The following is a 57,671-nucleotide window of genomic DNA, read 5'->3' on the forward strand; positions in this document are numbered from 1 at the left end:
GATCTTTGGAGGCGGTAATTTCTACCTGTGAAAGTTCTTTGGTATGAGGGTAGAGTTGTATCGTAATTTTTTTATCAGACGAAACAGGTATCGTTTGTGTTTGATATCCGATATAACTAATGGTCAGGCTGTGTATGTCGGTAGTATATTCGATTTTGAAGTTTCCTTCGATGTCGGTGATGGTAGCAGTGCCGTTATCTGCTATTATCGTTGCGAAAGGAAGAGGTTTATGGTCAGGGTTTGCGGAAATAGTCCCCGTTAGCAATTGCTGTGAGAACAATGCGTTGGTAAACAGAAGAAAGAAAAGTAGTTTGATGCTGTTCATAATTTCGGGTGCCCCTTGTCCTCATTTATAAAACAAACAAAAGCGACTTTCGGAAAAGTCGCTTTTGCTCTGATGTTTTGATCTGTTATACGGTCATGATCTCTTTCTCTTTGATGGCCAGGATCTCGTCCACTTTTTTGATATAGAAATCGGTTAGTTCCTGTACATCGACTTCAGCGTTAGACTTCAGGTCGTCGGAAACGTCGAGTTTTTTGATGTCTTTGTTGGCATCCTGACGTACATTTCTAATGGAGACCTTAGCGTCTTCAGCTTCGCCTTTGGCTTGTTTAACCAGATCCCGACGTCGTTCTTCGGTCAGGGGTGGTACATTTATAATGACCATTTCTCCGTTATTCATGGGGTTAAAGCCAAGATTAGCAAGCATGATACCTCTTTCGATTTCGGTGATCATTGATTTTTCCCATGGTTGAATAGCTATGGTTCTTGCATCCGGCGTGTTGACATTAGCAATCTGATTCAGCGGAGTTTGTGAACCGTAGTAATCGACCATAACACTACCTACCATGGATGGGCTGGCTTTTCCTGCACGGATATTTATCAGCTCTTTCTCAAGGTGTTTCAGGGAACCTTCCATAGATTCTTTGGTACTGTCCAGAATAAAGTCAACTTCTTCGTTCATAACTATTGTATTAATTAACGTCGTGTTCTTTTTATTGTTGTTATAGATTTACCTTGGTTCCGATATTTTCTCCGGATACCACTTTAAGCAGGTTACCTTCCTTATTCATGTCAAAAACGATGATCGGTAAGTTGTTTTCCTGGCTTAGTGTAAAAGCGGTAGTGTCCATTACTTTGAGGCCTTTTTTGATCACATCTTCAAAAGAGATAAAGTCAAATTTAGTGGCGTCTTTATGTTTTTCCGGATCGGCGGAATAGATACCATCAACGCGTGTTCCTTTAAGAATTACGTCGGCGTCTATTTCAATAGCTCTGAGTACAGCTGCAGAATCTGTTGTGAAATATGGATTCCCTGTACCGCCTCCAAAGATCACTACGCGTCCTTTTTCAAGATGACGCATCGCTCTTCTTCGAATGAAAGGTTCTGCTACTTCATTGATCTTGATGGCAGATTGTAATCGGGTCTCTATACCTTCATCTTCAAGAGCACTTTGCAGGGCGAGTCCGTTAATAACAGTGGCTAACATTCCCATGTGGTCACCCTGGACCCTGTCCATACCATTGCTGGCTCCTGCCAGTCCACGGAAGATATTTCCTCCGCCAATTACGATTGCAACTTCAACGCCTTTTTCTACAATTTTATGGATTTCTTCAGCATATTCCTTTAGTCGGTTAGGATCGATTCCGTATTGACGTTCGCCCATCAGGGCTTCTCCACTGAGTTTAAGAAGGATGCGTTTGTACTGCATGGAATTATAAATGGATTTTGATATGATTTCTTATCTGAAAATTAGATTGGAGCAAAAATAAGCAAAAATATTAAGTGCGCTGAAGCAATTAAGGTCTGTAATAAAAAAAGCTCCTGTCAATTTTGACAGGAGCTTTTTTTATGTTTTTGCTTTATATCAGCGTTTATGCAAGAGCAACACGTTCGAAAGCGGTAACGGTAAGGTCACCGTTCACTGATTTCACATACTGAGCAACACTTTGTTTGCTGTCTTTGATGAAATCCTGGTTAACCAGTGTATTGTCTTTAAAGAAACGGTTAAGTTTACCTTTAGCGATATTATCAAGCATAGCTTCAGGCTTACCTTCAGCTCTGAGTTGTTCTTTAGCGATCTCGATCTCTTTGTCGATAACAGATTGATCAACACCTTGCTCATCAAGAGCTACAGGATTCATTGCAGCAGCTTGCATTGCTACGTCTTTGGCAGCAACATCAGCACCATCTACATTAGCAGAAAGTCCTACAAGGGTAGCGATCTTGTTTCCTGCATGGATATAAGAACCTACGAAAGGAGCTTCAAGAATTCTGAAATCACCGATCTCGATCTTCTCACCGATAACACCGGTTTGTTCGATCAATTTGTCAGCAACTTTCATCCCGTTGTATGCTGCATCAAGTAGCGCTTCTTTAGAATCGAAGTTCAGTGCCAGTTCAGCAATTCCTTCTGCAAGGGCTACGAAACCGTCATTTTTAGCAACGAAGTCAGTTTCACAGTTAAGGGACACGATTACTCCTTTGTTTGTGTCAGCGTTCACCTTAGCGATAACTGCACCTTCAGAAGATTCTCTGTCTGCTCTCTTAGCAGCAACTTTTTGACCTTTTTTACGTAGTATTTCGACAGCTTTTTCGAAATCTCCTTCTGCCTCAACCAATGCATTTTTACAATCCATCATACCGGCACCGGTAGATTTTCTGAGCTTGTTTACTTCAGCGGCTGTGATATTTGCCATTTGATTTAACTTTTTAGGTTACTATAAGCAGTTAACCGAATACAAAGATATTTTTGAATTCGGTCAACGGCTTTATGAAATTGTTAATTAATCGTTGTCGTCTGATGACTCTAAGGCTTTAGCCTTTTTCTCCTTAGCAGCTATTTCTGCTTGCATTTCTTCTTGTTCAGCAGCTTCTTTGTCAGCTTTTTCAGCATCTTTATCAGCTTTTCTTTCAACAAGTCCTTCAGAAACAGCAGCGGTTACATGAGTAAGGATCTTTTCGATCGATTTTGAAGCATCGTCATTTGATGGGATCACGTAATCAACCTCTCTTGGGTCTGAGTTCGTATCCACCATCGCAAAGATTGGAATGTTTAATTTTTGTGCTTCTTTAACAGCTATGTGCTCACGCATGGTGTCAACGATAAAGATCGCACCAGGTAAACGGGTCATGTCTGAAATTGAACCAAGGTTTTTTTCAAGCTTGGCTCTTAAACGATCAACTTGTAATTTTTCTTTTTTAGAAAGGGTATCAAAAGTACCGTCCTTCTTCATTCTGTCGATAGCAGCCATTTTCTTAACTGCTTTTCTGATAGTAACGAAGTTGGTAAGCATACCACCTGGCCAACGCTCAGTGATGTAAGGCATGTTTACACCTCCTGCTTTTTCAGCAACGATATCCTTAGCTTGTTTTTTGGTAGCTACGAAAAGAATCTTTCTACCAGAAGCTGCGATCTTCTTAAGGGCTTCATTCGCCTCTTCAAGTTTGGCAGCAGTTTTGTATAAATTGATTACGTGGATCCCGTTACGCTCCATGTAGATGTAAGGAGCCATGTTTGGATTCCACTTTCTGGTAAGGTGTCCGAAGTGTACACCTGCTTCCAGTAAATCTTTAACTTCTATGTTATTTGCCATTTTTCTTAATAGTTTACGTTCCGTTGGAAAATTTAGCAATGTTGAAGTGGTCACTTTTCAGATCGCCATCAGCATTTGGATGCTAAACTAATCTCCGCCTGAAGCGGATCAACGACATTAATTTTTTTCAATAAAGAATGAACAATTGTTCTGTATAGTTCTGATAACGTATTAACGTTTAGAGAACTGGAATTTCTTACGAGCTTTCTTCTGACCGAATTTCTTACGTTCAACCATTCTAGGATCTCTGGTTAGAAGACCTTCTGGTTTAAGAGAACCTCTGTTTTCAGCATCGATCTCGCAAAGCGCTCTGGAGATCGCTAGACGGATCGCCTCAGCCTGACCAGTTACACCACCACCGTAAACATTAACTTTAACGTCAAATGCTTCTTCGTTGTCTGTAAGTGTAAAAGGTTGCTTAACCTTGTACTGAAGTGTTGCAGTTCCGAAGTACTGCGATAAATCTTTTTTGTTGATGGTGATGTCTCCTTTTCCTTCAGAAACATACACTCTTGCAACTGCAGTTTTTCTTCTGCCGATTTTGTGAACTACTTCCATTATTTAAGATCGTTTAAATTAATTGCAGTTGGCTTCTGAGCTTCCTGATTGTGCTCAGTACCAGCATACACTTTTAAATTACGGAAAAGGGCTGCACCAAGTTTGTTCTTAGGTAACATACCTTTAACTGATTTTTCAATCAAACGTGCAGGATCCTTGCTGAATAGCTCGGTTGCAGTTTGAACTCTCTGACCCCCTGGGTATCCGGTATGGCGAACGTATTGTTTTGCCTCCCATTTGTTACCGGTCAAGTTGACTTTCTCAGCATTGATAATTACAACATTATCTCCACAGTCAACGTGCGGGGTGTAATTGGGCTTGTACTTTCCTCTTAGCAATTTTGCTACTTTAGATGAAAGACGTCCCAGCGACTGACCTTCAGCGTCAACTAAAACCCACTGCTTGTCTACAGTTGCTTTGTTCGCTGAAATTGTTTTGTAGCTTAATGTATCCACACTAATTTCTTTAATAATTAAACATTCCATTCCTGTCCGATTTGCGATAGATCGGATTTACAGGGGTGCAAATGTACAATTATTCAAGAAAATAACAAATACCTGAATCAATATTATTCGTGCAGTAAAACATATTGGGTTATAGCAGGTTAATGCGATTACCATGGAAATTCGCTTATTTGCCTGTATACACGGCTTTATCTGACTGCTATAACCGTAGTGTTTTTCTTAATGTGCTTCGAGCCAGTTAGATCCTGTACCAGCCTCGACCTTTAGTGGAACCTGTAGTTTCCATGCGTTCTCCATTTCTGAAACGATCATTGATCTTACCTGATCTAACTCTGGTTTGTATACGTCGAATACCAATTCATCATGTACCTGAAGCAGCATTTTAGTCTTGTAGTTTTCCTGTTCAAGTTTGTTGTAGATATTTATCATTGCGATTTTTATGATGTCTGCTGCACTTCCCTGAATCGGGGCATTTACAGCATTTCGCTCTGCTGCACCTTTTACAACCTGATTGCGGGAATTGATGTCATTGAGATAACGTCGTCTGCCCAGGATCGTTTCTACATAGCCATGCTCGCGGGCAAAAGCTATCTGCTTGTTTATATACTCCTTTAATTTCGGGTAGTTCTCATAATAAGTGTCGATCAGCTCCTTGGCTTCTGTTCGGTTCAGATCCGTTTGATTGCTGAGTCCGAAGGCCGACACTCCGTATATGATACCGAAATTTACGGTTTTTGCGTTGCTTCTTTGTTCGCGTGTCACTTCTTCCAGTGGCACCTTGAAAACCCTTGCTGCTGTAGCAGCGTGAATGTCTGCTCCGTCTCGGAAAGCCTGTATCATATTCTCTTCCTCACTCAGGGCTGCAATGATCCGAAGTTCGATTTGAGAATAATCGGCAGCGAGCAGGATGTAATCTTCATTTCTGGGTATAAATGCTTTTCGTACCTGGCGACCTCTCTCAGTTCGTATCGGAATATTCTGCAGGTTAGGATTATTAGAACTTAATCTTCCTGTGGCGGCCACTGCCTGAGCATACACCGTATGGATACGATGCGTCTTTTTATTGATCTCGTTCGGTAAGGCATCTACATAGGTGCTTAATAATTTGTTCAACTGGCGCCATTCCAGGATGTCTGCCACGATCTGGTGATCCTTTGCTAAATAAGACAAGACATCTTCTGCAGTTGAATATTGTCCTGTTTTGGTCTTTTTGGGCTTGTCAACCAGGTTTAATTTATCGAAAAGAATCGGTCCGAGCTGCTTGGGTGAGGCCAGGTTGAATTCTTCTCCAGCCTGTTCATAGATCGAAGCCTCAAGTCGGGAAATGTCTTTTTTCAAAACCTCTGACAAGGTTTTTAAGTAAGCTGCATCAAGATTTATCCCTTCGATCTCCATGGCAGCGAGAACTTTGACCAAGGGTGATTCTGTTTCCCGGAATAGTTTCTCAGCATTGCGTTTCGGGAGTTCTGCCTCAAAAAGATTCTTAAGCTGTAGCGTAATGTCAGCATCTTCTACAGCATATTCAGTTTGTTCGGCAAGTGGAACACTTCTCATGGATCGCTGGTTCTTCCCTTTTTTACCGATCAGCTTTTCTATGGGTACCGGACTATAATTCAGATAGGTTTCGGCCAGTACATCCATATTATGGCGCATATCCGGATTGATAAGGTAGTGGGCGATCATCGTGTCGAAAACCGGACCGTTTACCTTGATGTTATAATTGGATAAGACTTTGATGTCGTATTTCAGATTCTGACCGGTCTTTTCGATTTGCTCCGATTCAAAGAAGGGTCTGAACTCTTCCAGTATCTGTTGTGTCTCCTCATTATCTTCCGGGAATGCCAGGTAATAACCCTTTCCGGGTTCCCATGAAAACGCACAACCTACTATCTCAGCTTCCAGTGCCTTAATACTGGTGGTCTCGGTGTCAAAGCAAACGCTGGTTTGCTCCATCAATTTACCCAACAGTAGTTTTCTGCTCAGTGCGGAATCGACGAGCTGATAAGAATGCGCTATTTCGGAAATGTTTTTAAAGCCTCCGGTATCTGTTACAGGGCCTGATTCGGTAGCGCCGCTTCCGAAAAGGTCGTACTGTACGTTGAGATCGTCATTTACCGCCTGTGAAGCCGTGTTTTCCTCAACGCTTCCTTCGGGAGAATAATTGAAGGTTCGCATTAGATTTTCTGCGAGGCGTCTGAATTCGAGTTCCTGAAAGATCTCTTTCACCTTATCGAAATCGGGAGTGTTCAATTCGAAATCCTCTTCGTGGAAAGTAACCGGAACATCGGTTAAGATTCTTGCGAGCTTTTTGGAAAGGATCCCCAGTTCGGCATTTTCCGCAACTTTCTCCTTCATTTTACCCTTTAATTTTGAGGTATTCTCAAGTAGGGCTTCCATGCTTCCAAACTCTTTAAGGAATTTTTTCGCTGTTTTTTCTCCAACTCCCGGTAACCCCGGGATATTGTCCACTGCATCACCCATCATGCCCAGGAAATCGATTACCTGCTCCGGGCGCTCTACTTCGAATTTCTCGCATACCTCCGGGATACCCCATATCTCGATTCCATTTCCCATACGGGCAGGGCGATACATGAATATATTGTCTGAAACCAGTTGAGCGAAATCCTTATCCGGAGTAACCATGAAGGTTTTGTACCCTGCTGTTTCAGCCTGCTTTGCTAATGTACCGATGATGTCGTCTGCTTCAAATCCGGATTTTTCAATCACCGGAATATGCATGGCCTTTAAGATCTCCTGAATGATAGGTACGGCGATACGTATCGCTTCGGGCGTTTCATCACGGTTTGCCTTATAGGCTTCGAACATCTCTGAACGAAATTCGCTTCCACCTTTGTCAAATGCGACTGCAAGATGATCCGGCTTTTCCCTTTTGATCACATCGAGCAAGGAATTCATAAAGCCCATTACCGCCGAGGTGTCCATTCCTTTTGAATTGATCCTTGGATTTTTTATGAATGCGTAATAGCCTCTGAATATCAGCGCGTAAGCGTCAAGTAAGAATAGTCGTTTTTGTTCAGACATGATTTTGCAACAAATTTATTTCGGTAAAAATAAGGAAGTTTTTAACGAATAGGGTGTAATTTCAAGGCAAATAAATTGCGTATTTTTAAGGGGAGTGCCTCTTTAAAGCTAAATTATATGAGAACAGAAATTTGTGCATCTTCGCTTCGTTCGGCAATCAATGCGGCTGAGGCCGGAGCCGATCGGATCGAACTATGCAGTGAACTTTTACTTGGAGGTGTAACACCTTCTTACGGGATGATCCGGGAAGTGGTTCGTAAGATCGATATACCGGTTTATGTTTTGATCAGGCCCAGAAGCGGAAATTTCACCTACACGGCGGAAGAACTCGAAATCATGAGAAATGATATTCGAATGTGTGCTGAACTGGGTTGTAAGGGTGTGGTGAGCGGTGTCCTTAAAAAAGATCATACCATAGATTCAGTGGCTACTGCCGGATTGATGGAAGCTGCCGGCGAAATGGATTTTACCTTTCATCGGGGATTCGACTGGACACCCGACCAGAAGGATGCTGCAACAAGACTTGTGAACATTGGCTGCAAGCGGGTTTTGAGTAGTGGCGGTATGCCTTCTGCACATGAAGGAATTGATAGGCTGATTTTCCTGGATCGTATTTTTATGGATACACTGACGATAATGCCTGGAGGGGGGATTAATGAACGCAATATCGGAGCTTTTAAAAAAGCTGGATTTAGGGAGATACATTTTTCGGCCTCCGTGATGCATCGTTCAGACGAGGCGAAGCCGGCAATTTCCTTTATGCCGCAAAGTCTCCCTGATGACCAGACATTTTATTTTTCTGATAAAGAGAAGATTAAAAGAATGGTAAACTTAGTTAAATAATCTTTAAATGGTAGGTCTTGCAGCCGGATAAGGATACTTTTGTGTTAAAACGATCAAACCTATATGTCCCGATTTTTTATTTTTCTCGGTATACTATATCTCATAGGAACATTTTATGGATTCCAGGCCTTCCGGACACTGGTTCGTAATCCATATATACAGGTTTTCTATATTCTTATTTTCCTGGCGGTGCTGGCTAATGTTTATTTTCAATTCAGCAATTTTGACCGCTCTCAGGGAATGTCTCCTTCGATGGGAATTTCGGTAGGGTTGTTTCTGGCGTTTATGGCACTTGGTTTTTGTTCCGGGATCTTTATGCTGATCGAAGATGTGATCCGTGGCTTCAGTTGGGTGATCTCTAAAACAGGTACCGGATCCGGAAATGATACAGTGGTTTCCTTTCCGTCCCGACGAAAATTTGTCAGTCAGATCGCACTGGGGATAGCGGCAATACCCTTCACGTCACTTCTTTATGGAATGTATAAAGGGAAATATGATTTTCAGGTGATGAAATATACCCTGGAATTCGATGATCTTCCCGAAGCCTTTGACGGGTACAGGATCACTCAGATATCCGATATTCACAGTGGTAGTTTCGATAATCATAAGATGGTGGAATATGCGGTTGATCTCATTAACAAACAGGAGTCAGATGTACTTCTCTTTACTGGTGATATCGTAAATAGTGTGGCTCGGGAACTCTATCCCTGGAAAGAAACGTTCTCCAGACTGAAGGCAAAAGATGGAGTCTTTTCAGTTTTAGGGAATCATGATTATGGTGATTATGCGGAATGGCCTACCGAGGAAGACAAAGCAGCAAATCTGGATGAGCTGAAAGAACTACAGAAGGAGATGGGCTTTGATCTTTTGCTGAATGAAAGCCGGTATTTAGAGCGTGGAAACGACAGAATCGCCCTGGTTGGTGTTGAGAATTGGGGAGCCGGAGGCTTTAAGAAAGCCGGGGATCTTAATAAGGCTGTTTCCGGAATTTCAGGAGAAGATTTTAAGGTGCTGATGAGTCATGATCCTACCCATTGGGAATTTGAAGTACTGCCGCATGATTATCATTTCCATCTCACGTTGAGCGGGCATACCCATGGGATGCAATTTGGAGTAGAGATACCTGGTTGGATCAAATGGAGTCCGGCGAAATACCGCTATAAACAATGGGCGGGAATCTATGAACAACTCGGACAGTATATCAATGTGAATCGCGGACTCGGCTATATTGGTTATCCCGGAAGAGTGGGTATCTGGCCTGAGATTACCGTCATCGAATTAAAGCGAAAAAACACCCTTGCCTAAAGTCACCTCTTACCCTAAATGTCAGTGTTAATGCGGTTTTATTAGTTTTTTTATTACATTTGATCTATCAAGTTGTTAAAATTCAAATGTATATGTCAAAATTTGGCGAACTAATTGATGTTAACATACCAGTTCTTCTGGATTTTTACACCGAATGGAATGAATCTTCCACTGCTATGCATCCTGTGCTTAGGGATGTAGCGGCAGCTTTAGGTGATAAAGCCAGAGTCATTAAAATCGACGTTGATAAGAATCAGGAACTGGCAGATGCACTTCGTGTGAAGGGTTTGCCTACATTGATGATCTATAAAAGCGGCGAGATGGTTTGGAGACAGAGTGGAGAGCAGGATGCCAATACGCTTATCGGATTGCTGCAGGAATACGTTTCCTGATGGAAGCTCCGCAAGTTACGTTACGCATTTGAATCGATCGATCCCTTATCTTTTCGAAAAGCTCTTTGTGTCTTTAATTTACCTGATTCAAATCGCCATAAACCGGTAGCCTTCTTCCCTGAGGTCGTTGAGTATTCTCGGTAATGAAGGTTTTAGTCTGTCAGCAGCTTTAAGGCTGTCATGAAAGACGATAATACTTCCCTTTGCTGTATTTCGCATCACATTCATATAGCATTTTTCCGGATCGATCTTCTGATCGAAATCAGCGCTTAGTACATCGAACATGATTATGGAATAATTATCGGCGATCAGTTGATTGGTAATGCCTGTGGTGATCTTTCCGTAAGGGGGTCTGAATAGTTTGGTGTTTGCATCCTTTCCGGTATATTCACTGATGATATCTCCGGTTTTACGAACACTGTCCATGTAGGATTTATGATCGCTTTTAAGTGCATTTTCATGATGATAGGTGTGGTTTCCGATGTGGTGGCCTCGGTCAATGATCTCCCGGAACAATTCCGGGTATTCTTTTATATTTCTTCCGATACAGAAAAAGGTGGCTTTGGCATTCACCTTGTCCAGTTCATTCAATACAAAATCGGTGACTCCGGGTGTGGGGCCATCATCAAAGGTGAGGTATACCTCCTTTTCATCTGCGGGAAGATCCCAGACCAGTTTTGGCATCAGCCATTTAACCGTTCTGGGAGTTTTAATAAAATAATTCTTCATCGTTCTCCTGTCATGCTTATTCCGCACTGTCGATCGTGGCAGTATCCAATGGTACAGCCTGTTGTGCGTCTGCAGGTATGTCAGAGGAAGGTGTCTTAGCAGGTAATGCTGAAGACTTGAGTATTGCTATAGATTCCATGTATTCGTTGAATTTGGAAGCCTCTTCCATGCCTAGTTCCTTGTCTCCATTGGTAATGATAATATCGATCAGGCTTCGGTAACGCTCAACATTTGTGATAATATCGTCTCCTAACATGTATTGGCTTTCAACATCCAGGCTGCTGTAGTATTCCAGGTATTCCTGGTATTTGCGTGCCACTTTCTTGTAGAGATCTCTTGCTTTTTCCTGTTCTCCAACCTTGTAATATCCGTCGATATACGGTTCGAGGAACACATAGTATCCAAAGTATCCGAAAGGCATTTTTTCCATAGCCAGATCGAGTACATCCTTTGCTTTCTGCGTTTTACCTGTAGCGATCAGTTTTTCGGAAAGGCGTGCCAGGTTTCCACGGTATGAGATGCTGTTCTTGCGCGTTTCCGGATCATGATAGATATCCGGAGATTCCGAATTCCCCCAATCCCATTTCATGATGATGTCGTACATCAGATCTTCATCGATACGGCCCATTTCATAAGGGTTTCTTTTGTCGATCTCAGTTTTGACAGGAACGAGCTTGTAAACGAGGCCGTCTAACTGCAAGTAATCTTTCATCCACATGTACTCAGCTTTGTCGAAGCTTCCGCCAGTGAAATAGATCGGACGTTCCCAGTTATTGTTCGCCAGAATATCCAGCATAAGTATTCTGTTCTTGGTAAGTGCACTTTCCGGCAGGTCGATGTCGATATAATCAACGATCTGAGCGGAGTCTTTTTCTTTCACCAGTCCGGTCTTCAGGACCATTTCTTTATTTACCGGAACTCTGATCTTATTGGTTGGGTAGAAGTGCAGGTTCAGGTAACTTTCCGGATAACCGCTAATGTCTTTGCCTTGTTTTTTAACAAGGTTCTCAATAGTATTGTCATCATTTGCGATCCAGTTCATAAAGCGCTTGATATCCCATCGCTCATTGGTCAGTGGCTGGTAATAAACCGCATCTCTTACTCCATAAGCGTATTTGTCATGGGTGAGCTGAGAAGGAATCGGTTTACTTTCGTAAGCAGCGCGTTTCATCTGATCGATGTACCAGTCTGTTGCGAAGAGACTGGTGTTGATGGTACGAACATCGGTACGGTATCCTTCGATCTCCTGGGCATACCAGAGCGAGAAGGTATCGTTATCACCGATGGTGAATAGCATGCTCCCGGCATCCTCTTCAATGGAGTCAAGGTAAGACTTCGCCATTGATTGAGCGGTGAATCGGTTAGAACGGTCGTGATCGTCCCAGTTTTGAGAGGCCAGAATTCCGGGTACTGCGATCAAACAGATTACAGAGATCGCCGGAGCCAGTATCTTCGGACTAATAAATTTCTTGAGCTCGTCGAACAATGCGAATACGCCCATACCGATCCAGATAGAGAAAACATAGAAGGAACCTACAAGAGCATAGTCTCTCTCACGAGGTTCGAACGGTCTTTCGTTCAGATAGATCTTTAAGGCAAGTCCGGTAAACATGAATAGCACAAAAAGAACCCAGGTGTATTCTTTGCTTACTTTCAGCAGGAACAGGAAACCTATGATTCCAAGAAGGAATGGCAGAAAATAATAGGTATTACGAGCTTTATTATTTAGTACATCTGATGGCAGATTATCCTGAGACCCCAGTCTGTTGGAGTCTACAAAATCAATTCCGCTCAACCAGTTGCCGTGATTGTCGAGTTTTCCCTGAATATCATCCTGACGTCCTACGAAATTCCACATAAAATAACGCAGATACATATAGTTCATCTGAAATTCAAACAGGTAATTCAGGTTTTGCCAGATCGTTGGTTTTTCAATTTGAAGGGCGTCCTTGAACTCAGAAATAAAGCTCACATACTGGTTGTAATCGATTTTTCCGGAGGCCAGGTCACGTTTCATCTGTGAAACAGCGTCGACCAATTGTGTTTGTCCTCTGTATTCAGGTTTAACATTGACGTCTATCGGACCTGTAATCCTCATATAATTAGCAGCGTGTTCAGTACTCCACAATCTGGGAAAGAGTCCTTCCTGTTCAATATTTGGGGCTACACGAGCGTTCTTGTATTTGTTTACGATAACATATTTTCCGGTCTTGTGGTCGCGCTCGTATTTCGGTTTGTCATCCATGTATTGCTTTTCCGGGTCGGAATTTTGTCCAGCATAGGCATCTGTAAACATCGGACCGTAAAAAAGGTGCGTCTCCGGATATTGTTCGAGATTGTAATACGCGAGTAACTGTCTGGCATCGGTCGGACTATTTTCATTGATTACGGTGCCGGCATTGGCGCGAATCGGAACCATGAGCCAGGTTGAGAAACCGATCAGAATGAACATGATACTCAGTACGATACTGTTCATGATCTTCTGATTATTCTTAAAGGTGTATTGTAGTGTGAAATAGAAGAACGCGATGATCAGTAACGCAGCGATGATAGTTCCTGAGTTGAATGGGAGTCCGATACTGTTCACAAAGAAAACTTCCAGATACCCGAAAAGTTTCATCACGTTCGGTAAAAGAAGTTTGAAAATGAACAAAAGTATGGCTATCGAAATTACGTTAGCTATAATAAAGGACTTGAAGGTGAATTTTTCAGTGGTCTTGAAGTAGTAGATCATTCCGATGGCCGGAATGGTCAGTAATGCCATAAAGTGAACCCCAAATGAGAGTCCTATAACAAGAGAGATCAATACAAGCCAGCGGTTACCGCGGGGTTCATGTAATTCGTCAGCCCAGCGAAGACCCAGCCAGAACATCAGCGACATGAGGAGAGTGGCCATGGCATAAACTTCAGCCTCTACAGCATTGAACCAAAAACTGTCGGTATAGGTGAAAGCCAGTGAGCCGACCACACCACTACCGAGTATGGCTATATAGGAAGCTGTATTCAGTTCTCCTGATTTGGCAGCCAGTTTCTTAGTGATGTTAGTGATACACCAGAACATAAATAGGATAGTAAATGCACTGGAGAAAACAGACATGTGATTTACGGTGACTGCTACCAGTTCATCGTTTCCTGCAAACATAGCGAAGAAGGCACCCATCATCTGGAAGAACGGAGCTCCCGGAGGATGGCCAACCTGAAGTTTAGCCGAGGTGGAAATATATTCACCCGCATCCCAGAAGCTGGAAGTAGGTTCTACTGTGAGATGGTAGGTGAGTAATGCAATGGCGAAAACTACCCATCCGAGAATAGTATCCCACTTTTTAAATTGCTTAGCAGTCATGTAAAAGATTTTCGATGTCGGTGGCGAATTTAGTAATAATTATACTATTGAAGTCAAGAATTCGAGTACGTTAACAATACGTTTGAAAAATAAATTCAAATAATTTTTAAAAATATTTGCGCATATGAAACTTTGTTATAAATTTGCACCTGCTTTTAGAGATCAGGTCAAAAAAAGCATCAGATATTGGCCTATGGTGTAATTGGTAACACAGCTGATTTTGGTTCAGTCGTTCAAGGTTCGAGTCCTTGTAGGCCAACGGAAAAAGCTTCCCACTCGGGAAGCTTTTTTTGTCTTATAGCCTCTGATATTCAGGCTTTTAATTTCCGGTGATGTCCCTAAGTTCTCCGGATGTTTCTTCAGGAGATTTTTCAGGTGAATAATCGTTACTGGCTTGGTTCGGTAAGCGTGTTTTTTTAGCGGATGTTTTGCAACGACTGAATGTGATTCTTTTTGCGGATGTAAAGTCTTCGTTCAGGGAAAATTAAAAGCTGTGAAACTTTATTTTAGCGGAATTATTTGTATATTTGCGCCGTTGAAAGTGAAGATTTGAATTCAGAGGGGACAAAAAGTCCCCTCTTTTTATACTAAATACTGATGTTGAAGGATAAGGTTATTGAATTGTTGGATCGTGCATTTGAGGAGAGAGAAGATCTCTTTCTGATCGATTTCAGCATTACCCCGGATAACAAAATTCGAGTAATCATCGATGGAGATACGGGTGTTTCGCTGAATGATTGTATCTTCGTAAGCAGACAGGTGGAGCATAACCTGGACAGAGAGGAAGAAGATTTTTCTCTGGAAGTGAGTTCTCCGGGTGCTACAGAGCCGCTTCAGCATCAAAGACAGTATTTAAAGAATATTGGCAGAACACTTAAAGTATCTACTGCTGAAGGCGAATTTGAAGGGAAGCTGGTATCTTCGGATGCTTCCGGATTGAAGTTGGAGTGGAAAGCCAGAGAGCCTAAACCGGTCGGTAAGGGCAAGCATACGGTACTGAAAGAAAAAGAAGTCTCCTATGGGGATATTGTTGAAGCTAAAGTTGTGATAACGTTTTAATTAAGAAATTGACATGGAAAATCTTGCATTGATCGATTCATTTTCGGAGTTTAAAGATGATAAACTCATTGATCGTGTGACGTTAATGGCCATTTTGGAGGATGTTTTCAGAAATGCGCTTAAGAAAAAGTTTGGGTCTGATGATAATTTTGATATTATTATCAATCCAGATAAGGGTGACCTTGAGATCTGGAGAAACAGGGTTGTGGTTGCTGACGATGACGTCGAAGACGACAATCAGGAGATCTCATTGAGCGAAGCAAGAAAGATCGAGCCCGATTTTGAAGTAGGTGAGGATGTATCTGAGGAGGTGAAGCTGATCGACCTTGGAAGGAGATCGATTCTTGCACTGCGTCAGAATCTGATTTCGAAGATCCATGAGCATGATAATACAACGATCTATAAGCAGTTTAAAGATCTTATAGGTGAGATATATACAGCAGAAGTGCATCATATTCGTCATAAGGCCGTAATTTTGCTTGATGATGAAGGTAATGAGATTATTCTGCCAAAAGAAAAACAGATCCCTTCTGATTTTTTCAGAAAAGGAGAAAATGTAAGGGGTATCATCGAAAGTGTAGAGCTGAAAGGTAATAAACCGATGATCCTGATGTCGCGTACCGCACCGGAATTCCTGGAGAAATTATTCGAACAGGAGATTCCTGAGGTGTTTGACGGACTCATCACGGTGAAGCGAGTAGTTCGTATTCCTGGTGAGAAAGCCAAAGTGGCAGTAGATTCTTATGATGACAGAATCGATCCTGTCGGAGCTTGTGTGGGTATGAAAGGATCCAGAATTCACGGTATCGTAAGAGAACTTGGAAACGAGAATATCGATGTGATCAATTTTACCAACAACCCGCAGCTTTTCATCAGCAGGGCGCTAAGTCCGGCTAAAGTAACTTCGGTAAGTCTTAATGATGAGACCATGCATGCTGAAGTATTGCTGAAGCCTGAGGAAGTTTCCAAGGCTATCGGAAAAGGAGGTTTCAATATCCGACTTGCAGGGCAATTGACCGGTTATGAGATCGATGTGCTGCGCGAAGGTGCGGAAGAAGATGTAGAGCTAACTGAATTCTCAGATGAGATCGAAGCATGGATCATTCAGGAATTCAGAAAGATCGGACTTGACACGGCGAAAAGTGTTCTTGATCAGGATATAGATGACCTGGTAAAACGTACCGATCTTGAAGAAGAAACAATTATAGAAGTGGTTAAGATCCTTAAAGAAGAGTTCGAGGATTAGACCAAGCATAAAAAAAATCTGGAATAACAAATAATTTATGGCTGAAAACGCAACATTGAGGCTTAACAAAGTTCTGAGGGAATTGAACATTTCGCTTGACAGGGCAGTGGAATACCTCGCTTCCAAAGGTATAGATGTGGAAGCAAGGCCTACTACCAAGATCACAGGTGAAGTGTACAATGTTCTTTTGGACGAATTTCAAACAGACAAAAGTAAAAAGGTTGCTTCCAAAGAAGTTGGTGAGGAAAAACGTAAGGAGAAGGAAGCGATCAGACAGGAGCAGGAGAAGGAGCTTGAACTTCGCCGCAAAAAGCAGGAAGAACAGGAAGTGGTACGTGCCAAAGCCAATCTTTCGGGCCCAAAAACTGTGGGTAAAATAGACCTGGAACCCAAGCAGGAGGAAGAAAAGCCTCAAGAACCGGAAGCTGTTGAAGAAAAGACAGAAGCCGTTGCTCCTGAAGCAGAAACGAAACCAGAGGAAAAAGTTGCGGAAACTCCGGTTGAGAAGAAAGCTGAGGAAAAGCCGGTGCCTCCGGCGGAACCTGTTAAACCTGTTGCTGAGAAACCCGTGGAGAAAAAACCAGAACAGCCGGTTAAGAAGCCGGTTTTCAAAAAAGTGATCGTGGACGACGAAGAAGTGTCGACCGAAAAACTGGAAACGAACTATACCAAACTTTCCGGTCCTAATTTTACAGGAGAGAAGATCGATCTTTCTCAGTTTAATAAGCCTAAGAAAAAGAAAGAAGCGCCAAAAGACCAGGCTGGAGATAAAGATAAAAAGCAAACTCAGGGTCAGGGAAGCGCAGACGATAAGAAAAAACGTCGAAGAAGAATCAGTAAGGACAGCAAAGGAGGAGGTCCGAACCAAGGCGGTGGAGGTAGATTCAATAAGGATAAGAACCAACGCGGTAAAGGTCGTCGCCCTCAGGTAGAAAAGGTTGAGCCTACTGAAGAAGAAGTACAAAAACAAGTACGGGAAACCCTGGAAAAACTTCAGGGTAAAGCTACGAAGTCTAAAGGAGCTAAATACCGTAGAGAGAAAAGGGATATCCACCGTCAGAAGACGGAAGATGAGCTGGCACAACAAGAAGCAGAAAGCAAGGTATTGAAAGTAACGGAGTTCGTTACAGTTAATGAGCTTGCTACACTGATGGATGTTTCGGTAACTCAGATCATTTCAGCCTGTATGTCACTGGGTATGATGGTTACGATGAACCAGCGTCTGGATGCAGAGACCCTTTCAATTATCGCTGAAGAATTCGGATTTGAAGTGGAATTTATCACGGCAGATATCGAAGAAGCGATCACTGAAGAAGAAGATAAACCAGAAGATCTCAAGCCACGTGCGCCGATTGTAACCGTAATGGGTCACGTTGACCACGGTAAAACATCCTTGCTGGATTACATTCGAAAAGAGAATGTGATCGCAGGAGAGAGTGGTGGTATCACCCAGCACATCGGAGCTTATGGTGTTGAGCTTTCTGACGGACAAAAAATAACATTCCTGGATACACCGGGTCACGAGGCGTTTACCGCGATGCGTGCCAGAGGTGCTCAGGTTACTGACCTTGCGATCATTGTGGTTGCTGCTGATGATGATGTAATGCCTCAGACAAAAGAGGCGATCAGTCACGCACAGGCCGCTGGTGTTCCGATCGTATTTGCGATCAACAAGGTGGATAAGCCTACCGCAAATCCTGATAAGATCAAAGAAGGTCTTGCGAACATGAACCTTCTTGTTGAAGATTGGGGTGGTAAGATCCAGTCACAGGATATCTCAGCTAAGACCGGGCAAGGGGTTAAGGAATTACTCGAAAAAGTATTGCTTGAAGCCGAATTGCTGGAATTACAGGCGAATCCTGATAAACTGGGTAATGGTACGGTTGTGGAAGCATTCCTAGATAAGGGTCGTGGTTATATCGCTACAGTACTCGTTCAGGGTGGTACTCTTAAGATCGGAGATTATCTGTTGGCAGGTACCCATAGTGGTAAGATCAAGGCGATGCATGATGAGCGAGGAAATGTAGTGAAGGAAGCTGGTCCATCTACGCCTATTTCGATACTCGGATTAGACGGGGCTCCTCAGGCAGGTGATAAGTTCCATGTTTTCGAAGATGAAAGAGAAGCGAAACAGATCGCTGCGAAACGTACACAATTGATGCGTGAGCAGTCGGTAAGAACGCAACGTCACATCACACTCGATGAGATCGGAAGAAGGATCGCACTTGGTGACTTTAAAGAGCTTAACATTATCCTTAAAGGGGATGTGGATGGTTCTGTGGAGGCGCTTACGGATTCATTCCAGAAATTGTCTACCGAAGAAATTCATATCAATATCATTCATAAGGCTGTAGGTCCTATTACCGAGTCTGATGTATTGCTGGCAACTGCTTCAGATGCGATCATCATCGGATTTAACGTAAGGCCAATGGGTAATGCAAGATTGGTAGCAGATAAAGAAGAGATCGATATCAGAACCTATAGTATTATCTATGATGCGATCAATGATCTGAAAGATGCGATGGAAGGTATGCTTTCTCCTGAAATGAAGGAAGAGATCACCGGTACTGCCGAGATCCGTGAAACCTTTAAGATTTCTAAGGTGGGTACGATCGCAGGTTGTATGGTTACCGATGGTAAGATCTTTAGAAACTCTAGTATCCGACTGATTCGTGATGGTGTGGTAATCTACACCGGGGAGCTTTCCTCGCTGAAACGCTTCAAAGACGATGTTAAGGAGGTTTCCAAAGGATATGACTGTGGTGTGCAGGTGAAGAATTATAATGACATCAAAGAAGGTGATATCATCGAAGGATTCCAGGAAGTAGCTGTGAAAAAGAAACTGAAATAATAGTTCGAAATGTATACGTAATAAAAAAGCCTTTCCGATTCGGAAAGGCTTTTTTATTTATTGGTGACATTGGTGACACTGGTGATACTAGTGTAACCAATGTCACTAATACTACTACTATTATTATCGCTATTTTAGCTCGAGTATGAAGGCCGCTGGAAATTCCTTACGTACTTCCATAAGGTTTCTGTCGGCTTCCAGACGATCACTGAACTTACCTGCCCATATCTTGTAATACTGACGCTCAAAAATGCGGACTACGGGCATATCTTTGAATTTCTCCTGGAATTCCTTCTTGATCTCATCAGCATCCTTCAGATTGCCGTTGTAGATCTGAATTCTGAACGGTTTGGATAGGTCTGATTTATTCAGGTCGGTTTTGGCTGCCAGAAGTTTTTCTATGCGAGGATCCTGATCGATAGTAATCTTTCCTGCTTTAGCAGCTTTTTTCTCACCTTCCTGTGCAAGAGCAAACCCGCAAAATAACAAGGTGAATGCGCAAGCTGATAAAAGGTGCTTTGATGGTAATAATCTCATAATGAACGGGGTTTTGTGCAAATGTAAACGATATTATTATTTTCTCGGAAATTTCTTTATTTAGAATTGATATAAATTAACAGTTAACACTTCACTAACATTTCCGAAATCCACTTGATATCGTATTTTTGTGCACGGATTTTAGAATACGGTTTGTTACATGTTTGTTGTAAAAATCGTGCCAAATTAAGATAGAAAATACATATTGCCATATGAAAAAGGTAATACGCCGTAATTCAGTTTTGCGTATAGTAGTTATTGGAGTAGCTTTTCTGCTTTCATTTTCAACTTCTCTTCTAGCACAGGATGGAGATCCAGCCGCTGGGAAATCTTTGTTTAATACATATTGTGCCGCATGTCACAACCTGGACAGGAAAATGACTGGTCCGGCGTTGCGCGGTGTCGGTGACAAATATGAGCGTCAGTGGCTTTATGACTGGGTTCATAACAGTCAGGCGCTGATCAAGTCCGGTGATGCGGATGCGGCGGCGATCTGGGCTGAGTATCAGCCTGCGGTGATGACTGCTTTTCCTCAGTTGAGCGAGGCGGATATCGATAACATCATCGCTTATACGATGCAACCTAAAGAAGAGCCAAAAACTGCGGAAGTTCCCGGAGTTGTTGGTGGAGCAACAGGAGGAGGTCAGTCAGGTATCGGAAATAACGTGATCCTTGCTGCGCTGATTCTTGTGTTCGGACTTCTGGTGGTGATGCTTTATCTGGTGAATAAGACCTTGAGGAGGATCGCTGAAGCTAACGGTGTTGAATTCGCTTATGCGGAATCTGAAAAACGCATGCCGATCTGGAAAGCGTTCGTTAAGAATCAATTCCTTGTATTGGTTTCTGTAGTCTTCCTTTTATTAGGGGGTGCGTACTTCGCTTATGGATATATGATGCAGGTGGGTGTTGATCAGGGGTATATGCCGGTTCAGCCGATCCATTATTCACACAGAATCCACGCAGGAGATAATCAGATCGATTGTAAATATTGTCACTCTTCAGCAAGAGTTTCCAAAACTTCAGGTATCCCTTCGCTGAATGTGTGTATGAACTGTCATAAGAGTGTGATGGAGGTTGCTCCTGAAACTGCGACTGCCGAGCATTCTAAGGAATTTTATGATGGAGAGATTCAAAAGCTTTATAAGGCTGTTGGATGGGATGTGGATAACCAGGAATATACCGGTAAGACCGAGCCTGTGAAATGGGTTCGTATCCATAATCTTCCTGACTTCGCTTACTTCAACCACTCTCAGCACGTAACCGTTGCCGGTGTTGCTTGTCAGAAATGTCACGGTCCTGTTGAGGAGATGGAGGTAATGTATCAATATGCTCCGCTTACCATGGGATGGTGTATCAACTGTCACAGAGAGACAGATGTTAAGATGGAGGGTAATGAGTATTACGAAAAGATTCACGAAGAATTGTCTAAGAAATATGGTGTTGATAAGCTGACGATCGCTCAGATGGGCGGACTCGAATGCGGTAAATGCCACTATTAATAAGTTAGCCTTTAGTTGGCGATTGTTGACTAAAGGTTTTTTATATGAGTATTCCCTTGTTTGCTGAGGGTTTTTAAAGGAACAGAATATACCGGATCTGTTTTTTACAGGTCAAATTAAAACAGTTAAATATAACATGGCATCAAACAAAAAATACTGGAAAAGTGTTGAGGAGCTAAACCCGAACAGCTCCATAGTTGAAACGCTTAAACAGAATGAGTTTGTTGAAGAAATTCCCGTAGATGAGTTCTTAGGAGATAAAGATACATTGAGCTCTTCTTCAACTACCAGAAGGGATTTCCTTAAATATGTTGGATTCAGTACAGCTGCTGCTTCACTCGCTGCCTGTGAGGGCCCTGTGAAGAAGTCTATCCCCTACGTAGTACAGCCGGAGATGATCATTCCGGGTGTGGCAAACTATTATGCTACTACTATAGCAGATGGATATGATTTTGCCAATATACTCATCAAGACCCGTGAAGGAAGGCCGATCAAAGTTGAGAACAACAAAGACGCGCGTTTCGGAAGCGGAGCTAATGCGAGAGTTCAAGCTTCGGTACTCGGACTTTATGATAGTTTGAGAGTTCAGGGGCCTAAGCATAATGGTGAGTTCGTTTCCTGGGAGGATCTTGATAAGGCGGTTGTTGCAGGATTGAATACTGCTCAAAATGCCGGAAAGAAGATCGTTCTGTTGACGCAGACTTTTGCCAGTCCGTCTACGACAAAGCTGATCTCTGAATTCAAAGCTAAATACGGTACTGTTGAGCATGTTGTTTATGATGCCATTTCAGAAGATGCTGCTTTAAATGCGTTTGAGGCGAAGTACGGGGTTCGTGCATTGGCTGATTACGATTTTTCAAAAGCTGAAGTGATCGTATCCTTTGGTGCTGACTTCCTTACCGACTGGCAAGGTGGTGGATTTGATTCCGGGTATGCGAAAAGCCGTGTTCCTGCTAAAGGAAAGATGTCGCGTCATATTCAGTTCGAATCCAATATGAGCCTTACCGGTTCAAATGCGGATAAGCGTGTGCCGCTTACTCCGGCGCAACAAAAAGTTGCTCTGGCAAAGTTTTACGGTTATTTGAGTGGACAGGGTGCCTCAGGTGATCTTCCGGAAGCGGTTGATCAGGCTGTTAAAAATGCGGCTGCACAAGTAGCTCGCGCAGGTAAGAACGCGGTTGTTGTAACCGGAATTCAGGATGAGGATGCTCAGACTGTGGTTCTTGCAATCAATGAAATGATCTCCAGTGTGGTGATGGATGTTAAGGCACCTAAGCTCGTAAGAAAAGGTGATGTCAAAGCTGTTTCACAACTGGTTAAAGATATGGCTGCAGGTAATGTTGGTGTGTTGATTACAAGCGGGGTGAATCCTGCTTATACATTGCCAAATGCAGCAGAATTTGATGAAGCTCTTAAAAATGTCGGACTTTCTGTTGCTTTCTCTATGAAGGAGGATGAGACTTCAGTTCAGACTACCTATATCGCTGCTGCTCCACATTATCTGGAGTCATGGGGTGATGTAGAGATGAAGAAAGGCTTCTTCGGACTTATTCAGCCGACTATCCGTCCGCTTTTCAATACAAAGCAGTTCCAGGAAGCGCTTCTTGGTTGGACCGGAATCGGTATGAATTATCATGATTATATGAAGTCGTATTGGGAGGGAAGTATCCTTGGAGGGTCATCCTGGAACCAGGCGCTTCACGATGGTGTGTTCACAGGAGTTTCGGTAATCGATGAAGCAGCTTCAGAAGAAGTTGATCAATTAGTGCCGGTTTCTGTTGCCGGAGCAGTTTCTAAGCTTTCGAAAGCCACTGCTGACGGAATGGAACTCACCTTATATCCTAAAGTTGGTATGGGGGATGGTCAGCAGGCTAATAACCCATGGCTTCAGGAGTTCCCTGATCCAATTTCCAGAGTGTCCTGGGATAACTACCTGACAGTTTCTAAGGCTGATGCTGAAGAGCGTGGTCTTGAAAATTATCATGTGGCTAATGGAGGACTTAATGGTAGTTATGCTAATGTTACCGTTAATGGAGTGACCATTAAAAATGTGCCGGTTCTTATTCAGCCTGGTCAGGCTAAAGGCAGTGTCGGTCTTTCTTTTGGTTACGGGCGTAAGGCCGGACTTAAGCATGAAATGCAAACGGGTAAGAATGCTTACCTGTTCTACGGAGGTTTTAATCCGGTGCAAACCGTTACAATAGAGAAAGCAGGAGGGGATGATCACGAATTCGCTTGTATCCAGTTGCATAATACGCTGATGGGTAGAGGAGATATTCTGAAAGAAACTTCCCTTGAGATTTTCAATACTAAAAATTCAAGAGAATGGAACAAGTTGCCTCAGGTATCTTTGAACCATAATGAAGTAGATGCTTCAACCGTTGATTTGTGGAATGAATTCGACAGAAGTATCGGGCATCACTTCAATCTCTCAATCGACCTTAATGCATGTACCGGATGTGGTGCTTGTGTAATCGCTTGTCATGCAGAGAACAACGTACCTGTTGTTGGTAAAGCAGAGGTAAGAAAATCACGTGATATGCACTGGTTGCGTATCGACCGTTACTATTCTTCTGATGAGACATTCGAAGGGGATCTTGAGACTGTAGAAGGGATTTCAGGTCTTGGCGATTCATTGAGCACTTTCGGTGAGATGGAGCATGCATCTGAGAACCCTCAGGTGGCATTCCAGCCGGTAATGTGTCAACACTGTAATCATGCACCTTGTGAAACTGTTTGTCCTGTAGCGGCAACTTCACACGGTCGTCAGGGTCAGAACCACATGGCATATAACCGTTGTGTAGGTACCAGATATTGTGCGAACAACTGTCCTTACAAGGTACGTCGTTTCAACTGGTTCCTCTACAACAATAATGATGAGTTCGATTTCCATATGAATGACGACTTAGGTAAAATGGTTCTTAATCCGGATGTGACTGTTAGATCACGTGGGGTAATGGAGAAATGTTCACTTTGTATGCAGATGACTCAGAAGAGCATCCTTGATGCGAAACGTGAAGGACGTCCTGTGAAGGATGAAGAGTTCCAGACCGCTTGTTCAGCTGCATGTGGCAGTGGAGCCATCGTATTTGGTGACATCAATAATAAGGAAAGTCAGGTTGCTGAACTTAAAGAAAGCGACCGTGTGTATCACTTACTTGAGCATATCGGAACCAAGCCAAACGTGTTCTATCATGTGAAAGTGAGAAATACCCAAGAAGCATAACAATTAATAACATTAGAATCAATTATATAAGGATATGGCGTCGCATTACGAAGCACCTATACGTAAACCTCTTGTAACCGGTGAAAAGTCTTATCACGATGTATCGGTAGATGTTGCAGCACCGGTAGAAGGACGGGCTAACAAGCAATGGTGGATCGTTTTTTCGATCTCTCTTGTTGCCTTTCTGTGGGGATTAGGTTGTATTTTATATACGGTATCCACAGGTATCGGAACCTGGGGACTTAACAAAACAGTAGGATGGGCCTGGGATATTACCAACTTCGTATGGTGGGTAGGTATCGGTCACGCCGGTACACTGATTTCAGCGGTATTATTACTGTTCCGTCAAAAATGGAGAATGGCTATTAACCGTTCTGCGGAGGCAATGACGATTTTCTCGGTTGTTCAGGCAGGACTTTTCCCGATCATTCACATGGGTCGTCCATGGTTGGGTTATTGGGTACTCCCTATCCCGAACCAGTTCGGATCGCTTTGGGTGAACTTTAACTCTCCGCTGTTATGGGACGTATTTGCGATCTCTACCTATCTTTCGGTTTCCCTTGTTTTCTGGTGGACTGGTCTGTTGCCTGACTTTGCGATGATCAGAGACCGTGCGGTGAAGCCTTTCCAGAAAAAGATCTATAGCCTGGTGAGTTTCGGATGGAGTGGACGTGCGAAAGACTGGCAGCGTTTTGAAGAAGTATCACTTGTATTAGCGGGTCTTGCTACCCCACTTGTACTTTCTGTACACACGATCGTATCTTTTGACTTTGCTACTTCGGTTATTCCGGGATGGCACACCACGATCTTCCCTCCATATTTCGTTGCCGGGGCGATCTTCTCAGGATTTGCGATGGTAAACACACTTCTTATTATCATGAGAAAAGTGTGTAATCTAGAAGATTATATCACAGTACAACATATCGAATTGATGAACATCGTAATCATGATCACAGGTTCTATCGTAGGATGTGCCTATATCACTGAGTTGTTTATCGCATGGTACTCAGGAGTGGAATACGAACAGTATGCATTCCTTAACAGAGCAACCGGACCTTACTGGTGGGCATACTGGAGTATGATGACATGTAACGTTTTCTCGCCACAGTTCATGTGGTTCAAGAAACTACGTACCAGTATCATGTTCTCTTTCTTTATCTCGATCGTGGTTAACATCGGGATGTGGTTTGAACGTTTCGTGATCATCGTGACTTCGCTTCACCGTGATTACCTTCCATCTTCATGGACGATGTTCTCCCCTACTTTTGTGGATATCGGAATTTTCGTGGGAACTATTGGGTTCTTCTTCGTATTGTTCCTGCTTTATTCGAGAACATTCCCTGTAATTGCGCAGGCAGAGGTTAAAACAATCCTTAAATCATCAGGTGAGCGTTACAAGAATCTTAGAGAAGCTGGTAAGACACTTGTAGGTACAGGAAGTGATGATAGAACATCTAAATATGTTGCTGCTGCTAAAGCTGAAGATGTTTCCAAACTACAACTGGATGCGGATAAGCAATCTGAACTACTTGCTAACATAGGTAGTTTTGATGCAGATGTTCATCAGGCTGATGATCTCAAAAAGATCAAAGGAATCGGACCTGTAATGGAGAAAGACCTGAACATTATCGGTATCTATACTTATGAGCAGGTAAGTAAGATGACAGACAGAGAGTACGAATTATTGGATGCAATGACCGGTGCATTCCCAGGTAGAGCACAACGTGATGACTGGGCCGGACAAGCAAAAAACTTAATAAAATAATCTATGGCTTCTAAAGTAATACAAGCGTTATACAATGATGATGATGTTTTAATGTCAGCCGTTAAACGTGTAAGAGCTGCGCATCATCACATCGAGGAGATCTATTCCCCATTCCCTGTACACGGACTGGATAAAGCCATGGGATTAGCGCCGACGAGGATAGCTATCGCTTCTTTCCTTTACGGGTGTGTTGGATTAACAGTGGCAGTGACCATGATGAACTTCATCATGATCGAAGACTGGCCACAGAATATCGGTGGTAAACCAAGTTTCAGTTTCATCGAGAACATGCCGGCTTTCGTTCCGATCATGTTCGAATTAACGGTTTTCTTTGCTGCTCACCTTATGGTAATCACGTTTTATCTGCGCAGTAAATTGTGGCCTTTTAAACAGGCTGAGAATCCTGATGTAAGAACTACCGATGACCATTTCCTTATGGAAGTTGCATACGAAGGTAACGAAGAAGAAATTAGAGCTCTTTTGGTTGAGACCGGAGCCGTTGAAATAAAACTTTCAGAAAAGCATTAATAAGTCGTAATGAGAATTTTTAGCAAAATAACGATTGTTGTAAGTGTAGTTGGACTTCTGGCTGCTTGTAACAGTAACAAATCGACTCGAAACTACGAGTTCATGCCGAACATGTATGAATCGGTTGGATATGAAACTTATCAGGAATCTGCAGCCTTTGCCAATGGTAAAGAAGGGCAGCTTCCGGTTGAAGGGACCATTCCAAGAGGTTTTGTAAAATATGATTACGAGAACACCCTCGACGGGTATGCAATGGCCAAGGCCAATCTTAACAGCCCTCTGGATTCATTGGATTCTGAAAAGAACCTGAAGACAGGGAAAGAACTTTTCGATATTTACTGTGCTGTTTGCCACGGAACCAAGGGAGACGGACAAGGAGTATTGGTAAAACGTGAAAAGATCCTTGGGGTTCCTCGTTATGATGATGCCGGAAGGGCGATCACCGTTGGAAGTGTTTATCATGTTATTCATTACGGTTTGAACTCAATGGGTTCTTATGCAAATCAGCTCAATGAAAAAGAGCGTTGGCAGGTAGCTGAATACGTGTTGAAACTCAAGCAGGATTTACAAAAATAATTCAATCAACTATCAATAAGAAGATTTCAGGATATGTATACGTTTTCAAATAAATTAAGAACAGCAGCTTTTGTACTAATGATAGTTGGTGCTCTTGGATTGGTGTACGGTTTTTTATCAGCGCCTTCTACGGTAGCCGAAGCCCAGGAGATGGTGGCAGGAGCTCATCATGATGAAGGTCATGATGCCGCTGAGGCTCATGCTGAACCAGCTGCCGGTCATGGAGAGCAAGCTCACGGAGATGCTCATGGTGAAGAAAGCCATGGTGACGAACACGGAGAACATTTGTTGCATCAATTACAGAATAAGCCATGGGCTGCACTTTATGTGGCCGCTTTCTTTTTTATGATGATTTCATTGGGTGTTCTTGCCTTTTATGCAATCCAAAGAGCTGCACAGGCAGGATGGTCACCGGTATTGTTTCGTGTTATGGAAGGTATCACAGGATATTTGTTGCCGGGTGCACTAATCGTATTCCTCCTACTTGCACTTTCAGGGTTCCATATGAACCACCTGTTCGTTTGGATGGATCCGGAAGTAGTAGCGCATGATGAACTTATTCAGGGTAAGACAGGTTTCTTAAATGTACCATTCTTCCTGTTACGCGCTTTCATCTATATCGCAGGATGGAGTGCATATCGTTTTTTCTCTCGTAAATTTTCAATCGCGCAGGATACTGCTGATGACGACAGTAACTTTAAAAAGAACTTCAGAATATCTGCCGCTTTCCTTGTGTTCTTCCTGGTATCAGAATCTATGATGTCTTGGGATTGGATCATGAGTGTGGATCCACACTGGTTCTCTACGCTATTTGGATGGTATGTATTCGCAAGTATGTTTGTTTCAGGAATCACTGTGATCGCATTGATTACCATATACCTTAAATCTAAAGGATATCTTGAGCATGTAAATGACAGTCATCTTCACGATTTGGCCAAATTCATGTTCGGTATTAGCATCTTCTGGACCTATCTTTGGTTCTCTCAATTCATGCTATACTGGTATTCAGATATCCCTGAAGAAGTAACCTACTTCGTAACCAGAATCGAAGATTATAAATTACCTTTCTTTGGAATGCTGGTTATGAACTTTGTGTTCCCGCTGTTAATACTTATGAACAGTGATTACAAGCGTGTAAACTGGTTTGTTGTAATGGCTGGTATCGTGATCCTTTTAGGTCACTATATGGATATCTACAACATGGTCATGCCTGCAACAGTAGGAGATCAGTGGTTTATCGGAGCTGCAGAAATCGGAGGTATACTTTTCTTTGCCGGGTTGTTTATCTTTGTAGTGTTCAGTTCACTTACAAAAGCACCATTGTTGGCGAAGAGAAATCCATTTATTGAAGAAAGTAAACACTTTCACTATTAATTAATCACTAAACTAAGTAAACGGGATTAGATAAAATGACTGCATTATTAACGATAATAGTTCTGATACTTGTTGCCATTGCAATCTGGCAAATGACGAAGATGTTTGAATTGTCTCAGGTAAAAGCTGACAATTCTCAGGTAGCTAATGATAAGGATAACCGTTTGAACGGATATCTGATGTTTGCCTTCCTGATTTTTATATACCTGCTAACGATTTTCAGTTTCTGGAAATGGGGTAATGTTGTACTTGGAACTCCGGCTTCAGAGCACGGTTCTGATTATGACAACCTGATGTTTATCTCTATGGCGTTGATCTTTTTTGTACAGATCATCACCCAGGCGTTATTGCATTATTTCGCATTCAAATATCATGGTAAGAAAGGGCAAAAGGCACTTTTCTATGCAGATAATGATAAACTGGAATTTATCTGGACTATCATTCCTGTAATCACGCTTGCCGGATTGATCCTTTACGGACTTTATACCTGGACCAACCTTATGGATATCAATGATGAGGATGATCCTATCGTGATCGAACTTTATGCACAGCAATTCAACTGGAAAGCACGTTATGCAGGTCAGGATAATGTGCTTGGAGAAGCTAATGTTCGATTGATTGAGATCGATAAGAATAATGTGATTGGTATTGATGAGTCTGATCCTTATGGAAAAGACGATGTGGTATCTCAATCTGAACTTCACTTGCCGGTTAATCGTAAAGTGATCTTTAAGATGCGTTCTCAGGATGTACTGCATTCTGCTTATATGCCGCACTTCAGAGCACAGATGAACTGTGTGCCCGGGATGATCACCCAATTCTCTTTCACACCTACAGTAACCACTCAGGAGATGAGAGCAGATCAGGGTATTCAGGATAAAGTGAAGCATATCAATGAGCTTAGAGCAGACCGCAGAGCAAATGGAGAGGATGCAGAGCCATGGGAATTCGATTATATTCTGCTTTGTAACAAGATCTGTGGTTCTTCACACTATAACATGCAAATGAAGATCGTTGTTGAAGAAGAAGATGAATTCAACGCATGGATGGAACAGCAAAAGACCTTTGGTGAAGAAATGGCCGCTGCCAACTAATTAATTGGGATACTTAAAGTAAATAATACAAAAGAAGGAAGATTATGTCAGCTACAGCAGTAAACGTACACGCAGATGATCACGCACACGATCACGGGCATCATCATAAAGAAACGTTTATAACAAAATATATTTTTAGCCAGGATCACAAAATGATCTCTAAGCAATACCTTATCACCGGTCTTATCATGGGTGTTATCGGTATTACGATGTCATTGTTGTTCCGTATGCAGATCGCATGGCCAGGAGAGTCTTTCGGTATCTTTGAGGTGCTGCTTGGTAAATGGGCTCCTGACGGGATCATGGATCCGAACATCTATCTGGCTCTCGTTACCATTCATGGTACGATCATGGTATTTTTTGTACTTACTCAGGGTCTGAGTGGTACTTTCTCAAACTTATTGATTCCGTTGCAGATCGGAGCGCGTGATATGGCTTCAGGATTTATGAACATGCTATCGTACTGGATGTTCTTCCTGTCAAGTGTTATCATGGTGATCTCTCTTTTTGCGGAAGCAGGACCAGCTGCTGCAGGTTGGACGATCTATCCTCCGCTTAGTGCTTTGCCACAGGCGATGGGAGGTTCAGGACTTGGTATGACACTTTGGTTGGTATCTATGGCGATCTTCATCGCTTCATCATTATTAGGTTCTCTTAACTATGTGGTTACCGTTATTAACCTTCGTACTAAAGGAATGTCTATGACCAGACTTCCGCTTACGATCTGGGCTTTCTTCGTAACTGCTATCATCGGTATTGTTTCCTTTCCTGTTCTTCTTTCTGCTGCATTATTGCTAATCATGGATAGAAGTTTCGGTACTTCTTTCTTCCTGTCGGATATTTTCATTCAGGGAGAAGTATTACATTACCAGGGTGGTTCACCGGTATTGTTCGAACACCTTTTTTGGTTCCTCGGACACCCTGAAGTATATATCGTATTGTTACCTGCATTAGGGATCACTTCAGAGGTCATCGCTACAAACTCACGTAAACCTATTTTTGGATATCGTGCAATGGTTGCATCGATCCTTGCAATTGCATTCCTTTCAACGATCGTATGGGGTCACCATATGTTCATCTCTGGTATGAATCCGTTCTTAGGTTCAGTATTTACTTTTACAACGCTGCTTATCGCGATTCCATCTGCGGTAAAAGCATTTAACTATATTACAACGCTCTGGAAGGGTAACCTTCAGATGAACCCGGCGATGCTGTTCTCTATAGGATTGGTATCTACATTCATTACTGGGGGTCTTACAGGTATCATCCTCGGTGATAGTGCGCTTGACATCAATGTACACGATACGTATTTCGTGGTAGCTCACTTCCACCTGGTAATGGGTATTTCTGCTCTTTACGGAATGTTTGCAGGAATCTATCACTGGTTCCCTAAAATGTTCGGTAAAATGATGAACAAGAACTTAGGTTATGTTCACTTCTGGATCACTGCGATCTGTGCTTATGGAGTATTCTTTCCAATGCACTTCGTAGGGATGGCAGGTGTACCACGACGTTATTATACCAACACGAATTTCCCGATGTTTGATGACCTTACCGATATTCAGGTAGTGATGACTGTTTTCGCACTGATTGCAGGTGCGGCTCAGTTGATCTTTGCATGGAACTTTATCCACAGTATCTTCTACGGTAAGAAAGCAACTCAGAACCCTTGGAAGTCCAACACACTTGAATGGACTACTCCGGTTGAACATATTCACGGAAACTGGCCAGGTGCTATTCCGGAGGTTCACAGATGGGCTTACGATTATAGTAAGACCAATGAGAATGGTGACTATGTGATCCCGGGTCAGGATTTCGTTCCTCAAACGGTTCCACTTCAGGAAAATGAAGAAGAAATGAATCACTAAAATAGTGAAAACCCGATGTGAATGCATCGGGTTTTTTTTGCTTCCTAAGTAAGCCTAAGCCTTATAAAGTTTAGATTCCTCTTATTTTGATACAGGGTGGTATTGACTGCCCATTAGACGAAGGACAAGGGTATTTGATTTAATACTCCCTATGAACATTATAATTCTCCCCGGGCTACACACTGGTATTGTGGTATTGGAAACCTAGTATTGGACAGGTTATAGGGCTTACCGGGATATTGATATCTCATAAAAAAAGCGCATAGGATCGATCCTATGCGCTTTTTTATAAATTTATATACTAGATACTAGTACCGGTAGTATTCAGGCTTAAACGGACCTTCTACTTCTACTCCGATATAAGCTGCCTGATCCTGACGAAGCTCTGTAAGCTCTACCCCGATCTTTTCCAGGTGTAGTTTAGCTACTTTTTCATCAAGATGCTTTGGAAGCATGTATACTTTGTTTTCGTACTGATCGGTGTTGACCCATAACTCGATTTGTGCGAGGGTCTGGTTTGTAAAGGAATTACTCATTACAAAGCTAGGGTGTCCTGTTGCGCAACCCAGGTTTACAAGTCGGCCTTCAGCAAGAAGTATGATATCGTTTCCGTTTACGGTGTATTTATCCACCTGAGGTTTGATGTTGATATGTGTGCTACCATGATTTTGCTTTAGCCAGGCAACATCAATTTCGTTATCGAAATGACCGATGTTACAAACGATAGTCTTATCCTTCATTGCCTCAAAGTGCTCACTTCTAACAATGTCTTTATTACCGGTAGTAGTGATTACGATATCTGCTTTACCAACAACGGTTTCCAGTTTTTTAACTTCGTAACCGTCCATGGCAGCCTGAAGAGCACAGATAGGATCGATTTCTGTTACCGTAACGATAGCTCCTGCTCCACGGAAAGAAGCTGCGGTACCTTTTCCAACGTCACCGTATCCGCATACAATCACACGTTTACCGGCAAGCATTACATCGGTTGCTCTTCTGATGGCATCAACGGCACTTTCTCTACATCCGAATTTATTGTCGAATTTGGATTTGGTAACCGAGTCATTGACATTGATCGCAGGCATCGGTAACGTTCCGTTCTTCATTCTTTCGTATAAACGATGAACTCCTGTTGTGGTTTCTTCTGAAAGACCTTTAATTCCGGCAGCCAGTTCAGGATAATCGTCGAGTACCATATTGGTGAGATCACCTCCATCATCGAGTATCATGTTCAATGGTGTTCTCTCTTCTCCAAAGAACAGTGTTTGCTCGATACACCAGTTGAATTCCTCTTCGGTCATTCCTTTCCATGCATATACCGGAATTCCCGCAGCAGCGATAGCGGCGGCAGCATGATCCTGGGTAGAGAAAATGTTACAGGAACTCCAGGTAACATCAGCGCCAAGAGCTACAAGGGTTTCGATCAGAACAGCAGTCTGGATAGTCATGTGAAGACATCCGGCGATACGTGCGCCTTTCAGCGGTTGTGCTTCTTTATATTCTTCTCTGAGTGCCATCAACCCTGGCATTTCCGCTTCGGCAAGTTCTATTTCCTTACGGCCCCATTCAGCCAGACTAATATCTTTAACTTTGTAAGGGATGTAAGGAATTGTTTTAGTACTCATATTACTTTGCTATTTTTACGTTCGTTTTACATAAACAATGGTAAAACCCCTGCGTACACGCCGAATTTTACGGCTGCAAAGTTACGCAATAACTTTTATATTAAATGCCTCTTTATAAAACTATAACGGTAAATCCGGATACTAAAGTGCTGATCTGGAAGATAGAAGAGTCGGTGGAAGCCCTATACGAAGACGTTTCTCTTACCGATCACTGCCGGGTTCGACTCAGTCATATGAAATCGGAGTTACATCAGCGCGGATTTTTGAGTGTGAGGCACTTATTAAAAGCAGCAGGGTATAGTCCTGATGATCTGTACTATGATAGTTCAGGAAAACCCCATCTCACAGATGATCGTTATATTTCAATCACGCACTCCTTTATTTTTTCCGGGATCATTATCAGTAAAGTACCTTCCGGTATCGATATTGAAAAGCAACGGGAAAAGATCAGTGTGATCGCACATAAGTTTGTGGATTACGAGTATAACTATCTGGATGATTCCGATGTTCGACGTCTTACCGTAGTCTGGTGTATCAAAGAGAGCCTTTACAAGGTATTTGCTACGGAAGGCATGAGCTTTAAGCAGCATGCCAGGGTGATCCCCTTTGACTTGGATGATTCTCAAACCACGGGATGGGTTCAATTCAGAAACCGATTACAGGCGTATGAGGTCAGTTACCTGGAATTTGAAGGTTTTACCTGTGCCTATGCTTTAGAAAAATAAAATGTAAACTATGAAAATATCTGTTGAACTAACACTTACCCCATTACAGGATGATTTTGAACCATCGATTATACATTTCATCAAGAAACTCCGCGATAGTGGTCTGACGGTTCTTGAAAACCCCCTCAGCACTCAGGTCTATGGTGACTACGATAAGGTTATGGGAATACTTACAGCTGAGATCAAGGAAGCTTTTGAAATGATCGATAAGGGACTCCTGTACATGAAGGTGGTAAAAAGTGACCGACACGACTATGAACCACATTTTTGATAGTATTTTTTCCCAATACGATGGTATTCCTACGCACCTGATCATACTCGAGATTATCGGAGTCATTTTTGGGTTTTTAAGCGTATGGTACTCGAAAAGGGAGAATATACTGGTGTATCCTACCGGGATCATCAGTACCGCGCTTTTCGTTTATATTCTCCTTTTCTATGGTTTACTCGGCGATATGTTGATCAATGCTTACTATTTTCTAATGAGTATCTACGGTTGGTATGTATGGACACAAAAGGTGGATGAGGATCATTTTACGCCGGTTACCACCACGAGTAGTCGCGAAAATTTCTGGTCAGTATTGTTGTTTATCGGAACGGCGGTTTTTGTTGCTCTGGTGTATGAGTTGAACGATCGCTGGGATAGTTGGACTTCATATACAGATATTATCACAACTTCCATATTCTTTGTAGGGATGTGGCTTATGGCCAGAAAAAAACTGGAAAACTGGATTTATTGGATCATCGGTGATGTCATTTCAGTACCCTTGTATTGGTACAAAGGACTAATTTTCACCAGTATTCAATACCTTTTATTTACAATTATTGCTATTTATGGCTATCAGGCATGGAAGAAACACTTAAACAAAGGTCCGGAAACCTTGTTAGGGTAGTGCTTTACGGACCGGAATCTACCGGTAAGACTACCCTGGCTAAAGATTTGGCGACGCATTACCATACTGAATGGGTGCCGGAATATGCCCGGGAATATCTACAGGAAAAATGGGATCGGGAAAAAAGGATCTGTGAACCCGTTGATATACTACCGATTGCCAGGGGCCAGATGAAACTGGAAAATGAACTTTCCGAATCTGCGAGCCGTGTGCTTATATGTGATACTAATCTCTTGGTAACCAAGGTTTATTCGGAAGTTTACTATGACGGATATTGTGATCCACTGCTCGAAAAGTATGCTATTCTCAATGAATACGATATTTATTTCTTAACTTACATTGACGTTCCCTGGGTCGCCGATGACCTTAGAGATAAGCCCGAAGAGAGAGAAGAAATGTTTGAGGCTTTCCGGAATTCTCTGGACCGGTATAACAAGCCTTATGTGATTTTAAAGGGTGATGCGGATGAGCGACTGAACACTGCAATTAATCATATAAACAACATACTTAAAGCACATGATGACCATAACAGAAGCTGATCTGAAAATGTTCCGGAAGAAAGGAATATCTGTGGAGAAAATTGAAAGTCAGATCGAAACTTTTAAACGGGGAATCCCTTTTGCGAACCTTATTGCACCTGCTACGGTTGGCAACGGAATCTGTAAGATCGGTGATGCCAAGAAAGAGGAATTTATCAGCAGATTTGAAGCTGAAAAAGATAATTTATCATTGCTGAAATTCGTCCCGGCTTCCGGTGCAGCGACCCGAATGTTCAAGGCGCTGTTCGAATTTTTGAATGATTATAATCCGGAAAAGGAAACGGTTAATGCATATATCAACAGAACCGATGCGGAGACATTAAGGGCATTTTTTATCGGCGTGGAAAAATTCCCGTTCTATAAACTCGTTCTGGAAGAACTACAGCAGAAGTATGAGAACTTTGAAAATCTTCCCTGGCATTACCAGAAATATTACCTCGTAAAGTTGATGCTTTCGGAAGAAGGGTTTGATTATGGAGCCTTCCCAAAAGGGTTGCTGCCATTTCATAAATATAAGACCCATCCTGCCACTGCCTTTGAAGAACATTTATACGAGGCAGCTTTGTATGATGAATCAAAAGGTAAGGCGAAGTTGCATTTTACCATTTCTGAAGAGCATTCACATAAGTTCGATGAAGAGTTTAATCGTATTAAGAACAATGTGGAGAACAAAACAGGAGTGACCTTCGATATATCATTCTCCTATCAGAAGGAATCTACTGATACCATCGCAGTAACGGAAGAGGATGTGCCTTTCCGTCTCAATGACGGGACATTGCTTTTCAGACCGGGAGGACACGGAGCTTTGATCGAAAATCTGAATGAGCAGGATGCCGACATTATCTTTATCAAAAATATAGATAATGTAGTGGTTTATAAGTTCAAACACAACCTTGCCGCTTACAAGAAAGTACTGGCGGGAAAATTACTGGAACTTCAGTCAAAAGTATTTGAATATGCCCGTGAATTAGATGAGTCTGTACCAGGTCAGGCTCGAATTGACGAGATCAAGGAGTTTTTAAGCAAACAACTCAATGTTCATGTTAAGCCGGATGTGGATAAATATAAAGAGGAGTTTCAGATCGAATTCCTAAAGGAAAAACTCGCTGCTCCAATACGTATCTGTGGTATGGTGAAGAACGAAGGAGAACCTGGGGGTGGACCCTTCTGGATAAAAGATGAGGATGGAAATATATCACTGCAGATCATTGAATCGGCACAGATCGATATGAATAATAAGTTTCAAAAGGACATTCTGAAGAACTCCACTCATTTTAATCCTGTCGATATCGTATGCAGTACAAAGAACTATAAAGGAGAAAAGTATGATCTTACCGAATTTGTAGACCCAAAACAGGCTTTTATAACTCTTAAGACCAAAGAAGGGCGCTCTGTCAAAGCACTGGAACTTCCAGGACTCTGGAATGGTGGGATGGCTTTTTGGAATACTGTTTTCGTGGAAGTTCCTTTGAGTACTTTTAATCCGGTTAAGACGGTTGTTGATCTTCTAAAGTCAGCGCACCAGGTTAAGGAAATCTGAAAAAAGTATGTATTTTTTACACACTTCACAATAATTACACACAATATTACACACTTATTGTTAAATCAATAAAAACATCATAAACCGTGAACCCCTTGTAAATCAAGGGGTTTTCTGATATTAAGCCCAGGAGTTCCCGTTGTGGAACGGTATTTTCATATATACCAGTAGTTAATAGATAACTTGAAATAAAGTAACAACTTAGAAAACACAGTATATTATGAAAAAGTTAGTTTTAGCAGCAGCTTTAGTTTTTGGTGGATTCACCGCCTTTGCAGGTACTCCTGTAATCAGCAATGATGTAAATAAAGTAATTTATTTAGGAGATTTCGTTGAAATCGATGCCTCCGATTTGCCTGCAGCAGTAACCGATGCCCTTAAGGCCGATTACCCTGAGGCAACATTATCCAAGGCTTATGTAAATGAGGATAAAACCAAATATAAGCTGGAGGTTACAATGGGCGAAGAGACTGCCACCCTCTACGCTAATGAGAATGGTGAATGGATTAAAGAGTAATAGCTTCATTTGTTTTCATTAACGAAGAAAGCCTTTCCCGGCAACGGGAAAGGCTTTTTTTATTAGCGATAGCTAGTAACATTACGTCTGCACGTTTCTCCACCCAAAATCACTATTATCACCAGTATCATTATTGTCACCAATGTCACCATTATCACGTATCAGGGTTGTATCTTTTTTACACACTTTTTGGCTATGTATACACTTTGCTATACATATTTCAAATAGGTTGAAATACTTGGATTATCTGTAAATGCTTGATATAAAAGGCTTTTAGAATGTTGTTTTGGCATTCTGACTGTATGGTATGATAATTTCATTATATAAATAAGAATTATAAATCAAATGAATATGAGAAATTTAGTTTTAGTATCAGCATTGGCATTAGGAGGGTTTACCTCATTCGCTGCAACTCCGGTTATTTTTCATGACGGAATCGCTGAGGATATATATGAAGAGGTGATCTCATTCCAGGAAGAGTTTAAAGAAATTAAAGTTGAGGAAGTTCCTCAGGCAGTTCAGGATGCTTTGGCTAATGATTTTCCGGGAGCAGAAATAGCTAAAGCCTATGTTAATGAAGCTAAAGAATACAAGCTTGAAGTTACAATGGGAGAAGAAACAGCAACCTTATATGCAAATGAAAGTGGTGAGTGGATCCAGAAATAGGACCCAGTCATAATTTGGAAACCCCGTGATGCAGTCACGGGGTTTTTTTTATGATTTTTTTAATCTTAAGCGCTTTATAACTTGCTACTTTTGTGAAAAGTAGCGCCATAATATGCCAAATATACTTCTAATTGAGGATGATGTTGCATTTTCCGCAATGCTCGAGCGATTTTTAAACAAGAACCACTTCGAAGTTATTACTAGTTATTCCTCCGCTGACGCTTTGGAAAAGTTAAGTGAGCATTCTTTCGATCTTGTTTTTACAGACCTTCGGCTTCCGGATGACGATGGGATTGCTGTTCTTTCAAAAGTGAAGGCTAAATTTCCGGGACTGCCAGTGATCCTGATGACCTCTTATGCAGAGGTTAATACGGCAGTTGAAGCTATGAAGAAAGGAGCTTTTGATTATATTTCAAAACCCTTTAATCAGGATGAAGTACTGTTGGTTATTAAGAACGCGTTACGTACTGATGTCAAGGTCCCTAAGGAAAAACCAGGCGTTGCTGCCCCTGATGAAAAACCGGGGAAGGGGTCAGGATCCAGATCTGCAAGGCAGCGTGTGAAAGGAATTAGCAATGCCTCCTCTAAACTGAATGAATACATCAATCTGGTTGCACCAACTGATATGTCTGTATTGATCATAGGTGACAGTGGTACAGGAAAAGAAGTGGTAGCCAAAGCTATCCATGACAATAGTAAACGAAAGGATTTTAATTTTGTAGCGGTGGATTGCGGTGCAATCCCCAAAGAGATCGCTGCCAGTGAATTCTTCGGTCATATCAAAGGGTCGTTTACAGGGGCCGTAAATGATAAGAAAGGACACTTTGAGGCTGCGAATAAGGGAACTATTTTTTTAGATGAAGTCGGAAATCTCTCCTATGAAAACCAGATTCAGTTATTGCGGGCATTGCAGGAAAGGAAGATCAAGCCTATCGGAAGCAACAAAGAGATCGATGTTGATATACGCCTCATAACGGCCACTAATGAAGATCTTGTAAAGGCGGTTGAAAATGGAACTTTTCGAGAAGATCTTTATCATCGATTGAATGAGTTCTCTATAAAGGTACCTTCGTTACATGACCGTAAGGAAGATCTCATGATCTTCGCAGATCATTTTCTTAAACTTGCGAATGAACAATTGGATAAAGAGGTAGTGGGGTTTTCGGATGAGGTTATCGCTCTTTTTCAGAGTTATAAATGGCCGGGAAATCTCAGGGAAATGTCGAATGTCATTAAAAGGTCGGCATTGCTTACGCATGGGGAGTTGATCTCTAAAGATGCGTTACCGGCGGAACTTGTAAACCCAAAACCTGAGCAGTCAACTGTTCGACGTTCATTTTCTACCAAGGAGAATGAAAAAGATCTGATCGTAAATGCCCTTGCAGAGGTGGATAATAATAAATCAAAAGCTGCACGATTACTAAATATCACACGAAAAACACTTTACAATAAATTAAAGGAATATAATATTGAGCCCTGACTCCAGGTGCCTACGCCTTACTTTTAATCGTTAGCATGATTCCGTCGAAGGTCTGTTCTATCGCATGTTCAAGCTTCCGGGTCTTTTCTGTTAAAATCTTCGCATCATTAATTTCAACATATTCCAGTTCGTCAAGGATCCCGGTGACCTTTCCGGCTTTGATTTGACGAAACATGGTTTGCATCTTATGGGCAAGATTCTTAACGCCATTGTAATCCGATGCATCAGCAAAGTCTTTGATCCTGATAAGGTCTTGTTTGGAATTGGCGATGAACAGTTCCAGCAATTCGATCATGGAGTCATCATCAGATAGAAAAGAGCGCAATGGACTCAGGTCGAAATCAGGTGCGGAATCTTTGGTTGCCTGATTCGTTTCAGGTATCTCCTGCAACATTTCTTCGTTGCCTAAGGCCTGGTCTATCGTTTTTAAAAGGTTTTCCGGTGAATAGGGTTTAAAAAGAAATCCGGCAAATCCGGAATCCAGATAACTACTTTTATTGAGGTCTTTTCTACCCGTAACTGCAATGATCGGCTGGTCTTTATAATTGAATTTTGGATCTGCCCGCAGGTTTTCGGCAAAATGAAAGCCGTTCATGCCGGGTAGTTGTATGTCGGTAATGATCAGGTCGTAATGTATGTTAGGAATCTCTGAAAGAGCGGTTGCTGCATCATCATAACTGTGGATGGTGAAGCCTTTGGAACGCAGCACCTCCGTAATCATTTGCAGCAAGGTTTGGTCATCATCGATAATGATGGCACTTAAATTGTGAAGTACACCGTTAGCCTCTTTTTCTTCCGTTTTTATCGGCTTGTCTGAATATGCCAAAGGCAGGGCTAAGGTGAAGGAGCTGCCTTTGCCCGCTTCAGATTCCAGCGATAAGTCTCCGCCGAGTAAGCCCGCCAGCTTTTTTGAGATGGTGAGTCCTAGTCCCGTACCTCCGTATTGTTTCTCTATGGTTTCCTCTGCCTGAGTGAACTCCTCAAAGATGGCCTGTTGCTTTTCAGGTCGAATACCAATACCGGTATCGGTTACCGTGATGGTCATGATGTCGGGGCTGTAATCACTAATTTGAGCAGCGATCAGAATACTTCCTTCCTCGGTGAATTTATAGGCATTACCCAATAAGTTGGAAAGGATCTGTTTTATACGGAAAGGATCGCCGAGCAAAGGTTTGGTGAAGGCCTTGTCGATATGAATCTTTAAACGAATTGGTTTGTCAGAATACAAGGAGCTGATCCCGTCTGCAGTATCTCTTATCAATCTTTCCAGGTCAAACGGAATGTGTTCAACCGGAATCTTACCTGCTTCGAGTTTTGTGAAATCAAGAAGGTCATCCACCAGTTTGGTCATGAAAGAAGACGAATTCCGGATACGGTCGGTATAGTACCTTTCACGGTTACTGAGATTCCCTTCCTTTAACAGTTCGGTATATCCAAGAATGGTACTCAATGGTGTTCTCATGTCATGACTAACCATCGAGATCAATTGTTCCCTGCTTTTTAATAGTGATTTGGTAAATTCATTGGAAGCTTCGATCTGCTCCCGGTATTTCTGTGTTTTCCAAAAATCGTTGAGAATTAGAATTGAAAAGATAATCACCAGAATCGCTGCGATGATCGCCGATACAGTGATCACATTCAAACTTCTTCTAAGTACTTTTTCCCGTTTCAGATTCTCTTCCCGGGATATGTTCAGGAATTCATTTTCGAAGGCTGAAAGAATCTCCCGAAGCTGCTGGGAGGTGGTAAGGTCATTCTGTAATAATTGATTTTCTTTTATGGTGAGTGTTAGTTTCTGTTGCGAAACTTCTTCACGAATGTCTTCCAGCATAGCTCTGGAGGCGATCACCAGCGAGTCCAGTGTTTTTTCGTCTACAGTATTGGTGGAGTCACGGGGGATGTTGCGATTTAGGATATTGATCCATTCCTGTAATTGCTGCCTGCGTTCAAGAGGTATAGTGGAAGGACTGGCAACAAAATCGGTTAAGGAAAGTCTTCCAAGGGTTTCTTCAATATTGGAGAATTTAGCGATGGCCTTTTCCAAAGCCTTTTCGGCATTATCACTATGTCTGATCTGACGGAGATCCCTTATGTTGTTCACTTTCTGGCGGATGAGCAGTTTAACACTGTCGAGAAGTTTTTGCTGATGATCATTGATGACCATTTTTTGTAGGGAGTCGATCTCAACGATGATCGATTCATTCTTATTGAGGTAATTCTCGAAGGGCTCTTCCCGATTTGACTGAATCGCAGACCTGGCAAAGCTTTCACTCTCATAAAGCAGGTTCAGTAATTTGCCAATCCTTATGATCTTATTCTTTTCCAGCGTATCATCCTCCTGAGCGCGGGTAAATGAATTGATCTCATTATAGACGATCTTCCCAACAACCACAACCAGTAAGGCGAGTGCGATATAGCTGATCAGTACCTTTACCGTTATTCTCCTTTTCGAGTTATTCATAAGAGCTCACTTACCCAGGCATTAACATAAGTTATTAAAATTAAATGAAAATCTGTCGTTATATTGTTATACTATTCATAATTTTGCGCCGTCTCAAAGGGGTGCCTTACATTCAGGCTGAGATCATACCCGTAGAACCTGGAACAGGTAATGCTGTTTAGGGAAACGTATTTTACATTGTTGAACGGTGTAAAGTATATAATCACATAATTAGTTTAATCAAAGAATAATGACCCCTTTTATTCGTATTGAAATATTACGAATGAAAAGTTTATTCGCTACCTTATTTTTTCTTTTACTCTCCTTGTCGGCAATAACCGCACAGGAATATAAAGTTTTTGGAACCTTTAAGGATCCGCAACAAGTACCGATGGCTGGCGTCAGTGTCACCCTGGAAGATTCGACAATGGGCACGGTTACTGACAGCTCGGGTTATTATGAGTTGTGGGTTCCTGCAGGAGAGCACACTTTTGTTTTCAGTTATTTCACATCAGAGCCTTTAAAAAGAAGGTTAAAGGTGTCAAAGAATACGGAATTGAATATACACTTGAATGAGGATGATATCATGCTGGATGAGGTGCTGGTATCGGCCATTCGGGTTAGTGGACAAGCGCCTGTAACCTATTCAAATCTTACTGCCGATGAGATCCAACCCAGAAACCTTGGACAGGATATACCGGTGCTCATGAACTATATGCCTTCGGTTGTCACAACCTCAGATGCCGGTGCGGGTGTAGGTTATACAGGGATTCGGGTGCGTGGTAGTGATGCTACCAGAGTCAATGTTACGATCAATGGAATTCCGTATAACGATGCGGAATCACATGGGACCTTCTGGGTGAATATGCCTGATTTTGCATCTTCTGTTCAGGATCTGCAATTGCAGCGAGGGGTAGGAACCTCCACCAATGGTTCCGGAGCTTTCGGAGCCAGTTTAAACCTGCTTACAGATAAGGTCTCTGAAGAAGCCTTTGCGGAGATTTCCACTGGAGCAGGTAGTTTTAATACCTTTAGAAACAATATCAAGTTCAGCACCGGATTGATGAACGATCATATCGAAGTATCCGGAAGGCTTTCAAGAATCAAATCAGACGGCTATGTCGATCGGGCTTCCTCCGATCTGGAATCCTATTTTCTGCAGGCGGCTTATGTCGATAAGAATACCCTGATCAAGGCTTTGCTATTTGGTGGCCATGAAATCACCTATCAGTCCTGGAATGGAGTTGAGGATCCGGCCTTACTGGAAACGCACCGTACCTTTAATAGTGCAGGAGCGATCTATGATGAAGAAGGGAATATCGTTGATTATTATGATAACGAGGTCGACGATTACAAACAAGACCATTTTCAATTGCATTGGGGACAAGCCTGGAACAGTAACTGGAGTACGAATCTGGCATTTCATTATACCCGTGGCAGAGGGTTCTTCGAACAGTACAGACAGGATGATGATTTTGAAACTTATGGATTGACCCCGATCATGGTCGACGGACAACTCCTCAATACTACCGATCTTATCAGAAGGCGCTGGTTGGACAATGATTTTTATGGAACAACCTTTTCGGCGACCTATGCTGATAATAGTGCGTTCAACCTGATCTTAGGCGGAGCCTGGAATAAGTATGAGGGGGATCATTTTGGAGAAATTATCTGGGCGAGATATGCTTCTGATAGTGATTATCATGACCGATATTATGATGATAATTCTCTGAAAACTGATTTTAACCTATATGCTAAGGCTGATGTGAAGATCAGTGAGGCATGGAGTCTTTTCGGGGATCTGCAGTATCGTACCGTGCATTATACGGCAAACGGAGCTGAAACGGGAATCGTGGATGATACCTTTGATTTCTTTAATCCTAAATTCGGGGTGACCTATACACTCAATGATACAAATCACTTGTATCTTTCCTATGCCCGGGCTCATCGTGAACCGAACCGAAATGATTATGAAGGCGGTAGTCCGAATCCGGAAAAACTGAATGATTTTGAATTGGGATGGCGTTTTAATACTTCAGGGATGCGCATCAATACCAATGTCTATTATATGAGGTATAAAGATCAGCTTGTTTTAACAGGTGAGTTGAATGATGTCGGTGCACCGCTTCGGGAAAATGTTGGAGACAGCTACCGACTGGGTCTTGAAGTAGATGCTATGGTAATGCTCAGTGATCATTTTGTATGGCGCCCTAATGTAGCGCTCAGTGAAAACCGAAATCTTGATTTCTATTTTGAAAGAAATGGAATACTGACAGACCTGGGTAATACCCATATCTCTTATTCTCCCGGAATCGTTGCCGGAAATATGATTACCTGGATGCCTGTAACCGGTCTTCAGATGAGCTTCCTGAGCAAATATGTTTCCAGTCAGTATCTCGGGAATATCGATACTAACTCCTCAAAGCTTGATGCTTATTTTGTGAATGATCTGAACTTGCAGTATGAATGGAAGCCACAATGGGTATTCGATTCGATCATCCTAAGCGGACTCGTGAATAATATCTTTGACGAAAAATATATTTCCAATGGATATTATTATACTTATGATGTTCCTGAAGCAGATGATTCCGTAACCACTTATGACGGTGTCGGGTACTATCCACAGGCAGGAATTAACTTCCTGGTTGGGGCTACTTTTAAATTTTAAAGTAATACGAAAATAAGAGACTGTGGGCGTCCTACAGTTTAATTTGAAACACGGAGAATAGTGCCGCTACCGGTCACCTGATAATTCAGGAGGCCGTAGGCCCTTTCTCCCTCAGGTAATTCACTGAGTATGGCTCCATTCACCAGACTGTATAGGTAATCATCACAACTACATCGGCAATTTACACCGCCTTCGATCTTCATCGTAGAACAGGCACTCGGTGTATGGTTCGGGCAACTGGCTTCCCATGCGAGAAAATTCCCAAATCCCTGATTGATCACGATGATCCCTTTGATACCGACATTCGTCCCGCCGATATAAATAGCACTGCCCGGAGTGTTCAGATTTCCATATTGAGGCAGGTTGAGATTTATATCATAAGAGAACTTTGGTTCGACCAAATAAGGGTTCCGGTCAGAAGTGGAATTGTCGCATGAAAGTGCGAGGAAAATAGTCAGCAGTAGGAGGAATTTATGTCGCATAAAAAATGTTGTGTGGCAATTTACAATAAAATTACAGTTGATTAAAATTTTGTATATTTGTATAAATCCTCTTTGAGAAAGGGGATTTTTTGTATTTATTAACGAAGAAGTTATGAGTAAAGTATCTTATTATACAGAAGCAGGTATAAAAAAACTCAGGGAGGAGTTGGATCAATTAAAGAGTATTGAGCGTCCGAAAGCATCGCAGGCTATCGCGGATGCACGTGATAAAGGAGATCTTTCTGAGAATGCTGAATATGATGCTGCCAAAGAAGCACAGGGATTGCTGGAAATGCGAATTTCCAAGCTTGAAGAAACATTGGCAAATGCAAGGGTAATCGATGAGTCATCGCTGGATACTTCAAAAGTTCTTGTTCATTCCAATGTAAAGATCAAGAATCAGGCAAATGGAATGGAAATGAAATACAAACTGGTAGCAGAAAGCGAAGCTGATCTTAAAACCGGGAAGATATCTGTGAGTTCACCTATCGGAAAAGGACTGCTAGGGAAAAAGGTCGGAGAGATCGCTGAGGTAAATGTGCCTAACGGAACTTTGAAATTTGAGATCCTGGAAATATCAAGAGACTGAGTTTCTACCAGAATTTCAGACAGATTACTTATCTTAAAGGCTGAAAATTCAATCAGCCAACCATGCAAAGACGAAAATTTATTCGCAATTCAATAGCAACAATGGGGGCTTCGGTTATATCAACCGGAGCTTCGGCATTTAATATCACTTCCTTTCAGGAGCAGAAAACATCCTTCCGACTTAATTATGCACCACATATAGGTATGTTTAAGGAACTGGGAGGCAAAAGTGTGGTCGATCAGTTAAGATTTATGGCCGCCAGTGGATTCCGTGCTTTTGAAGATAATGAAATGCGTAACCGACCTATTGCGGAACAAGAGCAGATGGCTGAAACAATGGCTTCTCTCAAAATGCAGATGGGTGTTTTTGTGGCGCACGAGATCTATTGGGATAAACCGAACCTCGCCAATGGTGATTCCGGTCTCAGGGATAAATTTCTACAGGAGATTGAGGATTCAGTGACAGTAGCCAAGAGAGTAAAGGCGCGGTGGATGACGGTGGTACCCGGTCATGTTGACCCGAGGTTGAGTGTCGGTTATCAGACCGCTAATGTTATTGAGAGTTTGAAACAGGCCGCAGCCCTGTTGGAACCCCATGGGTTGATTATGGTACTGGAGCCACTGAATTTTCGTGATCACCCGGGGATGTTCTTAAATCGTTCCGATCAGGCCTATGAGATTTGTAAAGCCGTTGATTCTTCGGCTTGTAAGATCCTGTTTGATGTCTATCATCAACAGATCCAGGAAGGTAACCTGATACCGAATATCGAAGCTTGCTGGGATGAGATCGCGTATTTCCAGATGGGAGATAATCCGGGTAGGAAGGAACCGTATACCGGTGAGATCAATTATCAGAACGTTTTTAAATACATATACAGCCGAGGATTTGACGGTGTGCTTGGGATGGAGCATGGAAATTCCTTGTCAGGAGCAGAAGGCGAACGTAAAGTTATTGAGGCGTATCGTAAGGCAGATAACTTTATGTGACTGCTAACGTAAAGGAAATCCCTTTGCCGCCCACCATGGGTGGATTTCGATCACTAACCTTCCGGAACGTACCATAGGGTCTAATCCCGCAAGACTATCTGCCATCTTCTGAGTGGGGACATTATAAATGGTAATTCCGCGTATTTCTCCGTCATCACCAAACGGTCCTGAAATGTCTGCATACCCTGCTTCGTACATTCGTCCAAGATGGGCGAGATGCAGTCGTTGTAAGCTGTCTGCAACTTCCTTGGATTGAGAACGGTTTGGACCTGATTTTAGAAAAGCAATGAAGTATTGCTGCATCAGGATCGTATCTCCTGTTTGTTCATCAACGTAATCAAAGATCTGATACCCCTGATCGGTAAGACGCTTTTTGACCGAGGCGATAGTGGGTTTATCGACGGAATCTTTTACGGGTAATTCAGTTGATTCGCCCTTTACCTGTACACCATTACAGGCGCAAAGAATCGAAATCATAAAAGCATACAATATTCGCATCTCTATTTAAGTTTAATATTACCACGTAGTATAGGGAGCGGAACTCAGGCAGGCATTGTAATAGCGTTTATCTCCGGTCACTTCCAGCCCAAGCCAGTCTGGTTTTTCGAATGATTCCGACTCATCATTAAGTTCGATCTCTGCGATTACCAGTCCTTCATTCTCACCATAGAATTCATCGACTTCAAACACATGACCTTTAAAGTCCACTTCATATCTCGTTTTATCGATGACGGCAGTTTCACTAAGTTCAAGAAGGGCTTCGGCTTCATTTTTCGGGATTTCCTTTTCCCATTCAAACCGTGTTGTTCCAGTATCATTAGATAAGCCTTTTACGGTCATATATGCCAGGTCATCAGCAATGCGTACTCTAACGGTACGTTCGGGGTGCGTATTCAGATAACCCTGAGCGATTCTTCTTTGGGTTTTAGCCATTCGGCGGTATTCGTTACCTGTAACCAGAAATTTTCTTTCGATCTCCTTCATAGCGGTAAAGCTAATTAATTTTACCGATTTGGAGAATCTCATCGTTCTCTATGATCTGTTTGTCAATCGGATCGTTCGACAGGGATATCATAGTTCGTGCGATGGCTTCAGGTGAAACGGAACGATACTTTTTTAAAGGTCCTGCCATGAGTGGATTAAGCAGGCTCATGGCGAGTTTTGAGATCCATTCCGCAGTTCTCACTTCCTTTCGGTTCCCGGTGATCAGGGAAGGTCTGAGGATGAACGTATGGGGTATTTGCATTGAGATCACTTTCTTTTCCATTTCACCCTTAATACGATTATAAAAAATCCTACTTTCCGTATTTGCACCGATAGCAGAGATCACAGAAAAGACGGGAATCTCATTGCTTTTACTCAATCTTGCGGCAGCAAAGGGAATCCCGAGATCGATCTTTCGGTAGAGGTCAAGATCAGGAGTTTTTTTTCGAGTTGTACCAATACAACAAAAAACTTCATCAGCCTTAAAATGGTCGCGATAAAGGTTAAGCTTGAAAAGATCGATAAGATATTCTTCGATCTTCGGGTACCTGAGCCCTATTGACTTTCTTGAAAACAAAATCAACTTTTCATAGCGATCATCTTTGAGTAATAAATGGAGGAGTTCTTGTCCGGTGAGGCCGGTAGCCCCTAGTATTATAGCGGTTTTTTTATGTGTATCCCCTTCGTGGTTCATGTGCTCCCTAAACTTTCCTGAAATAAAAAATTCGATAAGTCTTGCTCTAATTTAAGTTAATTTTGTGGTATGACCGAAGATCCATTGTTAAGAAAAATAATTCATATCGATATGGATGCATTTTATGCTTCTGTAGAGGAATTGGACGATCCGTCTTTGGTTGGAAAACCGGTAGCCGTTGGAGGAAGTGAGAAAAGAGGGGTGGTTTCCACTGCAAATTATGAGGCCCGAAAGTATGGGGTCAGAAGTGCTATGTCGGGAGTTATGGCGCGTAAAAAATGCCCGGATCTGATTTTTGTGAGGCCGAGATTTGAACGTTATAAGGAGATCTCACACAGGATCCGTAAAATATTCTTTGATTATACCGATCTGGTAGAACCACTATCGCTGGATGAAGCCTATCTGGATGTAACCCGGAATAAGAAAGGAAATCCCTCTGCAACTATGATAGCCACCGAGATCCGGGAACGAATCTTAAAAGAGACCGGGCTTACATCCTCTGCAGGAATCTCTATCAACAAATTCATAGCGAAAATCGCCAGTGATATCAATAAACCAAACGGACAAAAAACCGTCAATCCGGAGGAGGTGGTATCCTTTCTTGAAGACCTGGAGATACGGAAGTTCTACGGAGTCGGTAAAGTTACTGCAGATAAAATGTATCGTTTGGGAATCTTCACAGGAAGGGATCTTAAAAATCGTACCCTGGAGTTCCTTGAACAGGAATTTGGAAAATCCGGCAAGCACTATTATCAGGTGGTCAGGGGAATCCATAACAGTTCGGTAAAACCGCATCGTATTCCTAAGTCTATAGGGGCTGAACGAACTTTTGATGATAACCTGAGCAGTGAGATATTCATGGCCGACAGATTAAAGGCGATCGCCGAGGAATTGGACCGGCGTTTGAAAAAATCCGGAGTAGCCGGAAAAACGGTAACGCTAAAGATCAAGTACAGCAATTTCAGGTTACAGACACGAAGCAGAACGCTCGACTATTTCATTTCGGATAAAAGCCTGATAATCGATACAGCCAATTCGCTTTTGTATCAGGAAAAACTGGAAGACTCCGTTCGCTTGCTCGGTATCACACTTTCTAATTTGAACAATGAAAAGCCAGTTAACAAGGAATCACAGAAGGAAAGTGTTTCCGTGCAGTTAAAATTTGAATTTTAAGAAGATCCTAAAGGTTTGTGCACGATTAATCGGTTATTTTTGTAGTTACGGAATTCCTGAAAATTCAAGTAGATACGTATGAAATTTGCCATTATCGATGTTGAAACAACCGGAATGAGCAGTATGGGTAACCGCATCACCGAGATCGCCATCGTTATTCATGATGGAGAAAAGGTATTGGATCGGTTTCATACCCTGGTCGATCCTCAAACCGCGATTTCTCCCTATGTAGTTCGACTCACAGGAATTGATAATGATATGGTTAACGGTGCGCCTTTATTCGAGGATATCGCAGCGGAGATCCAGTCATTGACGAAGGAATGTATTTTCGTCGCTCATAATGTTAACTTTGATTATAACGTGATCAGAAGTGAATTCCAAAGAATACAGATTGATTATACCCGGAAGAAACTTTGTACCGTACGCTTATCCAGAAAGATCTTTCCGGGATTCCGGTCTTACAGCCTTGGCAGATTATGTAGTACTTTGGAAATTCCTTTAAATGATCGCCATCGTGCAATGGGTGATACCAATGCTACAGTTTTGTTGTTCGAAAAACTTCTGGAGGCCGATTCAAAAGGTGAGATCAAAAAGCAACTCAATCCAAGAACCGGAGAATCAAGTTTGCCTTCCCTATTGCCAAAGTCGGTTTTTGACGGGATACCAGATGCTCATGGCGTTTATTATTTTAAGGATGCCAACGGGAAGATCATCTATGTAGGTAAGGCCAAAAGCCTTCGGAAAAGGGTGTTGGGGCATTTTTATGATAAAACCGCCAGAGAGGTTGCTATGTGCAGGGATACCGCTGATATTGATTTTGAACTCAGTGGCTCAGAACTAATAGCATTGCTGATGGAGTCTGAAGCTATAAAACATCATTATCCTAAATATAACCGCGCTCAGAAGCATACCAATAAAGGGTTTGGGATACTGTATTATAAGAACCGTAACGGAATACTCCAAATGGGGTTCAATCCTTTAAAACTGGTGTCACAGCCTCTTTATGTGTGTTATAACCAAACAGAATGTATCGCATTCCTGGAGAACCTCTGTGAAACGTATAACCTTTGTCCGAAGTTTATGCAATTACAACCTTCTGGAAATGTGTGTAATCATTATAAACTTAATTCCTGTCAAGGGATCTGCAGAGACGAAGAGGATATCGATGCCTATAATGAAAGGGTTCGGCAGGCGATAAATTCCGTAAGGGATGAGGTGGAGAGTTATATTCTTATCGAAAAGGGTAGAAAAGAAGGAGAAGAAGCTTTCGTGATGGTGGAGGATGGCGTTTATCTGGGATATGGCTTTTTACCTGACGAGATTCAGATCAACCATTTTGAGGAATTTAAAGATTTTTTGGAGCGACGTTATAACAATAGTGATATTTACAGGATTCTAAGGCAATATATCAATGCTCATGAAAGGATCAGGATGGTTAGTCCTGCTGCCTTCAAAACGATGAATAATTGAAGGGAAGAGCTGAGACTTGTAAAGTTTTTTAAAAAGGTTAACGGCCTATTTTTGAATAGTATTCCTTTTTTAATTCAATTTGGTAATTGCTAATAAAATCCTTTTATTTTTGCACGTGAAGTTAAGTTTTGGCCCCGTAGTTCAAGGGATAGAATAGAAGTTTCCTAAACTTTAGATCCAGGTTCGAGTCCTGGCGGGGCTACATATCTTAACCAGGAAAGTCAGAACTTGAGTGTATTCTCATAAGAGACTTTGATATAAACTGATAATAAAACAGCATGTATTTAAGATCCGGAAAATTCAGTAATAGATCCACCAGGTTCTGGTTATCCACAATCGTTCTGCGATCCGGTTTGATATTATTGCTACTGGCAAATGCTTCCTGTGGAGACGGTGAGAAAAAGGAGGTGCCTGAAGAAATAAAGCAAGCCGTATCGTCCTTTACACAACTTCCAGACACTTTTAATCTTTCGGATGTTTCCCGGAAAGAGATCGACACCTGGAAACGCTTCAGAGAATTCGAGAAAGAAATGGAAACCTTTCGTGTGAAGACCAGTGGAGATCTTAGCTTTAGTACGGAGCAGTTACTGGTTATCGACACCTTGCTTCAGAAGGATACCATCCCTCCAAAATTCGATAATCGGGCCATCAAAAGCCGATTGATCGTCATCAGTACTTTCATCCATAAACTCGATGCGCAATTGGGAGGGAATACCAGAGCTAAGGATATCGATAATACACGTGAAAAACTTATGGAGGCGTATAACGGACTCCGTTATCAGATCGCTGATGTACTTACTGATAAAGTTTATGAGGACTTTCTCGAAGTCGGAGAAATTCCTGATAGCACAGCCACAAGGATTCCCGATCCTAAGTCAAGAGAACAATTACAGGAAAATTAAAGGATTAAATGCAATCCTATAGAATAAAAAAGGCTGATCATTCAATCAGCCTTTTTTTTAATTCTTATTCTCTGTTGCTGCAGGGTTAGCTGCCGCTTCCTTTTGTTTCAGGAGCAGATCTCGTATATGTTTTGCGGTAAGATAATTTGGAGCTATTGCGATAGCTTCATCGATATATTTTACAGCGGTATCTATGTCGGTTTTATCCTTGTTGTAATGAAGCAATCCTTCCTGATATTTAAAAGCAGCCTTGATCGGTACCTGGTAAGGTGGTTTGCTGTCATAAAAAGGAAGCATTTGATCATCCTTAGCATTTTCCAACCCATATTTTATATAGGTTTCTGCTTCTACTGTTTTTCCTATCTGAAGATTCAGGTCAACGAGTTCGTAGGCAAGATACACATCAGGCGTTCTGCTGAACAAAATGTCGAATTGCTGTACGGCAAGTTGCGGCTGGTTCAAGGACTTTAGTGAAATCGCTTTCACTTCCACGGCAAGGTCTGATGCCTGAGTGTCCTTTTCAGTTCCTAAAAGGTTTATGGCCTGAACATGTTGGTTTGTATTCGAATAATAATAGGCCAGCGTATCTGTTCTGGCCGCATCGGGAGCGATCACATTGAGGTGGGTAAGCGCATCGATTGCACCTCGGATGTCTCCTTGTTTTTTCATTTGTTTATAGAACGCCTCATAGTGCTTGGTGAGCACGGCATCCGACTGTGCAAAAGCACCTCCGGTAAGGATCATTGCAAGAATGACTAAGCTCTTCTTCATAATAGTTTCAGTTATATGACCCGGGCTGAATGCAGCGCTTTGAAAAGCATCAATATTCAGGCGGTATCTGTTTTGCGATTTGGCCAAAACTATTAAAATATTTCAATTAAAATGCCAAAACCCTGCTAAAGTATTGTTGTATTAGCGGATAATTATGGGAAAATCTTGGTTATGATGTAATTCCTGAAGTTAAAAGGGTTGTTTTAAGGATTCTTCCATTTCCATCTTTTGTTCCAAAGATTTCAGAATTTCCGAATGCTGGATCCGTAGGAGGTTTAACGTAGTTTCTCCCCACCAGCTGTTGCGGATTAGATTTTCATATTCCTGAAGCATGTTCTCTTCTGCCATAATGCATTGACGGTAGATGGTAGGAACATCCTTTTTAAGGATAGCATCCCAGTCGATATAACGTGGATTTTGCATTTCGGAGGAAGCGATCTCCCCACCGAGATGCTGGATTTCACTGGAAATCTGATGAATGAATGTATTTTTGGATTGGGCCTGAGTAAACAGGAAGCGCTTGAGGCCCGCATGTATAACCCGGTTCAATCCTTCGAGATATTCTTTTTCAGCTTCCATCTGACGTTGTAGCAGCCTGTTAAGGGATTCAAGAATGTTCGTGTTATTCATCATTTGCTAATGGTTAGTTGAATTATAAATTTCGTAAATACGTTTGAATATTTAAAAAGAATTTTTGATCTAAAAAAAGAAAAGAGTACCTCAAATGATACTCTTTTCTTTCAACTAACCAAACCTAACCAACTAACTAAATATTGGCTCTTAAGAAATCTGTCTAGGATTTGCCGATCCTTCTGAATTTTAGCAGATTTCTGTAATATTGTAAACTTTCCTGATCCGTTTCGAGCAACGAAATCACAAAATCGTCAAGATTTTCATAATCAAGAGTAACTCTTGAAAAAGCCGATTTGATCATCGGATTCTTTTCCACCGTAACATTGACTCTGAGAATTATCTTTTTATTCCGGTGGTCAAAAAACACTTCTCTGGCATTGAAGTATTTTTTGATTACCGCTGTTGCAACATTGTCAAATTCTGAGATCTCGGTGTATTCCTGAATTTCCCCGCAATAGTAGCGTACAATTTCAGTCATTTCATCGATCAGCACAGCGGTGGGTATTTGGGTTTCCTGCATATGGTTTTTTTCCTTTTCCATTATAAATCTAGCTATCAATGATATTTGAAAGCAAATTTAGGTGTTTACTTTAACCAGAATTTAACTAGCTGTTTATTAAACTGTTAAGGAATTTAACTTGTAGGATCATACCAGTGGTACTTCGTAAGAAAAACCAGTGACTTTATCGGTATAAGTAGTAATGATGGTTTTTCCTTTAAAATCCGCACCTGATTTGAATTCCGGAAGAGGAAGCTCCATTTTTTTTGCAACATCTCTGTAGTATTCCATTCGGGAAGGATGATAGGGATGAACCCCGTGATAGATAGATTCTTTTCCGGGATCATGAATCAGTTTGCAGATCAACCGGATGGCATCCTGACGATGGATCAAATTAACCGGCGCCAGACCATCGGGTATTTCAGTTCTTCCAGATAGCCTTGTCACCGGATGACGGTCAGCTGCGATCAGGCCGCCAAGTCTTAGTATTCGGGTGCTTACCGGTAACTGTTCCAGAAGTAATCTTTCCGTTGTGGCCAGTTGTTTTCCACTTTCGGTTTCAGGGTTTGGTGTTGAATGCTCGTCATAGGTACCGTGGTCATTGGCAAAAACCGAGGTACTACTGATGAATAGTACCGGAGCGACCTTATGGGTGTTCAGATAGGGGATGATCTGGCCAATTTGTGTGGTGAAATTCTTATCAGGATCACTACGAAGCCCTGGTGGAATCGCAATCACGAGTGTTTCAATTTCATTTAGGAATTCATCCAGATCACCGACGATTTCCTTTTCTTGAAGGGTAAGTAATCTGGGGTCGATACCCGATGCCTTCAATACGCCGGATTTAACCTCTGAAGTAGTACTGCCTTTCACCGTATAACCTTTGTTTACCAACTGTGCTCCCAATGGTAATCCTAACCATCCACACCCTAAAATTCCTATGTTTCCGGATCTGCTCAAAGCTGTAATGTTTTTTTAAGTATAATAGCATCATTGAGAACAAAAGGCATTGGTATGGTGTTTTCAGGTCTTGGAGGGACCGTAAACAATGGATTTGTCAACAGGTCGAAGGATGCTTCATAGAATTGTAATTCCGGATGTTCAGAGCTTGGGAAAGAGATTTCGATCGTAGTGGTTGCATTATCAGAAATGAAATGTGTGAAGAGTCTTGAACCACGAAACTTGAGATAGTCTGCATTATAACGTACGCCATTAACAGTGCAGGCAGAAATATTTTTGGAATCGGTAATCACTTCTAGTCTGTTGACATTTCTATGAGGGATCACACATAGTTCCAGGGTTCGAACTTCTCCAATAATCGTATCCTTAAGCGTCTGTATGCCGGTCTGAGGTATGTCTTTGGTTTCTGTAGCAGTCATATAACTGAGACTGGTCTTGTATTTACTGCTGAAGTCAGAGACATCGGAGTCTTCATTTGTAAGGGACTGATCCACATAGTTACTTACCCAGGAATCTTCATAGGTATTGTAAGTGGCCCACCAGGCTTTGTTCTGATCCGTATCCTGTAAAAAGATCAGGCTGTTGGGGAAGGGCCTTTCGGGGGTGAAATCCGATTTTGCATGTGCGATAAAAAAGCAGATTAAGAATGCTAAAAACCCTGAAATACCCAGCGCTCTTTTCGCTTTGAAGGCCATAGTAACCGGTAGAAGAAGACCAAATAATAACACCGTAAAGAGACTTGAACTAACCAGCATTTTTAGTCCGAGTCCTACCGGGAACATCTTGATGAAAGGGGTGAATATCCATAATGCCGGAAGGCAAAGTAAAAGCATCAATATCGGTGAAGGCAACTTCTGACGAATAAGTATGGTCATGCAGAGGATGATGAAAAATACGGGGATCATAAAGAAAGAGGCTCCTTCAAGATAGAACACCATTGCACCACTTAACAGGATCCAGAATAGTATCGGTGCGATCAGCAGGGAAGGAATTTCTTCTTTATCAGCTTTTCTGTAAATCATGAAACACAATGCGGTGTTTAATGCCACAAGCGTTGCAATATACCAGTAACCATTATAGGTGAACCCATGGAGGATATCCTGGTAAGCGGGATATACGGATTTTAAGGCAGGCCAGGAAAAGTATCCGATAGCTCCATTCAGTACTAAGGCAAACAGGAAATACTGAAATCCTTTTCCGGTACCTTTGCCATTTATTCTTCCTTTTTTAAATCCATAGAAGATCACTCCGATGAAGCTAAAGCAAAGTAAAATGAAAAGCGGTAGGTTCCATTCGAAGGGATAATAAATAAGCCCGGCAAAGGGAAAGTCAAAATAGACCAGATCCTCCTGGCTTTTAAGTTTCAGGGGGTGTTTGCTGAAGTAATTCATCAGAGGAACGAGATAGGAGGCCTGATGTGCTATCGATCGGCGATCCATCCGGTCGTAATTATCCATGGCGGTATGGTAATCAAAATGATCACCTATGAAGGCGAAATTGAACCCGTTGATGTCTGCATCTTCCCTGAAAACAGTTAGATCGGTATCGTTGGGGAGAATTTTATAAATGCTGTAGAAAAGAGAATTGGCTACCGGATATTTGACTCCTGCCGCCGCAAAGGCTTTGATCAGTTTCTCATTTCCTGAATTTGTTTCTAATAAGGTATAGCTCGGACCACCACTGCCTCGTGCTTCAAAGTTCAGGATGAGTCCGACCTCTTTTTTTAGCGGACTTTTATCTACAAATAATTGGGCTCCGTTGAGTCCCAGTTCTTCACCATCCGTAATTAAAATAATGATATCATTTTCAGGTTGTTCTTCTGAAGCCATTATACTTCGGGTTGCTTCCAGGATCACGGCTACTCCGCTTGCGGCATCACTCGCTCCTAATGCGGAATGCGGATTGCTGTCATAGTGTGACATCAGCATTAATGCACTTCCCGGGTTCTTTCCAGGAATTCTCGCTACAACATTTTCAGCTTTGCTAAGATTACCCCAGTCACCGCCTGTATAACCCGATTGTACCTCCGGAGAAAGTCCGGCATCTTTGAGCGTTTGTACGATATAGTCTCTGACGGCAGTGTGGGATTCGGTGCCCGGGTAATGAGGTTGCTTTGCCATGAAGGCCACATGCTTCAGTGCATTGTCCAGATTAAAGGTAGTTGAAGAAAAGTCTGTATCTGTTGGGGAATAGGAAGGGGTCATGGTCTGATAACGCCAGAGGATGGCTGCGATCATGAAGATGGCTGTTAGAAAAACGTAGATATTTCTCATAGTTGGTAACGTAAGTTTTGAACGGTGTAGTAAATATAGGACTTAGTTTTCGAAGTGGAAACGGGAGTACGCTTCATTTTGATAAATCCTAAAACGTTGAATTATTCTCTAAATTAGGCAATTACATTAAGAATTTTGTATTTTAATTGGTAAATATTAACTAACTTTATAAGCAACCAATACCAATTAAAAATTTTAGAACATGGGAATTAAAAGTTTTCAAGGCGCGAGAGAAGAGGTGAAAAAAGAGTATAAAGCACCTATT

51 protein-coding genes and 2 tRNA genes (2 of these 53 only partly in view) are annotated in these 57,671 nt (G+C 42.1%); 31 read left to right on the plus strand and 22 right to left on the minus strand.

The annotated features are described in order from the left end of the window. The 8 genes from DMZ48_RS03715 to polA all read right to left on the minus strand — a co-directional run. Nucleotides 1–325: the 5' end (the start) of a DUF5686 family protein gene (locus DMZ48_RS03715; RefSeq protein WP_143953739.1), read on the minus strand. 2,192 nt of this gene lie to the left of the window's left edge; 325 of the gene's 2,517 nt are visible here — the first part of the coding sequence; its start codon is at nucleotides 323–325; its stop codon lies beyond the left edge, outside the window. A gap of 85 nt (nucleotides 326–410) precedes the next feature. Beyond that, nucleotides 411–965 carry a ribosome recycling factor gene (gene frr, locus DMZ48_RS03720; RefSeq protein ID WP_143953740.1) on the minus strand — a complete coding sequence of 185 codons (555 nt, stop codon included), beginning with the start codon at nucleotides 963–965 and terminating at the stop codon, nucleotides 411–413. 40 nt (nucleotides 966–1,005) lie between these two features. Continuing rightward, nucleotides 1,006–1,713: a UMP kinase gene (pyrH, locus tag DMZ48_RS03725; RefSeq protein ID WP_143953741.1), complete on the minus strand. Its 708-nt coding sequence runs from the start codon at nucleotides 1,711–1,713 to the stop codon at nucleotides 1,006–1,008. 163 nt (nucleotides 1,714–1,876) lie between these two features. After that, nucleotides 1,877–2,701 carry a translation elongation factor Ts gene (tsf, locus tag DMZ48_RS03730; protein WP_143953742.1) on the minus strand — a complete coding sequence of 275 codons (825 nt, stop codon included), beginning with the start codon at nucleotides 2,699–2,701 and terminating at the stop codon, nucleotides 1,877–1,879. Between the two features lie 87 nt (nucleotides 2,702–2,788). Then, the gene (rpsB, locus tag DMZ48_RS03735; RefSeq protein WP_143953743.1) at nucleotides 2,789–3,598 is read right to left on the minus strand and encodes a 30S ribosomal protein S2; all 810 of its coding nucleotides are present in this window, start codon (nucleotides 3,596–3,598) and stop codon (nucleotides 2,789–2,791) included. A gap of 171 nt (nucleotides 3,599–3,769) precedes the next feature. Then, entirely contained in the window at nucleotides 3,770–4,156 is a 387-nt protein-coding gene (gene rpsI, locus DMZ48_RS03740; RefSeq protein ID WP_143953744.1) for a 30S ribosomal protein S9, read from the minus strand. Beyond that, nucleotides 4,156–4,611, minus strand: a complete 456-nt coding sequence (gene rplM, locus DMZ48_RS03745; protein ID WP_143953841.1) for a 50S ribosomal protein L13 — start codon at nucleotides 4,609–4,611, stop codon at nucleotides 4,156–4,158. The genes rpsI and rplM overlap by 1 nt, the downstream gene beginning before the upstream one ends. A 228-nt stretch (nucleotides 4,612–4,839) precedes the next feature. Further along, a complete protein-coding gene (polA, locus tag DMZ48_RS03750; RefSeq protein ID WP_143953745.1) occupies nucleotides 4,840–7,662 on the minus strand; it encodes a DNA polymerase I in 2,823 nt (940 codons plus the stop codon). A 117-nt stretch (nucleotides 7,663–7,779) separates the two neighbouring features. Between polA and DMZ48_RS03755 the strand changes: the two genes are divergently transcribed. The 3 genes from DMZ48_RS03755 (at nucleotide 7,780) to DMZ48_RS03765 (ending at nucleotide 10,202) form a co-directional block, all read left to right on the plus strand. Further along, nucleotides 7,780–8,505 carry a copper homeostasis protein CutC gene (locus tag DMZ48_RS03755; protein ID WP_143953746.1) on the plus strand — a complete coding sequence of 242 codons (726 nt, stop codon included), beginning with the start codon at nucleotides 7,780–7,782 and terminating at the stop codon, nucleotides 8,503–8,505. A 63-nt stretch (nucleotides 8,506–8,568) separates the two neighbouring features. After that, a complete protein-coding gene (locus DMZ48_RS03760; protein ID WP_143953747.1) occupies nucleotides 8,569–9,810 on the plus strand; it encodes a metallophosphoesterase in 1,242 nt (413 codons plus the stop codon). Between the two features lie 92 nt (nucleotides 9,811–9,902). Further along, nucleotides 9,903–10,202 (plus strand): thioredoxin family protein, encoded by a 300-nt coding sequence (locus tag DMZ48_RS03765; RefSeq protein WP_143953748.1) that lies wholly within the window; start codon nucleotides 9,903–9,905, stop codon nucleotides 10,200–10,202. An 87-nt stretch (nucleotides 10,203–10,289) separates the two neighbouring features. Here the strand turns inward: DMZ48_RS03765 and DMZ48_RS03770 are convergent, their stop codons facing one another. Both DMZ48_RS03770 and DMZ48_RS03775 read right to left on the minus strand, forming a co-directional pair. Continuing rightward, nucleotides 10,290–10,931, minus strand: a complete 642-nt coding sequence (locus tag DMZ48_RS03770; RefSeq protein ID WP_143953749.1) for a polysaccharide deacetylase family protein — start codon at nucleotides 10,929–10,931, stop codon at nucleotides 10,290–10,292. 16 nt (nucleotides 10,932–10,947) lie between these two features. Then, complete coding sequence (locus DMZ48_RS03775) at nucleotides 10,948–14,274, minus strand: glycosyltransferase family 117 protein (protein ID WP_143953750.1); 3,327 nt, start codon at nucleotides 14,272–14,274, stop codon at nucleotides 10,948–10,950. Nucleotides 14,275–14,461: 187 nt separating this feature from the next. Here DMZ48_RS03775 and DMZ48_RS03780 point away from each other — a divergent pair. The 4 genes from DMZ48_RS03780 (at nucleotide 14,462) to infB (ending at nucleotide 19,430) form a co-directional block, all read left to right on the plus strand. After that, nucleotides 14,462–14,533 (plus strand) — tRNA-Gln (locus DMZ48_RS03780). A gap of 338 nt (nucleotides 14,534–14,871) precedes the next feature. Beyond that, complete coding sequence (rimP, locus tag DMZ48_RS03785; protein WP_143953751.1) at nucleotides 14,872–15,333, plus strand: ribosome assembly cofactor RimP; 462 nt, start codon at nucleotides 14,872–14,874, stop codon at nucleotides 15,331–15,333. A gap of 13 nt (nucleotides 15,334–15,346) precedes the next feature. Further along, nucleotides 15,347–16,579, plus strand: a complete 1,233-nt coding sequence (nusA, locus tag DMZ48_RS03790; RefSeq protein WP_143953752.1) for a transcription termination factor NusA — start codon at nucleotides 15,347–15,349, stop codon at nucleotides 16,577–16,579. Between the two features lie 37 nt (nucleotides 16,580–16,616). Next, nucleotides 16,617–19,430: a translation initiation factor IF-2 gene (infB, locus tag DMZ48_RS03795; protein WP_143953753.1), complete on the plus strand. Its 2,814-nt coding sequence runs from the start codon at nucleotides 16,617–16,619 to the stop codon at nucleotides 19,428–19,430. Between the two features lie 129 nt (nucleotides 19,431–19,559). Here the strand turns inward: infB and DMZ48_RS03800 are convergent, their stop codons facing one another. Next, on the minus strand, nucleotides 19,560–19,967 hold the full coding sequence (locus tag DMZ48_RS03800) for an SPOR domain-containing protein (protein WP_143953754.1): 408 nt from the start codon (nucleotides 19,965–19,967) through the stop codon (nucleotides 19,560–19,562). A 212-nt stretch (nucleotides 19,968–20,179) separates the two neighbouring features. Here DMZ48_RS03800 and DMZ48_RS03805 point away from each other — a divergent pair, with 212 nt between their 5' ends. From DMZ48_RS03805 to DMZ48_RS03840, 8 genes are all read left to right on the plus strand, one after another. Then, nucleotides 20,180–21,466 carry a c-type cytochrome gene (locus DMZ48_RS03805; protein ID WP_143953755.1) on the plus strand — a complete coding sequence of 429 codons (1,287 nt, stop codon included), beginning with the start codon at nucleotides 20,180–20,182 and terminating at the stop codon, nucleotides 21,464–21,466. A 136-nt stretch (nucleotides 21,467–21,602) separates the two neighbouring features. Further along, the gene (locus DMZ48_RS03810) at nucleotides 21,603–24,692 is read left to right on the plus strand and encodes a TAT-variant-translocated molybdopterin oxidoreductase (protein WP_143953756.1); all 3,090 of its coding nucleotides are present in this window, start codon (nucleotides 21,603–21,605) and stop codon (nucleotides 24,690–24,692) included. Between the two features lie 34 nt (nucleotides 24,693–24,726). Continuing rightward, nucleotides 24,727–26,457 carry an NrfD/PsrC family molybdoenzyme membrane anchor subunit gene (nrfD, locus tag DMZ48_RS03815; RefSeq protein WP_143953757.1) on the plus strand — a complete coding sequence of 577 codons (1,731 nt, stop codon included), beginning with the start codon at nucleotides 24,727–24,729 and terminating at the stop codon, nucleotides 26,455–26,457. Nucleotides 26,458–26,460: 3 nt separating this feature from the next. After that, complete coding sequence (locus tag DMZ48_RS03820; RefSeq protein WP_143953758.1) at nucleotides 26,461–26,985, plus strand: DUF3341 domain-containing protein; 525 nt, start codon at nucleotides 26,461–26,463, stop codon at nucleotides 26,983–26,985. A 9-nt stretch (nucleotides 26,986–26,994) separates the two neighbouring features. Continuing rightward, nucleotides 26,995–27,561 carry a c-type cytochrome gene (locus DMZ48_RS03825; protein WP_143953759.1) on the plus strand — a complete coding sequence of 189 codons (567 nt, stop codon included), beginning with the start codon at nucleotides 26,995–26,997 and terminating at the stop codon, nucleotides 27,559–27,561. Between the two features lie 33 nt (nucleotides 27,562–27,594). Further along, on the plus strand, nucleotides 27,595–28,935 hold the full coding sequence (locus DMZ48_RS03830; RefSeq protein WP_143953760.1) for a quinol:cytochrome C oxidoreductase: 1,341 nt from the start codon (nucleotides 27,595–27,597) through the stop codon (nucleotides 28,933–28,935). A 35-nt stretch (nucleotides 28,936–28,970) separates the two neighbouring features. After that, nucleotides 28,971–30,029, plus strand: a complete 1,059-nt coding sequence (locus tag DMZ48_RS03835; protein WP_143953761.1) for a cytochrome c oxidase subunit II — start codon at nucleotides 28,971–28,973, stop codon at nucleotides 30,027–30,029. Nucleotides 30,030–30,073: 44 nt separating this feature from the next. Beyond that, entirely contained in the window at nucleotides 30,074–31,897 is a 1,824-nt protein-coding gene (locus DMZ48_RS03840) for a cytochrome c oxidase subunit I (RefSeq protein WP_143953762.1), read from the plus strand. A 308-nt stretch (nucleotides 31,898–32,205) separates the two neighbouring features. Here DMZ48_RS03840 and ahcY read toward each other — a convergent pair whose 3' ends face one another. Then, entirely contained in the window at nucleotides 32,206–33,522 is a 1,317-nt protein-coding gene (gene ahcY / locus DMZ48_RS03845) for an adenosylhomocysteinase (RefSeq protein WP_143953763.1), read from the minus strand. 104 nt (nucleotides 33,523–33,626) lie between these two features. Here ahcY and DMZ48_RS03850 point away from each other — a divergent pair, with 104 nt between their 5' ends. From DMZ48_RS03850 to DMZ48_RS03885, 8 genes are all read left to right on the plus strand, one after another. Further along, nucleotides 33,627–34,247: a 4'-phosphopantetheinyl transferase superfamily protein gene (locus tag DMZ48_RS03850; RefSeq protein ID WP_143953764.1), complete on the plus strand. Its 621-nt coding sequence runs from the start codon at nucleotides 33,627–33,629 to the stop codon at nucleotides 34,245–34,247. 10 nt (nucleotides 34,248–34,257) lie between these two features. Continuing rightward, nucleotides 34,258–34,518: a thiamine-binding protein gene (locus tag DMZ48_RS03855; protein ID WP_143953765.1), complete on the plus strand. Its 261-nt coding sequence runs from the start codon at nucleotides 34,258–34,260 to the stop codon at nucleotides 34,516–34,518. Then, on the plus strand, nucleotides 34,502–35,140 hold the full coding sequence (gene pnuC, locus DMZ48_RS03860) for a nicotinamide riboside transporter PnuC (protein ID WP_143953766.1): 639 nt from the start codon (nucleotides 34,502–34,504) through the stop codon (nucleotides 35,138–35,140). The genes DMZ48_RS03855 and pnuC overlap by 17 nt, the downstream gene beginning before the upstream one ends. Further along, complete coding sequence (locus DMZ48_RS03865) at nucleotides 35,095–35,679, plus strand: AAA family ATPase (protein ID WP_143953767.1); 585 nt, start codon at nucleotides 35,095–35,097, stop codon at nucleotides 35,677–35,679. Before pnuC ends, DMZ48_RS03865 begins: the two co-directional genes overlap by 46 nt. Further along, on the plus strand, nucleotides 35,657–37,219 hold the full coding sequence (locus DMZ48_RS03870) for a DUF4301 family protein (RefSeq protein ID WP_143953768.1): 1,563 nt from the start codon (nucleotides 35,657–35,659) through the stop codon (nucleotides 37,217–37,219). The genes DMZ48_RS03865 and DMZ48_RS03870 overlap by 23 nt, the downstream gene beginning before the upstream one ends. 220 nt (nucleotides 37,220–37,439) lie before the next feature. Then, complete coding sequence (locus DMZ48_RS03875) at nucleotides 37,440–37,736, plus strand: hypothetical protein (RefSeq protein WP_143953769.1); 297 nt, start codon at nucleotides 37,440–37,442, stop codon at nucleotides 37,734–37,736. A 351-nt stretch (nucleotides 37,737–38,087) separates the two neighbouring features. Further along, on the plus strand, nucleotides 38,088–38,402 hold the full coding sequence (locus tag DMZ48_RS03880; protein ID WP_143953770.1) for a hypothetical protein: 315 nt from the start codon (nucleotides 38,088–38,090) through the stop codon (nucleotides 38,400–38,402). A 112-nt stretch (nucleotides 38,403–38,514) separates the two neighbouring features. After that, nucleotides 38,515–39,882: a sigma-54-dependent transcriptional regulator gene (locus DMZ48_RS03885; RefSeq protein ID WP_143953771.1), complete on the plus strand. Its 1,368-nt coding sequence runs from the start codon at nucleotides 38,515–38,517 to the stop codon at nucleotides 39,880–39,882. Between the two features lie 10 nt (nucleotides 39,883–39,892). Here the strand turns inward: DMZ48_RS03885 and DMZ48_RS03890 are convergent, their stop codons facing one another. Beyond that, nucleotides 39,893–42,343: an ATP-binding protein gene (locus DMZ48_RS03890; RefSeq protein ID WP_143953772.1), complete on the minus strand. Its 2,451-nt coding sequence runs from the start codon at nucleotides 42,341–42,343 to the stop codon at nucleotides 39,893–39,895. A gap of 262 nt (nucleotides 42,344–42,605) precedes the next feature. Between DMZ48_RS03890 and DMZ48_RS03895 the strand changes: the two genes are divergently transcribed. Beyond that, complete coding sequence (locus tag DMZ48_RS03895) at nucleotides 42,606–44,990, plus strand: TonB-dependent receptor (RefSeq protein WP_143953773.1); 2,385 nt, start codon at nucleotides 42,606–42,608, stop codon at nucleotides 44,988–44,990. A 38-nt stretch (nucleotides 44,991–45,028) separates the two neighbouring features. Here the strand turns inward: DMZ48_RS03895 and DMZ48_RS03900 are convergent, their stop codons facing one another. Further along, on the minus strand, nucleotides 45,029–45,472 hold the full coding sequence (locus DMZ48_RS03900; RefSeq protein ID WP_143953774.1) for a hypothetical protein: 444 nt from the start codon (nucleotides 45,470–45,472) through the stop codon (nucleotides 45,029–45,031). A 112-nt stretch (nucleotides 45,473–45,584) separates the two neighbouring features. Here DMZ48_RS03900 and greA point away from each other — a divergent pair, with 112 nt between their 5' ends. After that, nucleotides 45,585–46,061: a transcription elongation factor GreA gene (gene greA, locus DMZ48_RS03905; RefSeq protein ID WP_143953775.1), complete on the plus strand. Its 477-nt coding sequence runs from the start codon at nucleotides 45,585–45,587 to the stop codon at nucleotides 46,059–46,061. Nucleotides 46,062–46,123: 62 nt separating this feature from the next. Continuing rightward, complete coding sequence (locus DMZ48_RS03910) at nucleotides 46,124–47,047, plus strand: hydroxypyruvate isomerase family protein (RefSeq protein WP_143953776.1); 924 nt, start codon at nucleotides 46,124–46,126, stop codon at nucleotides 47,045–47,047. Nucleotides 47,048–47,050: 3 nt separating this feature from the next. On the opposite strand, the gene DMZ48_RS03915 is transcribed toward DMZ48_RS03910, so the two are convergent. From DMZ48_RS03915 to DMZ48_RS03925, 3 genes are read right to left on the minus strand one after another with little or no spacing between them, the layout of a single operon-like run. Continuing rightward, on the minus strand, nucleotides 47,051–47,545 hold the full coding sequence (locus DMZ48_RS03915) for a YciI family protein (protein WP_422395432.1): 495 nt from the start codon (nucleotides 47,543–47,545) through the stop codon (nucleotides 47,051–47,053). An 18-nt stretch (nucleotides 47,546–47,563) separates the two neighbouring features. Beyond that, on the minus strand, nucleotides 47,564–48,031 hold the full coding sequence (locus DMZ48_RS03920) for a CYTH domain-containing protein (RefSeq protein WP_143953842.1): 468 nt from the start codon (nucleotides 48,029–48,031) through the stop codon (nucleotides 47,564–47,566). A gap of 10 nt (nucleotides 48,032–48,041) precedes the next feature. Continuing rightward, nucleotides 48,042–48,725, minus strand: a complete 684-nt coding sequence (locus tag DMZ48_RS03925) for a Rossmann-fold NAD(P)-binding domain-containing protein (RefSeq protein WP_143953778.1) — start codon at nucleotides 48,723–48,725, stop codon at nucleotides 48,042–48,044. A gap of 69 nt (nucleotides 48,726–48,794) precedes the next feature. On the opposite strand from DMZ48_RS03925, the gene dinB reads away from it, so the two are divergent. The 4 genes from dinB (at nucleotide 48,795) to DMZ48_RS03945 (ending at nucleotide 52,270) form a co-directional block, all read left to right on the plus strand. Further along, nucleotides 48,795–49,898 (plus strand): DNA polymerase IV, encoded by a 1,104-nt coding sequence (gene dinB, locus DMZ48_RS03930; protein ID WP_143953779.1) that lies wholly within the window; start codon nucleotides 48,795–48,797, stop codon nucleotides 49,896–49,898. A 78-nt stretch (nucleotides 49,899–49,976) separates the two neighbouring features. Then, a complete protein-coding gene (locus DMZ48_RS03935; protein ID WP_143953780.1) occupies nucleotides 49,977–51,368 on the plus strand; it encodes an exonuclease domain-containing protein in 1,392 nt (463 codons plus the stop codon). A gap of 130 nt (nucleotides 51,369–51,498) precedes the next feature. After that, nucleotides 51,499–51,570 (plus strand) — tRNA-Arg (locus DMZ48_RS03940). Between the two features lie 76 nt (nucleotides 51,571–51,646). Further along, complete coding sequence (locus DMZ48_RS03945; RefSeq protein WP_143953781.1) at nucleotides 51,647–52,270, plus strand: hypothetical protein; 624 nt, start codon at nucleotides 51,647–51,649, stop codon at nucleotides 52,268–52,270. A 57-nt stretch (nucleotides 52,271–52,327) separates the two neighbouring features. Here the strand turns inward: DMZ48_RS03945 and DMZ48_RS03950 are convergent, their stop codons facing one another. The 5 genes from DMZ48_RS03950 to DMZ48_RS03970 all read right to left on the minus strand — a co-directional run bounded on the left by DMZ48_RS03950 (nucleotide 52,328) and on the right by DMZ48_RS03970 (nucleotide 57,406). After that, nucleotides 52,328–53,041 (minus strand): hypothetical protein, encoded by a 714-nt coding sequence (locus tag DMZ48_RS03950; RefSeq protein ID WP_143953782.1) that lies wholly within the window; start codon nucleotides 53,039–53,041, stop codon nucleotides 52,328–52,330. A 189-nt stretch (nucleotides 53,042–53,230) separates the two neighbouring features. Further along, entirely contained in the window at nucleotides 53,231–53,674 is a 444-nt protein-coding gene (locus DMZ48_RS03955) for a DUF2383 domain-containing protein (RefSeq protein WP_143953783.1), read from the minus strand. 160 nt (nucleotides 53,675–53,834) lie between these two features. Beyond that, the gene (locus DMZ48_RS03960) at nucleotides 53,835–54,215 is read right to left on the minus strand and encodes a hypothetical protein (protein ID WP_143953784.1); all 381 of its coding nucleotides are present in this window, start codon (nucleotides 54,213–54,215) and stop codon (nucleotides 53,835–53,837) included. Between the two features lie 105 nt (nucleotides 54,216–54,320). Then, nucleotides 54,321–55,133, minus strand: a complete 813-nt coding sequence (locus tag DMZ48_RS03965) for a Rossmann-fold NAD(P)-binding domain-containing protein (RefSeq protein ID WP_143953785.1) — start codon at nucleotides 55,131–55,133, stop codon at nucleotides 54,321–54,323. After that, the gene (locus DMZ48_RS03970) at nucleotides 55,130–57,406 is read right to left on the minus strand and encodes a M28 family peptidase (RefSeq protein WP_143953786.1); all 2,277 of its coding nucleotides are present in this window, start codon (nucleotides 57,404–57,406) and stop codon (nucleotides 55,130–55,132) included. Before DMZ48_RS03970 ends, DMZ48_RS03965 begins: the two co-directional genes overlap by 4 nt. Nucleotides 57,407–57,608: 202 nt before the next feature. On the opposite strand from DMZ48_RS03970, the gene DMZ48_RS03975 reads away from it, so the two are divergent. After that, a protein-coding gene (locus DMZ48_RS03975) for a CBS domain-containing protein (RefSeq protein ID WP_143953787.1) crosses the window boundary here: on the plus strand, nucleotides 57,609–57,671 show its 5' portion. Its footprint extends 405 nt past the window's final position; the window shows 63 of its 468 coding nt (coding positions 1–63); the start codon lies at nucleotides 57,609–57,611; its stop codon lies off the right edge, out of view.

Source organism: Robertkochia solimangrovi, from assembly GCF_007279655.1.
Classification (GTDB): domain Bacteria; phylum Bacteroidota; class Bacteroidia; order Flavobacteriales; family Flavobacteriaceae; genus Robertkochia; species Robertkochia solimangrovi.

What these genes read in the sequence shown, in the direction of transcription:
- DMZ48_RS03830 (WP_143953760.1), top strand. Translation starts at nt 27,595, where the DNA reads ATGTATACGTTTTCAAATAAATTAAGAACAGCAGCTTTTGTACTAATG.
- DMZ48_RS03880 (WP_143953770.1), top strand. Translation starts at nt 38,088, where the DNA reads ATGAGAAATTTAGTTTTAGTATCAGCATTGGCATTAGGAGGGTTTACC.
- frr (WP_143953740.1), bottom strand. Translation starts at nt 965, where the DNA reads ATGAACGAAGAAGTTGACTTTATTCTGGACAGTACCAAAGAATCTATG.
- DMZ48_RS03805 (WP_143953755.1), top strand. Translation starts at nt 20,180, where the DNA reads ATGAAAAAGGTAATACGCCGTAATTCAGTTTTGCGTATAGTAGTTATT.
- DMZ48_RS03865 (WP_143953767.1), top strand. Translation starts at nt 35,095, where the DNA reads ATGGAAGAAACACTTAAACAAAGGTCCGGAAACCTTGTTAGGGTAGTG.
- DMZ48_RS03820 (WP_143953758.1), top strand. Translation starts at nt 26,461, where the DNA reads ATGGCTTCTAAAGTAATACAAGCGTTATACAATGATGATGATGTTTTA.
- DMZ48_RS03900 (WP_143953774.1), bottom strand. Translation starts at nt 45,472, where the DNA reads ATGCGACATAAATTCCTCCTACTGCTGACTATTTTCCTCGCACTTTCA.
- DMZ48_RS03775 (WP_143953750.1), bottom strand. Translation starts at nt 14,274, where the DNA reads ATGACTGCTAAGCAATTTAAAAAGTGGGATACTATTCTCGGATGGGTA.
- nrfD (WP_143953757.1), top strand. Translation starts at nt 24,727, where the DNA reads ATGGCGTCGCATTACGAAGCACCTATACGTAAACCTCTTGTAACCGGT.
- nusA (WP_143953752.1), top strand. Translation starts at nt 15,347, where the DNA reads ATGGAAAATCTTGCATTGATCGATTCATTTTCGGAGTTTAAAGATGAT.
- ahcY (WP_143953763.1), bottom strand. Translation starts at nt 33,522, where the DNA reads ATGAGTACTAAAACAATTCCTTACATCCCTTACAAAGTTAAAGATATT.
- DMZ48_RS03945 (WP_143953781.1), top strand. Translation starts at nt 51,647, where the DNA reads ATGTATTTAAGATCCGGAAAATTCAGTAATAGATCCACCAGGTTCTGG.
- rimP (WP_143953751.1), top strand. Translation starts at nt 14,872, where the DNA reads ATGTTGAAGGATAAGGTTATTGAATTGTTGGATCGTGCATTTGAGGAG.
- DMZ48_RS03925 (WP_143953778.1), bottom strand. Translation starts at nt 48,725, where the DNA reads ATGAACCACGAAGGGGATACACATAAAAAAACCGCTATAATACTAGGG.
- tsf (WP_143953742.1), bottom strand. Translation starts at nt 2,701, where the DNA reads ATGGCAAATATCACAGCCGCTGAAGTAAACAAGCTCAGAAAATCTACC.
- polA (WP_143953745.1), bottom strand. Translation starts at nt 7,662, where the DNA reads ATGTCTGAACAAAAACGACTATTCTTACTTGACGCTTACGCGCTGATA.
- DMZ48_RS03910 (WP_143953776.1), top strand. Translation starts at nt 46,124, where the DNA reads ATGCAAAGACGAAAATTTATTCGCAATTCAATAGCAACAATGGGGGCT.
- DMZ48_RS03755 (WP_143953746.1), top strand. Translation starts at nt 7,780, where the DNA reads ATGAGAACAGAAATTTGTGCATCTTCGCTTCGTTCGGCAATCAATGCG.
- rpsI (WP_143953744.1), bottom strand. Translation starts at nt 4,156, where the DNA reads ATGGAAGTAGTTCACAAAATCGGCAGAAGAAAAACTGCAGTTGCAAGA.
- DMZ48_RS03765 (WP_143953748.1), top strand. Translation starts at nt 9,903, where the DNA reads ATGTCAAAATTTGGCGAACTAATTGATGTTAACATACCAGTTCTTCTG.
- pnuC (WP_143953766.1), top strand. Translation starts at nt 34,502, where the DNA reads ATGAACCACATTTTTGATAGTATTTTTTCCCAATACGATGGTATTCCT.
- DMZ48_RS03850 (WP_143953764.1), top strand. Translation starts at nt 33,627, where the DNA reads ATGCCTCTTTATAAAACTATAACGGTAAATCCGGATACTAAAGTGCTG.
- pyrH (WP_143953741.1), bottom strand. Translation starts at nt 1,713, where the DNA reads ATGCAGTACAAACGCATCCTTCTTAAACTCAGTGGAGAAGCCCTGATG.
- infB (WP_143953753.1), top strand. Translation starts at nt 16,617, where the DNA reads ATGGCTGAAAACGCAACATTGAGGCTTAACAAAGTTCTGAGGGAATTG.
- DMZ48_RS03885 (WP_143953771.1), top strand. Translation starts at nt 38,515, where the DNA reads ATGCCAAATATACTTCTAATTGAGGATGATGTTGCATTTTCCGCAATG.
- rpsB (WP_143953743.1), bottom strand. Translation starts at nt 3,598, where the DNA reads ATGGCAAATAACATAGAAGTTAAAGATTTACTGGAAGCAGGTGTACAC.
- DMZ48_RS03855 (WP_143953765.1), top strand. Translation starts at nt 34,258, where the DNA reads ATGAAAATATCTGTTGAACTAACACTTACCCCATTACAGGATGATTTT.
- DMZ48_RS03915 (WP_422395432.1), bottom strand. Translation starts at nt 47,545, where the DNA reads ATGCGAATATTGTATGCTTTTATGATTTCGATTCTTTGCGCCTGTAAT.
- DMZ48_RS03840 (WP_143953762.1), top strand. Translation starts at nt 30,074, where the DNA reads ATGTCAGCTACAGCAGTAAACGTACACGCAGATGATCACGCACACGAT.
- DMZ48_RS03875 (WP_143953769.1), top strand. Translation starts at nt 37,440, where the DNA reads ATGAAAAAGTTAGTTTTAGCAGCAGCTTTAGTTTTTGGTGGATTCACC.
- DMZ48_RS03835 (WP_143953761.1), top strand. Translation starts at nt 28,971, where the DNA reads ATGACTGCATTATTAACGATAATAGTTCTGATACTTGTTGCCATTGCA.
- greA (WP_143953775.1), top strand. Translation starts at nt 45,585, where the DNA reads ATGAGTAAAGTATCTTATTATACAGAAGCAGGTATAAAAAAACTCAGG.
- DMZ48_RS03920 (WP_143953842.1), bottom strand. Translation starts at nt 48,031, where the DNA reads ATGAAGGAGATCGAAAGAAAATTTCTGGTTACAGGTAACGAATACCGC.
- DMZ48_RS03970 (WP_143953786.1), bottom strand. Translation starts at nt 57,406, where the DNA reads ATGAGAAATATCTACGTTTTTCTAACAGCCATCTTCATGATCGCAGCC.
- DMZ48_RS03955 (WP_143953783.1), bottom strand. Translation starts at nt 53,674, where the DNA reads ATGATGAATAACACGAACATTCTTGAATCCCTTAACAGGCTGCTACAA.
- DMZ48_RS03890 (WP_143953772.1), bottom strand. Translation starts at nt 42,343, where the DNA reads ATGAATAACTCGAAAAGGAGAATAACGGTAAAGGTACTGATCAGCTAT.
- DMZ48_RS03895 (WP_143953773.1), top strand. Translation starts at nt 42,606, where the DNA reads ATGAAAAGTTTATTCGCTACCTTATTTTTTCTTTTACTCTCCTTGTCG.
- DMZ48_RS03800 (WP_143953754.1), bottom strand. Translation starts at nt 19,967, where the DNA reads ATGAGATTATTACCATCAAAGCACCTTTTATCAGCTTGCGCATTCACC.
- DMZ48_RS03935 (WP_143953780.1), top strand. Translation starts at nt 49,977, where the DNA reads ATGAAATTTGCCATTATCGATGTTGAAACAACCGGAATGAGCAGTATG.
- DMZ48_RS03870 (WP_143953768.1), top strand. Translation starts at nt 35,657, where the DNA reads ATGATGACCATAACAGAAGCTGATCTGAAAATGTTCCGGAAGAAAGGA.
- DMZ48_RS03960 (WP_143953784.1), bottom strand. Translation starts at nt 54,215, where the DNA reads ATGGAAAAGGAAAAAAACCATATGCAGGAAACCCAAATACCCACCGCT.
- DMZ48_RS03810 (WP_143953756.1), top strand. Translation starts at nt 21,603, where the DNA reads ATGGCATCAAACAAAAAATACTGGAAAAGTGTTGAGGAGCTAAACCCG.
- DMZ48_RS03760 (WP_143953747.1), top strand. Translation starts at nt 8,569, where the DNA reads ATGTCCCGATTTTTTATTTTTCTCGGTATACTATATCTCATAGGAACA.
- dinB (WP_143953779.1), top strand. Translation starts at nt 48,795, where the DNA reads ATGACCGAAGATCCATTGTTAAGAAAAATAATTCATATCGATATGGAT.
- DMZ48_RS03950 (WP_143953782.1), bottom strand. Translation starts at nt 53,041, where the DNA reads ATGAAGAAGAGCTTAGTCATTCTTGCAATGATCCTTACCGGAGGTGCT.
- DMZ48_RS03770 (WP_143953749.1), bottom strand. Translation starts at nt 10,931, where the DNA reads ATGAAGAATTATTTTATTAAAACTCCCAGAACGGTTAAATGGCTGATG.
- DMZ48_RS03825 (WP_143953759.1), top strand. Translation starts at nt 26,995, where the DNA reads ATGAGAATTTTTAGCAAAATAACGATTGTTGTAAGTGTAGTTGGACTT.